This window comes from Algoriphagus sp., from assembly GCF_030694375.1.
Taxonomy (GTDB): Bacteria; Bacteroidota; Bacteroidia; order Cytophagales; family Cyclobacteriaceae; genus Algoriphagus.
This window is the reverse complement of the sequence record NZ_JAUXYL010000003.1, coordinates 1-57671: the sequence shown is the minus strand read 5'-3', so window position 1 is coordinate 57671 and position 57671 is coordinate 1. Positions and strand designations below refer to the sequence as shown.

Sequence of the window (57671 nt, the reverse complement as noted above, 5' to 3'; positions counted from 1 at the left end):
CGGTAAAGTGATTCAGCAAGGAGTTGAGGCTTTTGATTGGGCTTAAGGGTGACTTTTACCGGATTTCCTGTATAGAAGTCCAAAAGCTCAGCTTCAGTTTTTCCATTTTGGAATTCATGCAAGTTTGCCATGATCACATCGGCAAGTTGACTGGGTGGGGCTGCATTTTTGAGTTCCTCCAGTTTTGCAGCTGACTTTTGTATGTAAGAAACCGTCTTTTTGAGTAGCTCCTGATAGCTTTTCAGAAGGGCGTTTTTTTCCTTGTCAAAATTCCCTTTGACCAAAGCCAAATAGAACAACTCATTTGATGCAGCAATTGGATCCGATAGCGTTTTTAGGGGTGCAGCTTCAGGCAGTAAACTCAGCTGCACTGTTCCCTGCTTTTCGACCAAGGCAAACAATGGTGTGTCCAAAATATCGAGAAGATCCTGCATCAAGGACCACTTTTCCTCAATTTCAGCCTCCGGATATCCCCGTTCTTTCAGCCAAGCCCGTGGAATTGTGCCCAAGGTCGGGAGAAATTGAGATGCATTTCCTTCGAGTTCGACAAAGCGTTCGCGACTCAGATCGAGTGGTTTTTCAAGACTTTTCCAATCCAATTCTTTGTCTTCCCGGATTTCATTTCTAAAAAGAAGGCTCGGCGTGGCTTCTTCTTTTTGATACAAAAGCACATTACTTCGATTACCATGAAGCTTGAAAACCAATTTTTTCCCCGACTCCAAGTCAAAATAAAAAGCCCGCTCAAAGCTGAAAACGGCACACTTCAGGATGGAATCACCAATTAATTCCTGAAATAAATTGATTGTATTTCGCTTTGCTCGGTGGTATTGCTCAGGAAAACTGAGGTATACCTGTGGTGGAAGGAGATGGGCGCGGATATAGCGAATGGTAGATTTTCCTTCCGTTTCGATGATGAGCTCATCTTTGCTTTGTGAAAAGCAGGAGATGATTTTTTGACCGGTATAAGCTTCTTCTAAAGCGGGGGCCAAGTACTTCAGAAAATGGTAATTGAGGTGCATCACTCCAAAGTTAACTCCAAGCCGTCGTAGGCCAAGGCAATTCCGGCAGGTAATTCCCTGTCGACTTGCTCATGAAGGCCAAGACGATGGGCGATATGGGTGAAGTAGGTTTGTTTGGCGCCGATTTTCCGCGCCATGTGTACCGCCTCATCCAGGGTAAAGTGAGAAATGTGAGATTCCTTTTGAAGGGCATTCAATACAAGGATTTCTGTCCCTTCCAATAGCTTTAAAGATTCATCCGGAATGAAATTAGCATCGGTGATGTAGCTGAAGTCCCCAAATCGGAATCCTAAAACAGGGAGCTTGTAATGCAGGACAGGAATAGGAATCACGGGAAGACCATCGACTCGGAAGGGATTTTCGGTGATTTCAATGGCTTGTACTTGAGGTACGCCAGGATATTTTTTGTCGCTGAAGATGTATGAAAACTCCCTTCGAATCTGATCTAAAACCTGTTTTTGCCCAAAAATCGGTATGTCCATTTTCTGGGAAAAATTGAATGGTCGGATATCGTCAAGCCCGGCAGTGTGATCTTTGTGTTCATGAGTGTAGATGACCGCATCCAGTCTTTTTACTCCTGCGCGTAGCATTTGCATTCTGAAGTCCGGTCCAGTATCTACAACCACTGAAACTCCATTCGCCTCCAAATGTATTGAAGTTCGGAATCGTTTATCTCTGAAATCCAATGATTTACAAACCTGACAATCACATCCGATTACAGGGACGCCCTGGGAGGTTCCGGTTCCAAGAAAAGTTATTTTCAAAATTTTAAGGTAGTTTGGCGGAGCTCGTTAAGGAAATCCTGATTTGATTTTTCTTTGAAATCCTTCGGGTCGAGATTAAGTTCGTTGATGATTTCGATCAAGGCATTTATTTTTCCTTCTATCGGAAAGTACTTATTGATGATGACGATTTTGGTTTCTTTCAGGACACAATAGCCGGATTTAAAGTTTCCTTTTTCATACCTCAGAATATATTCTGAGGCTGCAAAAAGGTTTTCCATTTTGTCCAAAAAATGCTTCGTGTACTTGATGACCATCAGCTCAGAAATTTTTTGACTGTTGCCAGCACTTTGTCGTAGTCGAGTGGTTTTTGGATGAAATCATCAAATCCCAGCCTCCGAAATTCCTCAGGGGTGTAATTGTGGATATTCCCGCTAATGGCGATGATGGGTAGCTTACTTACAGCTGGATTTGAATGGCTGCGAATCAGTCGTGTGCATTCTACACCGTCCATGACGGGCATGCTGATATCCATAAGAATTAAGTCAAATGGCTCTTTTTCCAGAAACTCCAGCACTTGTTTTCCATTTCTGGCAGCCTTCATTTGATAATTTTCGAAAGCCAGCACATTTTTGGTCAAGTTGATGATGATGGAACTGTCCTCGCCTACAAGAATTTTTTTGGATTCGCTCATAAGTCAAAAATAGTTGCTTGATTTAAGAATTCACGAAATTCACCGATTTCATTTCTCAGATTTTTTAATTCTTCGCCGAAAAGGGTGAAATTTTCTTTTTTGCCATAATCTTCAGCTTTTGTGGCTGAATTATAAATTTTCATAGCACCCAGCGTTCCTGAATTTCCTTTGATCTCATGGATTTTTTCAATCAATTCTGAGGACAATCCATCATCGGGATAATGCAAATAGATGAGGGCTTCTATTTCACTGCATTCATTCAAAAATTCATCAAATATCTTTTTGATCACCGATTTGGAACTGTACTTCAAAAGGTGGTTTAGTACATTTTCGTCGAGAGTAGCCGAAATTTCACCTGTAATTTCAGATGATTGAGTACTGTTTTTTGGATTTCCATTTAGATACTGTTGGACTAATGACAGAAATTCTTTTGGCCGGATTGGTTTTGTGATGAATTCATCAAATCCTTGTTCTAAAAAGTGATTTCTGTCAGATTCCTCTGCAAAAGCCGTCACCGCAAAAATAGGACAACTTAAATTCCTGCCTTGGCGGATTATCTTCATAGCGGTGAATCCATCCATTTTAGGCATCTGAATGTCCATTAAGATGAGGTCAAAAGTAGACACTTCTGCCAATTCAACCGCTTCGAGACCATTTTTTGCAGATTCAAATGAGAAACGTTGACCGATCAGATTCTCAAAAAGTTTCCTGTTAAGGTCATTATCATCTACGATTAATACCTTTTTGCTTTTCATTACATTCCTTAAGACTTTTGTTTGACTTTAATTTCAAACCATTGTCGAATAAAAAATTCCTTATACTGGTAGTCGGTCCCACAGCAGTGGGCAAAACTGACATTTGCTTAAATCTAGCCAAAAAATTCACAACAGAAATTGTTTCATGCGACAGCAGACAGTTTTATCGGGAAATGAACTTGGGTACGGCTAAGCCGACTCCCGAGGAACTTCAACTTGTGCCCCATCATTTGATCAATTCACTTTCTATCGAGGAGGATTATGATGTCCGGAAGTTTGAAAAGGATGCACTGGGTATATTGGATGAGATTTTTCGGAAGAGGAACGTGGCTATAATGACGGGTGGATCCGGACTATTTGCGGATGCAATTACCAAAGGGCTGGATGAAATTCCTGATGTGGATCCCGACATTCGAAAGCAACTAATAGGAGAATTTGAGGGGAAGGGCTTGGAATGGTTGCAAGCCCAGGTATCTGGTGTTGATCCGGAATATTTCGAACAAGTGGATCGGCAGAATCCTCAGCGACTGATGCGGGCACTTGAGGTGTTTCGTGGTACAGGGCTAAAATTCAGTAGTTTTCGAGTAAAGAAAAAAGTGACTCGATCCTTTCAGATTATTAAAATCGGATTGGACCGGGACCGGGATGAACTCTATCAACGGATCGATTTTCGAATGGATCAGATGATCGCTTCCGGACTTTTTGACGAGGCAGATGCGCTTTTTGGGAAGCGACATCTGAATGCCCTTCAGACGGTTGGGTATTCTGAGATTTTCGGATTTTTGGAAGGGAAATATGATCGGGAAGAAGCCATCAGGCTCTTAAAAAGAAATTCCCGACGATACGCCAAGCGACAGTTGACTTGGTTTCGTCGGGATGAAGAAATCCGATGGTTTCACCCGGATCAGCTGAAGGAAATTAGCGCTTGGATTACAGCTCAAATGGATTGAAAACCTGCAATTTTGGCTATCCAGTTGTACGGAGCTTTTTTGATCAGCCTATTGTATTGGTATTTATTGATTTTCAATTGACGGATCGCTTCCAAATTTTTTTTGGAGACTTTTTCATCAGGATTTGCTTTTTTAAGACTTTCCAAAACCGTATCCGGATCAGAAATTTCTCCCAAAATCAGGCCGATTTCAGGATGTGCGAGACCGATTTTGGAGAGCAGTTCACGCTGCATGTTGAGCTTTCGCTGCATCGTGTTTTTCACGGTTAAGAAAAAAAGCAAGCATGCTCCACTAACAGTTAAAAACAAAGGAATAAAACCCATATTAAATACTTAAAATGTCGATTAAAGCCAGATGATCCGGATGAAGCGGTTTTGGTTGGCCGATGCAGTCACCAAATGAGGTATAAACTATCGAATTGTTCATTACCCCTGCCATGCAGTTGGTTTTTCCGGAAATCAGCCCGTCAACCGCTCCCATTCCACATCTGCTTCCTAAAACACGATCACGGGCTGTAGGGTTTCCTCCGCGTTGAATATGTCCCAAAGTTGTCACTTTAAATTCTTTGGAAGGATCTTTTATTTTTTCTTTGACCAGGTTCATGATCTGATCAGCATTACCCAAGTCATCACCTTCAGCTACTACAATGATGCTCGAAGATTTTGACTTCCGGAGGTTTTTGAGTGATTTGACGACGCTGTTCAGATCGGTCTTTGTCTCTGGTACCATCACAAATTCTGCCCCGCCACCGATACCGCATTCTACGGCTATAAATCCAGCATCGCGTCCCATCACCTCGATAAAGAAGATGCGGTCGTGAGCGGCTGCCGTATCGCGAATTTTATCAATCGCCTCCAAAGCGGTATTCACCGCAGTATCGAAGCCAATGGTATAGTCAGTTCCAAAAATATCATTGTCAATTGTTCCCGGGCAGCCCACGGTTGGGATACCATATTCCTCGAAAAATACCTTCGCTCCTGTGAAGGTTCCGTCTCCGCCTATGGCAACCAATCCTTCGATTCCCAAAGCTTTCAGATTTTCAAATGCTTTTTTGCGTCCTTCCGGAGTTTTGAATTCCATGGACCGAGCGGACTTGAGCATGGTCCCTCCTCGCTGGATAATATTGCTGACCGAATGGGAATGCATTCGCTTGATATCTCCCTCGATCATCCCCTCGTAACCCCGTTGGATCCCGTAGACTTCCAGTCCTCTGAAAATTCCTGTCCGGACTACCGCGCGGATACAGGCATTCATTCCGGGAGAGTCTCCTCCTGAGGTGAAAACGGCTATTTTCTTCATGTTTATAGGTTTTTGGCAGCCCAAAAATAGATATTTAAGCAGGAATACAGGTGTGTATCTTTAGAATTGAAACCGAAATTAAAAATTAGGGTTTGGAATTGGATGTTAAATAATTGATGCTTAGCCTTTGCGGGAATTAACGATTAAAAAATGTCAGAAAACACAGTTCGGCCAGTAGATCCATTTCCGGAATTGGCTCTCGGTTGCATGTCATTACCGGAGCGATTTTCCGATGCGAAAAAAATTATCTACGCAGCTTTTGATTCAGGAATTCGCTTTTTGGATACTGCTGATCTGTACCAAAAAGGACAGAATGAGCAAAATATCGGTCGTGCAATCCAAACAAAAAGAAATCAGCTCATCCTGGCTTCCAAAGTGGGAAATCAATGGAATGCCGAAGGCACTGCCTGGGCCTGGAATCCACGCAAGGCCTATATCCTGCAGGCTGTGGAGGAAAGTCTGAAACGGTTGAGGACTGACTACCTCGACCTTTATCAGTTGCATGGAGGAACGCTTGAGGATCCTTTGGAGGAAGCGCTGGAAGCTTTTGAGTTATTAATATCTCAAGGAAAAATCAAAGCTTTTGGAATTTCTTCCATCCGGCCGAATGTCATTCGAAAAGTAATGACAATGAGCCCTCCGGCTACGATCATGATGCAATACAGTCCGCTGGACAGAAGGCCTGAGGAGGAAGTTTTTCCGCTTTTGGAAAAATCCGAAACACGCGTTTTGGCCCGTGGTGCTTTTGCAAAAGGAATCCTGATTGATAAGCCTGCAATAGCTTACTTGGATTTTTCGAAGGAAAAAGTCGCGGAAATAAAAACTGAAATCCAAAGTCAGGGCTTCAGTCCGGAATCAGTATTGATTCGGTTTGGATTGGTGGAAAAATCCGTCTCTTCACTGGTAATTGGTGCAAGTTCGGTAGACCACGTTGAAAAAATCCGAAAAGGATATGCCGAAAGCAAAACCATTCCGTTGGATTTGATTCTGAACTTGAAGCAGAAATTTACACCGAATCTTTACCAAGACCATCGGTAATAAAGGTATTGCGAAGGCTCCCGAAAACGGTTACTTTCGAGCTTCACCTTTACCCAAATGCTATGCTTCGGAGATTTATCGGCTTTCTAAGCCTTATTGCCCTTTTTTCCTGTCAAAATCAAAATACTACTGACGAACTGAGCCGCTGGGAAGCACAGGCCGATCGGGTGGAGATTCTGCGCGATGACTTTGGTGTACCCCATATCTATGGAAAAACAGATGCAGATGCAGTTTTCGGATTGTTGTACGCCCAATGTGAGGATGATTTCCGGCGAGTGGAGCGCAACTACGTCTGGGCGATAGGCAGGCTGGCCGAATTAGAAGGGGAGGAGGCGATCTACTCAGATCTCCGCGCTAATCTCTACATGACTGAAGCCGAGGCCAAGGCGGCCTACGAAACAGCCCCAAATTGGCTGAAGGAACTTTGCGTAGCTTTTGCCGATGGGGTCAACTACTACCTGCACACCCATCCCGAAGCCAATCCCCAAGTGATTACCCGATATGAACCTTGGATGCCGATGTTTTTCTTTGAAGGATCCATCGGTGGCGATATTGAGAGCATTGCGACGGGCGGAATTAAGGCTTTCTATGAAGGTAATAAGGCCTTGGCTTTTGCACAGCCATTGGAAGATATGCTGACCGAACCACAGGGATCAAACGGGATAGCCATCGCGCCAAGTTTGACAGAATCAGGAAATGCGATGCTGCTCATCAACCCGCATACTTCCTTCTATTTTCGTCCGGAAGTTCACGTAGTCAGCGAAGAAGGACTCAATGTTTATGGTGCGGTCACTTGGGGTCAGTTTTTTGTTTACCAGGGGTTCAATGAGAAAACCGGATGGATACATACCTCGACTTTTGTGGACTTCAAGGATGAGTTTGAAGAGGAAATCGTAGAATCCGAAGGAAAAATTCAGTACAAGTATGGGGAGGAGCTTCGTGATGTGGAGGCAAAGACAGTCCGTTTAAAATACAAAGCCGGACAGGAATTGAAGGAGAAAGAATTTACTTTTTACCGTACGCATCATGGGCCAATTACCCATAAAAACGGAGAAAAATGGGTAGCCACCAAGATCAATTGGGATCCGGTCAGTGCGCTGTCTCAAAGCTATACCCGCACCAAGTTGAATAACTATGCGGAATTTAAAGACATGATGAATATCCGCACCAACTCCTCAAATAACACGGTTTTTGCAGACGGAGAAGGGAATATTGCTTATTTCCACGGTAATTTTATCCCGAAACGCAATACTGAATTTGATTTTTCCAAGCCTGTGGACGGAAGTAATCCCGCGACCGATTGGCAGGGGCTTCACACCGTGGACGAGAGTATTCTGATTCTCAATCCCGGAAATGGCTGGATTCAAAATTGCAATTCCACCCCTTTCACAGCGGCGGCGGCATTTAGCCCAAAGAAGGAAGATTACCCCGTATACATGGCTCCTGATGCAGAAAACTACAGGGCAGTTCATGCCATTAAGGTTCTTCAGGCAGTCAAAAAAGTAGACTTGGACAGTTTCCTTCAGTTGGCCTACGATCCCTATTTGCCAGCATTCGAATACCTAATCCCTGAGTTAATTTCAGCTTTGGAAAAAACCGGGAACCCGTCCCAGAATGCCGTATTGCAAGTATTGAAAGTATGGGATTACCGAACCTCCAAGGAGTCTGTGGCCATGTCGGTTGCGCACTTTTACGGTGAAAATTACCAGCGTGAATTCCGCAGCATGAACCGATTTATCAATCCCATGCCAACTGCCAAAATCCCGACAGCAGCAGAAATTACAGCAGTTTTCGAAAAGACTATCGCACAGATGAACGCTGATTTTGGAACCTGGAATACGCCATGGTCGGAAATCAACAGGTTCCAAAGGCTTTCCGGTGACATTGACCTCAAATACGATGACAATGCACCTTACGTTCCCGTGGGTTTGGCTTCAGGCAATTGGGGCGCTTTGGCAGCGTATGGTGCACGAACGTATGAAGGAACAAAGCGACTCTATGGCTATCGTGGAAACAGCTTCGTAGCGGTGGTCGAGTTTGGCGATAAAGTGAAAGCCAAAACCATCCTGGCCGGAGGGCAAAGCTCGGATCCCAATTCTCCGCATTTCTTTGATCAGGCGCAGCGCTATGCCGATGTGAACTTCAAGGATGTGGCTTTCTACAAGGAAGATGTAGAAAAAAGAGTGAAGGAAAAGTATAAGCCCGGGAGACGGTAGGGAGATTGAATTACTACCTTTTAGGTAATGTAATCCCGAAATAATGGTGAAGTAATTCTAATCTGTGGATGGAGGACTACCTACAAGCGCACATAAAAGCGGGCCATAAATCCCTTACAGAATCCTATTCATTCCAAAACTTATAGGATTGGTTGAGTCAAACTTGTAAATCTTTACTTTGCAATGATGAATATCCTAGTTATTGAAGACGACCAAAGAATTGCCGAGCTTATTCAAAGAGGATTGGGGGAGCATGGCTTTTACACCACTTTGGCATTTGATGGGCTTTCAGGTATGAAACTGGCGTTTCAAAATGACTATAACTTAATTATAACCGACATCATATTGCCAAAAATTGACGGACTTGACTTATGCAAACAAATCCGTGAGATCAAGCCCGACATTCCGATAATCATGCTGACAGCCTTGGGGACAACTGATGATAAAGTCGAAGGCTTTGATGCAGGAGCAGATGATTATCTTGTCAAACCCTTTGAGATGAGAGAGCTTTTGGTTCGCATCAGAGCACTGCTCAAGCGACATACTAAAACTATAAGCAATTCAGGTAATGTATTGAAATATAGCGAGCTTGAAATGAATTTGAATACCAAAATCGTAAAACGGAAAGGGCTAGAAATCAATCTTACACCCAAGGAATTTAACCTTTTGAAATTCATGTTGGAAAATTCCGAACGGGTTTTGTCACGGGTAGAAATTGCGGAGAATGTTTGGGACACTCATTTTGATACAGGTACCAATTTCATTGATGTTTATATCAATTATTTAAGAAAGAAAGTTGACAAAGAATTTGACACAAAATTAATTCATACAAAATCCGGAATGGGCTTTATTTTGAAAGTGGAATAATGAAAATCCGAACCCGATTAACCATTTTGTTTACCCTTATTACAGCGACCATTGTGTTGGTGTTTGCTTTTGTTATCTATTATTCGGCTAGGGAAAATCGGGAACGCGAATTTTATTCTTTATTGAAGAAAGAAGCAATTACAAAGGCAAACCTATTTTTTAATGCAAAGGTAGAAATCGAAGCTCTCCAGAACATCTATCGAAATAACAGGGAAATTCTGAATGAAGTAGAAGTTGCCATTTATGACAGTGGTTTTAATTTGATGTACCACGATGCGGTGGACATTGATTTTGTAAAAGAAACTCCTGAAATGATAAATGAAATTCTTACGAAGGAAGAAAAGATGTTTTATCAGGAGGAATGGCAGGTTATTGGACTGACATACACATTTCAAGACAAGGTCTATATCATAACCGCGGCTGCATATGACCAATATGGTCATAACAAACTCAAAAGCCTCCTTAAAAACAGTATCATAGTTTTTATTATTTCCATTCTGTTTATCTATCTCGCAGGGATTTTATTTACAAGGAAAGCCTTTGAACCTGTAAGTGAAATGATAGGGGAAGCAAAAAAAATCACGGCAACCAATCTTGATTTGCGGTTATCAGCCAATGGAAACAAAGATGAACTGTCGGAGTTAGCCAATACCTTTAATGAAATGCTAGATCGCCTTGAAAATTCGTTTGAGGCTCAAAAGAATTTTGTTTCCAATATTTCACACGAGTTGCGAACACCACTTGCGGCCATTATTGCTGAATTGGAGTTAGCTGCCAACAGAGATCGAAAAATTGATGAATATAAAATCGTTATTCAAAACTCCTTAAATGATGCGAGAAAGTTAGTTCGTTTATCCAACAGCTTGCTTGATCTAGCAAAGGCTAGTTATGACCCATCTGAAATTTCATTTAAGCCGGTTCGAATCGATGAGGTTTTATTGGATGCCCGGCAACAGGTGCAGCAGACGAACGGGAATTATAAGATTGATATCCACTTTGAGAATGATTTTGACAATGAAAGTCAGATTACAGTAAATGGAAACGAATACCTTCTGAAGGTGGCTTTTGCCAATCTCATTGAAAACGGTTGTAAGTTTTCGAATAATAGCAGATGTTCGGTTTCCATTTCAGTCAATCCGCAATCAGCCATGGGCAACCTTTCTTGCCCTATCAATCTTGAATTCAAAGACACGGGCATTGGTATTTCTGAAGCGGATTTATTGAACATTTTTAATCCATTTTTTCGGGGGGAGAATAAGGATTTTTCTGAAGGCAACGGAATTGGGCTTTCACTCACTCAAAGGATTATTTTGTTGCACAAGGGCTCGATTTCCGTAGCCTCAAAACAGGGAGAAGGATCCACCTTTTCTGTCGAAATACCTCAGGCCTAAATCGGCTCTAATAAAATTCTAATTTTTTTCTGTTGAATCTCTAACAGCCCCCCGTTAAGGATAGCAATACTTTTGCAACTCTAATCAGAATTGCAATGAAAAGCCTTTTCACACTTTTACTTTCAGGTATCTTTTTGCACGCATACGCTCAGGAATCGGATACTGTAAATGCAAAAAAAGAACTCCCTTTTTTCATCCATGAATCAAAGAAAATCCCCGATTTTGAATTGGAAGAAAAAAAAGAAGGAACGTTTATGACGGGGCTTCCCCGCTTTGAATTTGACCCAATTCGGGGCTTTGGAGTAGGTGGAAATGTGAATCTGTTTCTGAACAAAACCAAAGACGACGCTTTCTTCGACTATACAGCCTATCGCCATAGAGTAAATGCGGAATTTTTCATTTTCCAGAATGGGAGGATTCGCTATGCTTTGAATTATGATGCCCCGTATATCTTTAATTCCAAGTGGCGATTAAGAGCTGATATGGTTCACTGGGAAGACCCAAATGCACAGTACTGGGGTATCGGTCGCTCTTCCTTGAACCCGCTGCGCTTTAAAGATAAAAGAACAGGTATTACCCGAAATTTTAATAAAGTAAAAGATTACGAGGAAAATCTGGGCTTAGCGGAGTTGGGACAGGATGGAAAATATTATACTGATTTTCATTTTAACCACATTCAGCAACGTGAGCAGTTGTACAATGTATTAGGTGAAAGAGTAATGATGGGGGGCAAATTGAGATTGATGTTTGGTTATGAGGCTTTGTTGACTTCTTTCAGTTCATATACTGGCTTAATAGCTGAAGAATCTTATTCGCTTGAGGGGAAAGAAGTAGAAGCTATCAGCAACCCGACCTTGGTGGATTTACAGAAAGCCGATGGTACATGGGACAGATTTAATCTTTCAGGCTTTAAAACGGGCGAAAAATATATGTTTACCAGTATGCTGGCAGGAGCCTTGATTTTTGATACCAGAGATTTCGAACCAGACCCATCAAGGGGAATCTTTCTTCAATATTCACACGAATATGCTGCACCATGGCTAGGCTCAAACTTTGATTTTCATAAGTTTATGGTGCAAGGACAGTTCATTCATACCCTTAAAAGATGGAACAATAATAAAGGCAGATTGACATTCGCAGGATTAGCCGCAGTAGGGCACATCTTCGGTCCAAATATCAATTTTATTGAAATGTGGGACTTATCCAGTCAGGCAGAAGCAGGAGGAATATTAGTTTTGGGCGGAGGGCGTTCCATTCGTGGGTACAGGGAGGCTCGCTTTTTAGCCCCTACAGTGGCTTTAGTGAATTTGGAAATGAGAGCAAGATTGTATGATTTCAAATTCTTAAAGCAGCACATTGCCCTGGGGGTAACACCTTTTTATGACTTTGGAAGTGTATGGGATCAACCTGCTGATATGAATTTCAAAGAATGGAGAGGTGCACCAGGTATGGGCGGTCGTATCGCATGGAATCAATCAACTATTTTAAGATTTGATTTTGCCCAAAGTCGCGAAGGGGGACAATTCTTTTTTGGATTTGGACATATCTTTTAAAATGGAAGTACTCAAACTGGATTGAGGAGACTACCGAAGGTCAAAAAATAACCCGCTCCCGAGAATTAAGGATCTCGTGGAGCGGGTCATCGTTTTTTCACCCGAAATTTTGGACTAAGCCGGACAGGATGTCCTGAGTATCAAAACTTAATTAAAGGTGTATCGGAGGGAAAAGCTTCCGTCAATAAAGTTTCCCCGATAATGCTGAAAATAGAAGTAAGGAATTAAGTCTAATCCGAGTGTTAATGGGGCATCCTTGAATTTGTATTCCAATCCACCGATGCCCACGACTCCAATTGCGGCAAAGGTACGATCATCATAATAGCCATTGCATTTACGATTTTTTGGATCATTACATGGTCGAAATCCATCATAGTAGTATCGGCCGTCAAAGAATCCCAATCTGGCACCCAATCCGTAAACCCAGCTTAGCTGCGGAACTTCAAGAGCGCCTTTTTTATGCCACTCATACAATCCCGTCAATGAAGTGCCTCTCCATCTGCTGGCACCTACAATCAACTCCACAGCTGCTTTGCTATTCACAAAATGTTTTAACGTAACACCAGAGGTATATCCACCTCTGATACCAATGGCAGTAGTATAGCCTGATGGGCCTGAGGGCATTTCCGCGCTTTCCATGATGGAGCGGGTCGTTGTGTAATTAAGCGGAGTTTCGGAAAAACTTCTGGTTCTCCAAGTGTAAGAAGAGTAGTCAACTCCGGACTGCTGAAGTGGGCATTCACAATTTTCGCTGAGGCTTTCAGTTTCATTTTGGGCAAAAGCACCAAATGAAACTGAAAAGGCGAAAAGGCTGCCGATAAATAATTTTTTCATGATCTGTAATAGTTAGTTGAATTAATGAATCTGATTATCCGCAATCCTGCCAGAAATTAAGAAATATGCTTTAGAAGTTGCGGCTAATCGTCCACAGACAACGGTCGACGGTCCACAGAATGTTCTAAGGAACTTCAAACGATATTTAATAGGATTACAGGTAGAAAAGCGGATATACATTTTAATGAAATTTACTGATCCCGAAGTAGGCTCTTCGAGGATATTTTGTGATTTTCTTAATAGATGTTAAAAGACATGCCAAGTTTTTCGGATCCCACCTTCAAGTAGTTTAAAAAAAGTTTTTTCTGTTACTTTTTTATCGGATCAAAAAAAAATAATCCAAAAAGGAGCCGTTGATGCCCCTCATTGGATTGATGGATTTTGAAAGAGAAAGGAGCTTGGATCCTTTCCTTATCTTATTGTAGACTGAAATTAATTTTCCAGACCAAGTCTGTTTATTTCGGAAAGAAGTTTTACCACGCGCTGATCAAATTGCTGACTAAGTGTGGTGAAATCATCCTTCTTGATCAATTTTCCATGGCTGGTGAAAAAGAAGTTGATCTTTTGCTCCGTAGGGAAAATCAGAAAACGGCTGTTATTACTCAATTGGACTTGAAGCGCATTTGCGGTGGGAGACTTGGAGGGGACAATTCTTCCGCTCAACAGGTTTTTCAGCGTCCCGTTGCTGAGGTCTTCGATACTTGTGATCTCAGTCATTCCGAGAGACATCGGTGGTTTTCTTTTCAGTCTGGCTATCACTTTTTTGAAGAATACCTTTTGTGAAGGCTCTTCGATGGATACGGCAAGATTTTTTTCCCGCTGAAATCCATAGTCTGTATAGATTCCTATCAAACTGTCAAAGAGGGTTTTATCTTCACTTTTTGCCTTTTTGGCAGACATGATCAATCTGGAAAGCAAGTAGCTCAGACTGTCGTTTTGACCTTTCAGGAGGATTTCCTGATTTTCAGAGATAAACAGAGTCTCGTCAGGTTCGGAAAGTATAAACGTTTCATGATCCTTCAGCGGAGTAGGAAGATTTACGATCGTGGTGATCTCAGCTTCGTGTTTTGCAAAGATTTTTTCCAACAAATCGGTGATAAATATCGATTTCTTGCAGCGCAGTGAACCGTGATTTTCCAATAATAACTTTGATAAAATCAGCGATGTGTGATGGATGTTTAGCAGGATAAAATTACCTGTTACCAGCTTCCTTACTCCAAGTGTAAATTTGTCGTAGGTAGAATCCACTGCAATGACCAAATCAAAGCCATTTTTTTCCGCATAATCAAAGACTGGTTTAAGATGCCGAAAAGTAAAAGTATCCTCTAAAGAAGTGAGGGGCTCTGCGATTTTATGCCACTGCACTTCCACTTCCAGATTTGCTAATTTTGCGATTAGCTCATCTTGTGGATTTTCTGAGGTGATCAGAACTCTCAGCCCTTCTCGTTCCTTTTCAATTTGTCCTTGAACTTCTTCATTTATTGCATTCTCGATCATCTTCTTTATTTTTTTGATTTGGTACTCATTCAAGGACAACACCAGAAACTGAAAATCAATTCCTTGCGATTGGTAAGATTGGGATTTTTAGGCCAATTCGTCTATTACTAGCTTGTAGTTCGGATCTTCGATGATGTTGATATCGATGATTTCATCGGCTCTAGCCAAAAGTTTCTTGCAATCCGGACTTAAGTGACGAAGGTGGACTTTTTTACCCACTTTATGGTAACGTTCGGTGATTTTATTCAATGCTTCGATTGCCGACATGTCTACAACTCGACTTTCGGCAAAGTCAATGATCACTTCCTCCGGGTCAGTCAGGACATCAAATTTCTCTGAAAATGCCGTGACTGAGCCAAAAAACAAGGGCCCAAACATCTCGTAGTGTTTTACTCCTTTTTCATCCACATATTTTCGTGCACGGATTCGTTTGGCATTGTCCCATGCAAAGAAAAGGGCAGCGAGGATCACTCCGATGAGTACAGCCAAGGCAAGATTGTGTAGGACGGCAGTGATAATGGTGACAAGGAACATTAAGAAAATATCCTTTTTGGGCATTTTAGTTACTGTTTTGATACTGGCCCATTCGAAAGTGCCGATCGCAACCATGATCATCAAACCTGTCAAAGCGGCCATGGGAACTTGCTCAATCAGACTGGATCCGAAGACGATAAATACCAATAGCATGACTGAGGCCACGATTCCGGATAGTCTAGCCCTGGCTCCCGAAGAAACATTGATCAAACTCTGACCGATCATTGCACAGCCACCCATTCCTGAGAAAAACCCTGATGCAATATTCGCTACGCCTTGTGCGACAGCTTCCTTGTTGCTTCGGCCTCTGGTTTCGGTGATTTCGTCTATAATATTCAGTGTCAAAAGTGACTCGATCAAACCAACGCCTGCCATGATTGCGGCATAGGGGAAAATGATCCGGAGGGTTTCAAAGGCAAATGGAACAGAAGGAATGTGGAAAGGAGGGAAGCCACCTTTGATGCTTGCGATGTCTCCGACGGTCTTGGTGTCGATCCCGATGATCGCAACCAATCCAAAAACCACCACAATAGCGGTCAGGGAGGCCGGCACTGCTTTGGTCAATTTGGGTAAGCCCCAAATGATCAGCATGGTCAATACTACCAATCCGAGCAAAATATACATCGGCGTTCCGGTCAGCCAATTGCCATCAGTACCCTTGAACTGATCGAGTTGAGACATAAAAATGATAATTGCCAGTCCGTTGACAAAGCCAAAAATCACCGGATGTGGCACCAGACGGATAAGTTTACCCAGCCGAAGTGAACCCGCGGCCACCTGAATCAGTCCGGAAAGTACTACAGCGGCAAAAACATATTCTACCCCGTGGGTAGCTGCTAAGGTCACGATCACCACAGCAATTGCACCGGTGGCTCCGGAGATCATTCCCGGTCTGCCGCCGAGAATGGAGGTAACCAGACCCATCACAAATGCGGCATACAAACCTGTAAGAGGAGAAAGTCCGGCAATAAAAGCAAAAGCAACAGCCTCAGGGATTAGGGCAAGGGCAACGGTGAGTCCGGATAGAACTTCCGTTTTGTAATCTACACGCTGACTAAAGTCAAATAAGTTGAAGTACTTCTTCATTATTGAATAAGTGTGATAAATTGAAATAGAACAGTTGGAAAAATAATGCAGTCAGAAGGCCGGTAAAGGCAGTCCTAATCGATGGGAATCGAATAAAAAATCAAGGCGGAGTAGCGACTGAGCTGAATAATTGCATGGTGTGTCAAAGGTAGCTAAAAAACCCCAAACAGAATAATATTTTGTGAAAATGCATTTGTCCTACGATTGTATTTAGACGACCGAAACTTAACTGCTTTCACCCGCAATCGATAACGGAAGGAAATTCGTAAGGAAAAAATTTTTTAAAAAGTATCGGCTTGAGCCCAAATCAGCGCTCTGGCTAATCTAATCTCACCAGTTAAAGCTGACATTCATAGTTTGGAATTACTGTTTATGAATAGGAATGTGGGGTTAAGCCCATTCCACAAGGAAATCCGAAGCTGTTACCAGGCATTAGCCCAAATCTTCTCCGACAAATGGTATCGGTTTAAGACGGCTACACCAGAATTCTCTGATCATCTCATTTCCCCACTTTATTCTTTCATCTAATCCCATATCTTTAGGATTCAGTTTTAAATAGCCGATTGAGTGAGGGTCGCCCAAGTGAGTGTCTGCTTGTCGGCAGACAGGCCCGCACTCACTTGTATATACAACCCTTTTTTCATGACCACAGCCGATTACCTCCATTCCCTTAATACCCGCTATCGTCTCGGCAATGCCACCGAGCATACCTTTAGGGGTGATCTCCAAAATCTCCTCGAATCCCTCGTTCCAGATGTCTCCGCCACCAACGAACCCAAGCGACAGGCCTGCGGTGCGCCGGATTACATTCTGACCAATAAAAAAGGAATTCCCGTCGGCTACATCGAGGCTAAAGACATCGGAGATGCTGACCTCACCGGAGCCAAAAAGACCGGAAACAAAGAGCAATTCGACCGATACAAGGGTTCGCTGGACAATCTGATCTTTACCGATTACCTGGAGTTTTTCTATTATCGAAATGGGGAACTCGCCACTTCCATCCGTATCGGCGTGGTGGATCAGGGCAAAATCCTTCCGCTTCCCCACAACTTCCCGGCTTTCGAACTTCTGATCAAAGAGTTCACCACCCACATCGGACAGACGATCAAGAGCTCCAAAAAGCTCGCTGAGATGATGGCTGGAAAAGCCCGACTCCTCGCCAATGTGATCGAGGCAGCACTCGAAAGCGACGTAGAGCATCAGGACAACTCTACACTGAAGGAGCAGATGTCCGCCTTCAAAGAAATCCTCATTCACGACATTACGCCCAAGCAGTTTTCTGATGTCTATGCGCAAACCATCGCTTACGGGATGTTTGCGGCGCGACTGTACGATACTTCGCTGGATACTTTCAGCAGACAGGAAGCGGCCGAACTCATCCCCAAGTCCAATCCCTTCCTGCGAAAGCTTTTCCAATACATCGCAGGGTACGACCTTGATGAGCGGATCACCTGGATCGTGGATGCCTTGGCTGATATCTTCCGTGCGGCAGATGTGCAGGCCATCCTCAAGAACTTCGGCAAGGCCACCAAGATGGAAGATCCCATCATACACTTCTATGAGGATTTTCTGACCCAATACGATCCCAAGCTTCGCAAGCAGCGCGGGGTATGGTACACTCCCCACCCCGTGGTGAACTTTATCATCCGTGCCGTGGACGAGATTCTGATCACCGAATTCGACTTGCCGATGGGATTGGCCGATACATCCAAGACCAAAATCAAAGTTCCCATTCCCACGCATGACAAGCGATTTGCAGGAGGCATGCGGGAAGTCGAGCAGGAAGTGCATCGGGTGCAATTCCTCGATCCGGCCACAGGCACGGGTACCTTTGTGGCGGAGGCAATCCAGCAGATCTATGACAAGATGAAAGGACAGCAGGGACTCTGGAACAGCTATGTGGAAAATCACCTGCTTCCCCGCATCAACGGCTTTGAACTCCTGATGGCTTCCTATGCCATGGCGCACTTGAAACTTGATCTTCTGCTGAAGCAAACTGGCTATTCGGGCACAAAAAACCAGCGTTTCCGCATCTACCTTACCAATTCTCTGGAGGAATACCACAAGGATACCGGAACCCTTTTTGCCAACTGGCTATCCGCCGAAGCCTCCGAAGCGAATCAGATCAAGCGGGATGCACCGGTGATGATCGTGGCTGGAAATCCGCCTTATTCAGGTGAAAGCTCTAACAAAGGGGAGTGGATCATGAACTTGATGGAGGACTACAAAAAAGAACCCGGAGGAAAAGAGAAACTAAAAGAGCGAAATCCAAAATGGATAAATGATGATTATGTCAAGTTTATCCGCTATGGACAGTACTTTATTGAGAAAAACGGAAGTGGCATCCTAGCATTTATTAATCCTCATGGGTTTTTGGATAATCCAACATTCCGAGGAATGCGATGGAATCTGTTAAAGACTTTTGATAAAATCTATACCATTAATTTACACGGGAATGCAAAGAAAAAAGAAACCGCCATTGATGGAAGTAAAGACGAAAATGTATTTGATATTCAACAGGGCGTTTCAATTAATTTTTTTATTAAAACAGGTTTGAAAAAGGAAATTGATTTAGGGAAAGCATATTCATTTAGTGTGTATGGATTAAGAAATGATAAGTATGATTTTTTAAATTCCAATAGTTTGAACTCAATTTCATTGGAAGAAGTAAGTCCCTCAAGTCCGTATTTTTATTTATTAAAAAAGGACTTCAGTTTAGAAGACCAATATTCAGCCGGCTTCATTTGCAATGATCTTTTTTTAATTAATGGAAATGGGCTAACAACTGCTCATGATTCTTTCGTTGTAAAAGATACAAGTAAAGAGCTATTAAAAATGTATAGTGATTTTCAGAATACTGAAAGAAATGAAGATCTATTACATTCAAAATTCAATGTAAAGAAGAAAGAGGGGTGGAGTATTCTTGAAGGATATGACAACATAAAAAATGAAAAAAACCTAGAGAAATTTATAAAGGATTACTCGTATAGACCATTTGATGACAAATTCATCTTTTATGAAGATAAGCTAGTTTGGAGAACTGTCAGAAAAGTGATGGATCACTATAATCTCCACTCCAACATTGGATTAATTATTGGGAGGCAAGGTCATGTAGTTGGAAATATGGAGTGGAACCTATGTTTCATTACGAAGAAGATGACAGACTTTAACTTCTATTACAGAGGAGGAGGAGTTTCTTTCCCATTATATTGTATTAATCCAGTAAACAGTCAGTTAAGCCTATTAAATCAGGTTACCCGAACGCCCAATCTGAATATGGAAATCGTAGATCAGATTGCGAAGGGTTTGGGGTTGACATTTGAATCAGAGAAGTCCGAAGCTGATGGGAGTTTTGCACCGATAGATTTGTTGGATTACATCTATGCTGTGTTGCATTCCCCGACCTATCGGGAGACGTATAAGGAGTTTTTGAAGATCGACTTCCCGAGAGTGCCCTATCCGACGGATGCGGATATGTTTTGGAAATTAGTCGCCCTCGGCGGCGAACTCCGACAGCTTCACCTGATGGAAAGCCCCACACTGGCTCAGTTCATCACCCAATATCCCGTGGGTGGCGAGAATGAGGTGGAGAAGATTCGTTTCGAAAACCTGTCAGGTCTCGAAGACCTGACAGGTTTAGCCACCGGCCGCGTCTACATCAACTCCGATCAATACTTCGATTCCGTCCCTGAAGTCGCCTGGAACTTCTACATCGGCGGCTACCAACCCGCCCAAAAATGGCTCAAAGACCGCAAAGGAAGAATCCTGGATTTTGAGGATATTATGCATTATCAACGAATCATCAAAGCATTGACCGAAACGGAGAGAGTGATGGGGGAGATTGATGGGATTGAAATCATTTAAATTTCTATGTCTACAATTGGTTTTAAAAAATATTCTGTAGGTAAAATATTTTTTCTTTATTTGAAGAATATTTATTTGGAGGGCTATGAGAGATATCTAAAAAATCTTTCAATGATAGGCAGGATAGTAATAAGTATTTGGGGTTTTTTATACATAGTTTATCTTTCGCCTAAATTATTTTTAAAAATTTGGAAAGAACGAAAAGAAATAAACGAGCATTTGGAGAAAAAATATTTAGAAGGAGTATTAGAAAAATTATTTAATATTCAAAAGGTTTTCCCAGATTTAAGCGAGGAAAATGCAAATGAGTTTTCAAATGGATTAGCTTATGGTATGATGGCATTAATGTTTGAGAATATCTGGCCAAAATTTCAATTGGTTAGTGAGAGATTAATAGAAAACGGTTGGTTTATAAACAATTATATAAAAATAAATATACAAGGTGATCTAGATGAATCAATCTTCTCAGATGAATCCAATATAGAAATTCTTAGACAAAATATTTTTTCTATTGAAAAACTTGCAATTCAAAGGTTCCCGCATAGAATTGAAGCATTAAAAAAATCATTTAAACATCATAGATCAAAAGATTATATATCTTCAATATCAGTTTTATTACCGCAGATAGATGGGATTTTTCGAGAACTTACAAGCAAAGAATTGTTTTCAAAAGTAAAAAAGAAGAATCCCCAATCTTGGTTAGAAGAAATTCAGCAGTCGGGAAAAGAAGGACTTCATCATCTAATGTTATCTCCACTAAAGAGAGAAGAATATTTTGGAGCTAATTTTTCGGAGGCTTTAGAACATCCAAAGATTTTCAGTAGAAACAGAATTCTTCACGGTGAGGATATGGAAATGAATGATGAAACAAAAAGCTTTAAAGTAATTTCATTATTGCTGTACATAATTTCAAATGTTTATGATGCCGTTAATGAAGATGAGGACAATCCAAGATTAAAAGATTATTTCGATGGATTGGAAGAATTAAAGAATAGACTTTAATCCTACATCTCGGCGTAGTCTATTGTCTTTTAGCTTTGAAGTTCTGTTGACGCTGGGTGTAATTTGCCTACCCTACATGCTGGCCTAAGCCTAAAACAATCCGCTGGTTTGTTTCCTTACGGCTTATCCTACCCTAATATTTTTTGGAATTTGTAATTCCATTTTTCTCTGAAATTCTATCGTCCATGCCTACGGCATTTTCCAAAACATCTTAACCTCTAATCCAGCCAATGAATTGGCTGGCTAGCTGATCGGTCATGCCTACGGCATTTTTTCTAACTAAAATAAGTCTATGAAGACAATATTTTATAGTCGTGTAGCGACGACCCATATCCTTGCCAGCCGTTTTAACGGCTGGGAAAAAGGATAAGATCTGGTTTTGGGAGTCCCTTAGGGACGGTGCATATCATTTCTCCTCTACCTAATTCATTGATTTTTAAACAATAATTGCCATTTTAGTAATTATCATCGGTGAAACTGATCAGAAATTATGGTTAAAAAAGTTGCTTTTAAATCGATCTTATTCCTTCTGCTGGTAGCTTGTACTGGTGATGACATCCTTCCGTCAGGGACAGAATTATTAACGAATTCCAATCTATCCTTCTATCCTGATTCGGTCTTTCCATGGACAAACTCCCAATTGGGGGATATCGAAATAGGCGTGAGCAATGAGGTGTTTATGACTGGAAATCGATCCTTGTTTATCGAAAATCTGGATAGTTTGATCTCTCCCATTGGAAATTGGACACAAACTTATTCTGGACCTATGCCTAGCCCGGGAAGTAGTGTTGAGCTGACAGCATTCATTAAGGGGGTTAATGTCAAGAATAGGACTGAGGGCAGAGTGGGAGTCGCATTTCGGGCCTATCCTGCAAGTGATCGAAATGGCTCTGCCGGCGTGAGTTTAAATTTGCAGGGTAGTTTCGATTGGACGCTTGTTAGGGCCACTTTAGATGATTTTCCTGCTGATGCAGATTTTATTAAAGTAAATTTATATTTTCCATCATTGACTACCGGAACGGTTTATTTTGATGAAATTTCGCTGAAAGTAAAATAAATAGGCCGAATAGATTTTTCAAAAATTGACTAAAAGTCTTCAATACCTTGTTGCCCTCACAAAGCGTGAGATTGCATCTTCTCTTTCTATCTTTTGTAATTTGTAATTCCATTTCCCTCAAGTTCAACCCTTTCAGGGTTGTCGTCCTCGTTGTCGTTTACACTTTTCCCTAGGTTTCACCTAGGGCTATTGAAAGGTTCGATCCTTTCAGGATCGTTAATTTTCCCGATCATTGTTTTATCAATTCGCACTTTTGTTTCGATTTCAAACTGTCAGATTCCCGACCCCGAACGGGGTCTAACTTCTCAATAGCCGCGGGTGCAACCCGTGGATAATAAATCAGGTGTGACTATCCCCCCGACCCCGAAGGGTGTCGAACTTTTTTAAGTCCGCAATTGCCTTTACAAATCAATTTCCCGAAATTCCTTTATCCTTTTTTCACTAAATTCTTTTTTATGGCAACGCACACACAACTAATCTACCACCTAGTTTTCTCCACCAAGCACCGGGAACCAACCATAGTTCCTGACCAAAAAAAGAGGCTATTTGCCTACATCCACAATCTCCTTACCAACAAAAACTGCCACCTCTATCGCATCAATGGGGTAGAAGATCACCTTCATATTTTGACCCATATACATCCGACGATTGCGATTTCTACTTTGGTCAAGGACATCAAATTGGCCGCGGATGAATTTATTTATGGAGAAGGTTTTTTCCCCAACTTTAAAGGCTGGCAGGATGGCTACGGAGCTTTTACAGAATCCATTAAAGCAAAAGAACGGCTGATCAACTACATTAAAAATCAGGAGGAACACCATCTAAAAATCTCTTTTTTGGATGAATTCAAGCAACTTTTGAAGGAATATGAAATTGAATTTGATGAGAAATACCTCTTGTAAGTTCAACCCACTTCGGGGTTGACCACCATCATTTTGACCGCCATTTCCCTAGGTTTCACCTAGGGTTATTGAAAGGTTCGACCCTGCCTTTGCCGGCAGGCAGGCCCGAAGGGTGTCGAACTTTTGTTTGTCGGGAGACTTCATTTAGGTTGGTTCAAGCTTGCCTGACGGCGAGGCAGGTCTGGAGACTTGCACCAGAGTATCGAACCAATTGGAATAAACCCAAAAAGCCCTTTCGATTCTGGACCGAAAGGGCTTGGTTTTGAACGAGGATACTAAAAGCATTTAAAACGGCATATCGGCCTCAGCTTTTTTTGACTTTGGCGATCCCATCAAAAGAAAGTCATTGACGACAACTTCGGTGAAGTATTTTTTCTCACCATTTTTATCGGTGTAAGTGCGATTTGTGAGCTTGCCTTCGACGCCTACTTCCGAACCCTTGTCAGTGTACTTGGCCAGAATTTCTGCCTGCTTGCCCCAGATGACCAGGTTGTGCCAGGTGGTTTCGGTGACCTTTTCACCGTTTTGGTTTTTGTAGGATTCATTCGTTGCAATGGTGACGTGACCTACGACTTTGCCGGACTCGAGGGTTTTCAATTCTACTTTGGCACCCAGGTTACCGATGAGCTGAACTTTGTTTCTTAGCGTGTTCATGATTTTAAAATGTTAAGTGTGAAAGATTTGATTAACAATTTCCGCTAGAGGATAACTGATGGACCAAAGTTGGGGAGAGGCCAAAAAAGAAGTCGGTAGCTAGTCGTTTGTATTCGATTGTAGTCGTTTGTTGTCGGGTAAAGTGGTCATAGAGCTTAAAATGGTCAGCTTTCACTCCTTTTTTTATTTTGAAATTTTGAGCTAATTGATACCGAAAACCAAATCTTAAATTAAACTTACTCCATTCTAGGCCTTCATCTACTTCAATTTCTCCTCAATCGTTTCCGAAGATTAAGCCCCTTTCAGGACTCATGTCCGCATTTTTATTGGTATCATTAAGTGTATGATTGAAAAGGACTTGTCCAGAAGAAACTTTCTTCTGAAATCAATTGCTGCCGGAGTGGGTTTCGTAGCACTTCCCCATCTTCCGGCTTTTCCCAATGGGAAAATGTCAGGAATGAAATTTGGCCTTGTCACCTACGAGTGGGCCAAAGATTGGGATCTTCCCACCTTGATCGCAAACTGTGAAAAATCGGGGGTTTTGGGTGTAGAACTCCGTACTCAGCATGCCCATGCGGTGGAAATCAACCTGAGCCCTTCCCAGCGTGAGGAAGTTAAAAAGCGCTTTGCAGATAGCACCGTGACTTGTCTCGGATATGGTAGTAACTACGAATACCACAGCCCTGATCCTGCCAAACTCAAAGAGAATATTGAAGGAACGAAAGCCTACATTAAGCTTTGTCACGATATCGGTTCTACCGGAATCAAAGTCAAGCCCAATACGCTTCCCGAGGGAATTCCCAAGGAAAAGACCATTGCTCAGATTGCAACTTCCTTTAATGAGGTCGGGAAATTTGCCCAAGATTACGGGCAGCTGATCCGCGTGGAAGTTCACGGACATCTGACCCAAGAATTGCCGGTGATGAAAGCGATTTTTGATCAGGTGACCGAACCGAATGTCAAGATCTGCTGGAACTGTAATCCGGAAGATTTACTACCCCCCGGCTTGGAAGCCAATTTTCACAGTGTTAAAAAATGGTTTGGTGATACGGTTCACGTCCGGGAATTCAATATCGGGGATTATCCCTACCCAGAGCTGTTCAGGCTCTTTGGTGGAATGAATTACGAAGGCTGGATACTGATGGAAGCACGGTCTCAACCTACAGATCGGGTTGTGGCACTGAAGGAGCAGCTTGAGTTGTTCAATGCGCTTGTAGCTCAGTCCAAAGGGTAGTAGTAGGAAATAATAGTTAATAGTTATTTTGTAAATAGTGAATCAGTGAGGATTCGGAAAATATTGAGTTTCGAATCTCAAATTCTGAATTTCGAATATCAAATTCCGAACATCCGACATCCGAAATCGGACATCGGACAAATAAAACAACAAACCCATCATTCCATGAACAACGATCAATCCAGAAGAGACTTTCTCAAAAAATCAGCCCTCACCACAGCCGGTCTCAGCTTTGGGGCCATGGCCTTTTCTCCAAAAAGTTACAGTCGCATCATCGGTGCCAATGACCGGGTCAATGTAGGCATCGTCGGATTCTCAGACCGCTGCCGGGGAGCCTTGGTTCCTGCCATGCAGATTCATGCCAAGGAAATGAATTTTCAGTTTACCGCAGTTTCGGATATCTGGAGTAGAAGACGGGACGAAGCGGTGGCTTTTGTCAAAGATAAAACCGGCTTGACCCTAGCAACCGCCCGAAATAATGATGAACTCTATGATAGAAAAGATGTGGATGCGGTGATTATCAGTACAGCAGATTTTCAGCATGCACTTCATTGCAAGGAATCGGTGGAGGCCGGAAGAGATGCCTATGTGGAAAAGCCCTTTGCCGAAACCATGGCTGACAACCGTGCTGCCAAAGAAGCGGTGCTCCGTACTGGAAAAATCGTGCAGGTAGGTTCACAGCGCCGAAGCGGTCTCAATTATCATCAGGCGCATGACTTTATCAAAGCGGGAAAATTTGGAGATATCGTGGCTGTGGAAATGACATGGAATGTCAATCAACCCGGCAGGTGGAGGCGAGCAGATCTAGTCAGTCAAATTCGGAAAGAAGATACAGACTGGGATCGCTATCAGATGAACCGGCCCAAGACGGAATGGGATCCGCGGAAATACCTGGAATTCCGCCTGTTCTGGCCCTATTCTTCCGGTATTCCGGGACAGTGGATGGCGCATCAGATCGATACGGTGCACTGGTTTACTGACTTGCCGCATCCCCGAAGCGTAGCAGCCAATGGGGGCATTTACCTTTGGAAAGACGGTCGACAAAATTTTGATACCATGACGGCTGTCTTTGATTATGGTCCGCTCAATGACTCAAGCAAAGGCTTCCAAGTAATTTATTCTTCCCGATTTACCAATTCGGCAGGGGGTACCAAGGAGATTTATTACTCCAATGGAGGCGAACTCAATCTGGATACGAATCGGATATCTCCCAATGGAGGACTCAGTGCGAATCAAGCCAGAGGAATGGGGCTAAAGGAAAACATGCTTCCTGAAATGGCTTTGGGCGAAGCTGTCCAAGTGGAAACAGGAGCCAATACCGGTGCCGACGACATGACCTCAGCACACATGCGCAATTGGATGGAATGCGTCAGGTCCCGCAAAAAGCCAAATGCAGACGTGATGGCAGGATATAATCATTCCATCGCCAATATCATGACTACTGCTGCATTGCGAACCGGCCAGTTTGTGACCTTCGATGAGGAAAAGCAGGAAGTACTGGCAGGTGGTAAAGTATTTCAATATTAATCCTATCTACTATGATGAATCAACTTAAAGCCGGTCTTTGGACCGGTTTAGTTTTGATGTCTTCGGCCATTTCCGGCTGTTCAGGCGAAAATGCAGCTAATTCCGATAATTCCATGGATCAAAAAAGTGCAGTCACTTTAGTAAGAAACGATGCCGAAAAGAAAGTGGAAGTCTTAGTAAATGGTGCGCTTTTTACGGCATACCTGTATCCTGAATCGATTGCCAAACCTGTTCTTTATCCCATTAAATCTGCTAAGGGAAATGATCTGACGAGGGGTTTTCCCTTAGATCCAAGGCCGGGAGAGCGTGTGGATCATCCCCATCATATTGGCCTTTGGTTTAATTATGGAGATGTAAATGGGCTGGACTTTTGGAATAATTCTGATGCCATTCCTGTCGAGAAAAAGAGTGGCTATGGTTCCATCGTCCACACAGATATTTTGGGAACCAAAGAAAGCCGGGAAGGAGCAGAATTGGAAGTGGCAGCTGATTGGATCGCACAGGACGGGAGGATTTTATTGAAGGAGACCACCCGTTTTATTTTTAGTTCGGTAGGGGAAAAGCGTGTCATAGACCGTATTACCACGCTTAAGGCCCATGGACAGGATATTTCTTTCACAGACAATAAAGAAGGAATGCTGGGAATCCGGGTTGCACGGGAGTTGGAGCATCCAAGCAACAAGCCTGAGCTGTTTACGGATGCAAATGGAATTGCCACTACTGTCCCTACTCTGAATAATGAAGGTGTCTCTGGAATGTACCGAAGCAGCGAAGGAATCGAAGGGGATGATGTATGGGGAACACGTGGCAAATGGGTGAATCTATCGGGAGAAATCAACGATGAAAAAGTTTCGCTGGCTATAGTGGATCATCCAAAAAATCCTGGCTATCCAACCTATTGGCATGCTCGAGGTTATGGGCTTTTTGCCGCAAATACCTTGGGACAAAAGGCACTGAGCAACGGTAAGGAAGTGTTGAACTTTAAATTGAAAGACGGGGAATTGGTGACGTTTAGGTATCGTATTGTGGTTAATTCGGGAAGTTCATTAACTGATGAAGTATTGAATCAGGAATCGGAAGATTTTTCGAAATAGTAGATTCAAGATTTTAGACACTAGACTCAAGAACCAAGAATTAAGACATTCGGATCTATCCGTCAGGATGATTTTAGCTCATTTTCCACTGCCAATATGAGTGCCTTCATTCGTATTTCTCGAAAATTCCAAATAGAGAAGATATTAGTTGATTGAAATAGTGCAGAAAATATCAATTCTTTGGTGAGTTTACAGCACCTTTCTTACCGATTCCAGTTGGTGATTGGGTTTTTATTATTTAATAATGTTCACATTTTGTGAACTATAGTGATTATATTTGGTATCGAATGAAAGTTCATCTGATCAAAAAGCAAACTTTAGAAGAGTTTACTCAACATCACCCGAGAAGTAAAGCTTCATTGGTGGAATGGGTAGATAAGATAAAGTTTTCCAACTGGGAAAATCCAAGTGATATTAAGAAAACCTTCAACTCCGCTGACCTTTTAGGCCATAGTAGTAATCGGGTGATATTTGATATTGGTGGGAATAATTTCAGATTGATCTGCAAATATTTCTTCGGTGCAAAGCAAGTTCATTTATTTGTTTGTTGGATAGGAACACATGCTGAGTACGACAAGATTTGCAATCAGGGTGTACAGTATACAATCAATATTTATTAAAATGGAAACTACTTCGATTAAATACAAAGTCATTAAGAATGCCGATCAGTACAAGGAATATTGCATTCAACTTGAAAACTTGCTAAGAGAGCAAGAAATAGAACAAGTTCAGGATGAAATTGACTTACTCACACTTTTAATCGAGAAGTATGATGAAAACGGTAATACTTTTCATGAAAATGATCCCATTAGTTTGCTTCACTCTTTTTTGAAGGATCATAATTTAAAAGCTCAGGATTTAACAACTATCCTAGGAATTAGCAAAGGCTATGTTTCTGATATTTTAAATTATAAAAAGGGTTTGTCCAAAGAAGTAATCAGGAAGCTTGCGATATATTTCAAAGTGAGGCAAGAAGCATTCAATCGTCCTTATAAGCTCTTGTAAATCATGAGTATTTTCTTCTGCCAATGTGTATGTCATCAATCACATTTTAGATCCAAGATTAAAGACACAAGACTTTAGAAACCCAGTAACCATTCATACTTCGTTGCCGAAGTGAGTGTCTTCACTCACTTCATTGTTAAAAGTTTAGATTTTATTTTAAACACAAGACTTCAGCACCAATAACTCAATAACTCAATAACCAACCCAACCTTCCTATGCGCTTATTTTTCCCACTTTTATTAAGCATACTGATCTTTTCATGCACCACAAAACAGAAAGATCACTTCGAAGCCGACATCATTATCTACGGAGGCACTTCCGCAGGGATAACGGCCGCGGTCCAGGCGAAGAAAATGGGGAAGTCCGTGATTGTTGTTTCTCCTGATCGACATCTTGGTGGACTTTCATCCGGCGGGTTGGGTTTTACCGATACCGGAAATAAAGCAGTGATCGGTGGATTGGCCCGGGAGTTTTATCATCGGCTTTACTTGCACTACGAACAGGATTCGGCTTGGAAGTGGCAAAAGCGCGAAGAATACGGCAACAAAGGTCAGGGAACTCCTGCCATTGATGGGGAAAATCGAACCATGTGGATTTTTGAACCACATGCCGCAGAGCGGGTTTTTGAGGATTTTGTGAAAGAAAATCAACTTGAAATTCATCGGAATGAATGGTTGGACCGTGAGGGAGGAGTAGTCAAAGAAAATGGGGAAATCACGTCTTTTCGAACTTTATCAGGAAAAATCTATCGAGGCAAAGTCTTCATAGATGCCACTTACGAAGGGGATTTGATGGCAGCTGCCGGAGTCAGTTACCATGTTGGTCGGGAAGGCAATTCAATGTATGACGAAACCTGGAACGGGGTGCAGGTTGGGGTGTATCAGCATCGGCACTACTTCCGAGATTCAATCAGTGCTTACAAGATTCCGGGTGATCCATCCAGCGGTTTGTTGCCTGAGATTTCTCCCAATCCTCCTGGTAAAAATGGGGATGGGGACAAGCTCCTTCAAGCCTACAATTTCCGAATGGCCTTGAGCCGAAATCCTGACAATCGGGTACCTTTTGCGAAGCCAGCAAACTATGATCCTGCCAGATATGAATTGCTTGCGCGGGTATATGCAGCAGGTTGGAATCAGACTTTTGAAAAGTATGATCCCATCCCCAACCTGAAAACTGACACCAATAACCACGGCCCATTTAGCACGGACTATATCGGCAAAAACTATGATTATCCAGAGGCGAGCTATGAACGCCGAACTGAAATCATCAATGAGCATGAGGACTACCAAAAAGGCCTGATGTATTTCCTTTCCAATGATCCACAAGTGCCTGAAGATGTCCGAAAGGAAATGGCAAACTATGGCCTAGCCAAGGATGAATTCACTGATAACGACAACTGGCCACATCAAATCTATGTGCGTGAGGCAAGACGAATGATCGGTGCCTATGTGATGACCGAGCATGATGTCCTTGGCGCCAAAGCAGTACCTCAACCTGTCGGTATGGGTTCCTATTCCTTGGATTCTCACAATACGCAGCGTTTTGTGACACCGGGAGGATTTGTCCAAAATGAAGGCGACATCGGCGTGCATCCCAAGCAGCCTTATTCGATTTCCTATGGGACATTAGTTCCTAAAAAGGAGGAGTGCAGCAATCTCTTGGTTCCAGTATGTGTATCGAGTTCGCATACCGCATTTGGCTCAATCCGGATGGAGCCTGTTTTTATGATTTTGGGACAAAGCGCTGCCGCAGCGGCTTCTTTGGCTATCGATGAGGGAATCGCCGTTCAGGATTTGGATTATGAAAAGCTGAGGAAGGTCTTGCTTGAAGAGAAGCAGGTGTTGGAGAATTGATGTTTACTGAAAAATATTAGGCTCCTAAAGGCCAAATTGAAAACGAAAGGCGTCTAGGATATTATCTTTTACCTGCTCTGTGTTGAGTCGTCCCAATTCTTTTATCAATCTCTTTTTGTCAATTGTTCTAATTTGATGAACCAACGCAATAGAGGTATTTGGAAGGCTGGAAAATTCACTTTTCACCAAGACTTCATTGGGGTAAATTAATCTACCTTTTTTCTGGGTGGTGAGTGGTATGACGTTTACCACGTTTAGTAGTTAGTTAAAAAAGTCCTCACTTATGATTAGAACAGGTCTAGTTTTACCTTGTTCCGATCCAACAAAAGGGTCTAAGTTTGCAAGATAAATGGACCATTTTCTAAAAGTCATTTTTATTCGAAATCGATACTCTCGAAATCAGATTTGATATCCTCAAGATCCTTTAAAAAAATTGGATCTTTAGCGGCTTTCTTCATCAACGCTATTTTTTTTTCTTGGATGGTTGTTGTATCCTCAATTGTCACCAAAACCTCTTTTCCGGAAGATTTGAGGCTTTCTGGCAAATCAATAATGAGTTGATCACCTTTTATTTTATGTATTTGCTTGACAGTCATCTGAAAGAGTGTTTTTAAACTTGCTAAATAAAGGTAAGAAAAATTGAAAAGGTTCGCTTATTGAATTTTCCTAATCAATTCCGCCGCCTCCCCAATGTGCTCCAGCTTAAAAAACCGCTCATGTTCTACCTCATGCTCCACCATTTCATGAGCCCAAGTGATGTGAAACGGAATGTGAATGCCATATCCTCCCAACTCCAAAACAGGTAGAATGTCCGATTTTAGGCTGTTGCCCAGCATCAAAAACTCTGAAGGATCAATATCCAAATGACGGATAAGTTTATCATAATCGCTGACCCGCTTTTCACTCATGATTTCGATGTGGTGGAAATGCTTCTCTAGTCCGGATATCTTCAGTTTTCGCTCTTGATCCACCAAATCACCCTTGGTAGCCATCACGATTCGATAGTCTCCATTGAGAGATTTCAAAACTTCTTCTACTCCTGGTAGTAAGTCAACGGGTTTCTGCAGCATTTCCTGACCAATCGTGATAATTTTCTCAATGATCCGAATCGGCATCTTGTGATCAGAAATCCGCATGGCAGTCTCGATCATAGAAAGCATAAAGCCTTTGATTCCGTAGCCGTAAATTCCAAGATTGTCGATCTCGGTTCGATACAATTCCTTCATGATTGCATGCTGTGGCATAAAGTCCTCCAGAAGTGAGGCAAACTTTTCCTCAGCTTCGCGAAAAAAGGGTTCATTCACCCACAGGGTGTCGTCGGCATCGAATGCGATTACTTTGATAGGCATATTTTTTTTTGTCAACGGCTGACGGTCCACGGACCACATCAGTGTGAAATGTATTTGAATTTCTGGAAAATCGCCATGTTATTGACTATAGTCTGTTGACTTCGTCTGAAGATTGAAGTAAACAATGGCCGCCATGTCATGTTTTGATACTAGGTTATAATTAAAACACTCCATTCTATATGTTGGTTGCATTGGCTTTATTCCTACACCATTCTTGATTATTATCCAGATGTTATCTTTCTGGCTTTCACCGGAAAATGCAGGAAAACGTTATGGCTAGTTTTGATTTCTTTATTATTTTTACAGTATTCATGGAAAAGCTTGGAAATCAATTTACCCAAATTTGTTTTTTGATTTTACTTTTTACAGGAACTTCTCTTTCTGTAACCGCACAGGAACCGGATAAGCTAGGACTTGAGGTGGAAAAGTGGGCCGTCGAATTAAGTAAGAACAAATTAACCGAGGTAAATAGCCTTGGAAGCTTGATAAAACAATTAATTGAATCAGACAGTATTCGTACGATTCAGTTTTTGGATTCCCTGGAGAGGTCCCCAACTGGAAAGGGTTACTTCTTCAGAACCTATTTTTGCATGGTCAAGGCAGAAGTTATCTACGCAAAATTTGCCGGATTGGACAAGTTTAAAGATCGTAAAGCGGCACCGCTGATTCCCATTAAGGAACAATTAATGCAACTTTACGCAAATGCACTTGATGCAGCATACCAAACCGAAGATGAACATCTCATTGGTTGGGTCAATTTTTATTCTGCTCGTCGAATACTTCAATTTGGAGAGACAGCTTGGGCAGTGATGTACTCCAAAAATGGGGTGGATCTTTTCGAAAAAATTAATTATGCTCTTGAGCCTCCTGTATACACTGAACTTGCTGAATTATTGTATCAGGTAAGGGAATATGACGAGTCGATCAGTTATGCAAAAAAGGGAATTGCAGCGTGGAAATCACTCAACTATGAACAGGAGTATGTCGATCCCTACAAATATAAAATAAGGGCGTTTAATACAATCGGAAGCAGCTTTATTAGAAAGAATGGATATGATTCTGCAATGAATTACCTGCAAGAGGCTCTTCAACTAGCCGTAGATAATTTGGATTCGGTTTTAGAAGCGAAAGTATTGGGCAATATAGGAAAGATCCTCTACGCGCAAACTAACTATGACTCCGCTTATACCCTGTTCAAAACCGATTACCAATTCAGTTTGTATGATAGCGGGTTTAACGAAGCAGCAAATGCCTCGCAATGGATGGCCAAGTCAAATTTAGCGAGGGGAAATAAGGTTGCTGCTTTAGCCGAGGCAAAGGAAGCGCTTCAACTTTTGAAACTTTGGCCAAACGGCCAATACCTACGTGACACATATTATACCCTTAATGAAATATACAGGTCAATGGGTATGTATGACAGTGCATTTTTTTATAATGATCGATTTATAGCTTTGAATGATTCCTTGGAAAAAGAAGTGGCTACGAGTAGTCTGGAAATTTCCAAAGCCCGATTAACAAGTGAAGAAAGTAGGTATAGAATTCAAAAAATAAATAAGGAAAAACAGAAGGAGCTAATGAACAGAAACGGTTTGATGGCGGCTATTGTGGCCGTTTCGATAATCGTTTTCTTAATTATAAATAGGGGGCGTTTGAAAAACAAGTTGGCATTGGAGAAGGCAGAAAGTGAAAAATTACGGATGGAGCAGGAAATTCAATCCGCCAAGGAGCAAATCAATAACTTTACCAGTCATATTATTGAGAAGACCAACCTAATCGAAAGGCTGGAGGAACAGCTGAATGGCACTATCCAATCCTCTGAACAACAAGAGCTAATTGCTGAACTAAGTCATCAAACCATACTTACAGAAGATGACTGGTTCAAATTCAAATCACTTTTTGATAAAATTTACCCTACTTTTTTCCAGAAGCTCAAAGCTAATGCGGTTGATATCACCGTAGCTGAGCAGCGGATGGCCGCTCTCACCCGCTTGGAATTAAGTAGCAAACAAATGGCTGCCATGCTGGGTATCTCTGTGGACAGTGTACACAAAACCCGGCAACGGCTACGGCAGCGGCTGCAACTCGATCCCGACACCAATCTCGATGAGTATATTGCGGGTATTTGATTCACTGCTTGGGCGTTTTCCCAAAATTTTTTAGCCACGAAGTTCGCGAAGGAGTGCAAAGCTTTTTTACTTGATAAGTAATTGATTATAAACTTTTTATTTTTCCTATGTCCGGTCTTTGTCCGGTCTTTTTAAGCTTTTCAAATACACTTGTCAGTATTTTGTCGCCTTAAAAATTTTGTTCGTCATCTGATTACTTACTTCTTCGTCGGATGATAATTTTTCCAACCGAAAACAGGTATGAGAAAAATAGATTGGACACCGATCATTTGGATTACTGCCATCCTGATTGTCATTCTGATTGTGTATTACATTTTCGAAAAGCGAATTGAAGCAATACCGGATAAGATCAATTTGGAGAAACCAACTGGTAAAGACTCACTTCTTTCGGCTGGAAAACTTCCATACCTACAGTATAAAACCAATTTAAATTGATATGAAAACACTTTTACTCTTTTTACTCTGCCTAATAGGTCAGGCAACATTTGCCAAAACAATAACGGTCACAAATGGAAATGACAGCGGCGCAGGAAGTTTAAGAAATGCCTTGGAACAAGCCCAAAGCGGAGATGTCATTACCTTCTCTGATGTCAGAGAGGTAATGCTTACGTCGGTTTATCTGACCATTAACAAAAATGTAACCATCAATGGAAATGGTGTGACGCTCAGGGGTGCTTTTTCACCCATCATGGAGGTAGCATCCAATGCCACTGTCCGTTGGGAGCAGTTACATTTTGATATTCCAGCCTCATCATTTGACAAATTGGCAATTCCCACCACAGGCAAAGTGATTTTTGAAGCCTGTACTGGACAATGGGAAATTCAAAATACATCCATGACTAGTAACGCCGCTCCAAGTTTGGATGGTGAGGTAGAACAAGAATTACCCGGAGAAGGGGAAATTAATCCTTTGTTTAATGCATGTATTGGAATAGAAGGTGACTGTAATAGCACTGGTGGTGGCACTGGTGGTGGCACTGGAGGAGGAACCACAACTTGTACAGTTCCTTCAATAACAGGTCAGCCGGCAAGTGCAACGATCATTTACGGAAATGATGTTGAGTTTACAGTTGACGGAACTGGCGACGTTTCATCTTTTCAATGGGAAGAATTTAATAATGGGATATGGACATCACTTTCTAATGGAGGGGTATATTCGGGAGTGACGACAGATAAGCTTACCTTATCGAAACCACCTGTTGCTTTATCGGGAAGAAGCTATCGCGTTAAAATAACAGGATGTCAGACAATAGTAGAATCTAATGGTGCTGGCTTAACTGTTAATAAAGCTAACCAGACCATCACTTGGGCCAACCCTGCGGACATCGTTTATGGCACCTTGCTCAGCGGCACGCAGTTGAATGCGACAGTTGCAGGGTCTTCCACGACGGGAGCAAGTGCACCTGGAGCCCTGAGCTATACACCTGCTGCAGGAACATTATTGAATGCAGGTTCTTCACAGAACCTCAGAGTAGATGCTGCTGCGACGGACAACTACAATGCGGCGAGCAAGACCGTTCAGATCAATGTCCTTAAAGCTAACCAGACCATCACTTGGGAGAATCCAGCGGACATCACCTACGGCACCTTGCTTAGCGGCACACAGTTGAATGCGACAGTAGCAGGGTCTTCCACGACGGGAGCAAGTGCACCTGGAGCCCTGAGCTATACACCTGCTGCAGGAACATTATTGAATGCAGGTTCTTCACAGAATCTCAGAGTAGATGCTGCGGCTACTGACAACTACAATGCGGCGAGCAAGACCGTTCAGATCAATGTCCTTAAAGCTAATCAGACCATCACTTGGGAGAATCCGGCTGACATCACCTACGGCACCTTGCTCAGCGGCACACAGTTGAATGCGACAGTTGCAGGGTCTTCCACTACGGGAGCAAGTGCACCTGGAACCCTGAGCTATACACCTGCCGCAGGAACATTATTGAATGCAGGTCTTTCACAGAACCTCAGAGTAGATGCTGCAGCGACTGACAACTACAATGCGGCGAGCAAGACCGTTCAGATCAATGTCCTTAAAGCTAACCAGACCATCACTTGGGATAATCCGGCTGACATCACCTACGGCACATTGCTCAGCGGCACGCAGTTAAATGCGACAGTGGCAGGTTCTTCCACGATGGGAGCGAGTGCTCCAGGAACCCTGAGCTATACACCAGACACAGGCACATTATTGAATGCAGGTCTTTCACAGAACCTCAGAGTAGATGCTGCAGCGACCGACAACTACAATGCGGCGAGCAAGACCGTTCAGATCAATGTCCTTAAAGCTAACCAGACCATCACTTGGGCCAACCCTGCGGACATCGTTTATGGCACCTTGCTCAGCGGCACGCAGTTGAATGCGACAGTTGCAGGGTCTTCCACTGCTGGAGCAAGTGCACCTGGAGCCCTGAGCTATACACCAGACACAGGAACATTATTGAATGCAGGTCCTTCACAGAACCTCAGAGTAGATGCAGCGGCGACTGACAACTACAATGCGGCGAACAAGACCGTTCAGATCAATGTCCTCAAAGCAAACCAGACCATTACTTGGGATAATCCGGCTGACATCACCTACGGCACCTTGCTCAGCGGCACGCAGTTAAATGCGACAGTGGCAGGTTCTTCCACGATGGGAGCGAGTGCTCCAGGAACCCTGAGCTATACACCAGACACAGGAACATTATTGAATGCAGGTCTTTCACAGAACCTCAGAGTAGATGCAGCGGCGACTGACAACTACAATGCGGCGAGCAAGACTGTTCAGATTAATGTCAACAAGGCTCCTCTAACTATCACTGCTAATAACGAAACCAAGTTCTCAGGTCAGGAAAATCCACCTTTCACTGTCACTTTTGATGGTTTTGTAGGAGATGAAACAGATGAGGTATTGGGTGGAACGTTGATCTTTACCACTGGGGCTGATATCAATTCTTGTGCAGATCAATATGATATACTTCCTTCTGGCTTAACAGCTCTAAACTATGAGCTTGAGTTTGAAAAGGGCATTCTTACGGTTGTAGGGGTTTCAATTGATGCGTCTGCCAGTAGTGAACCTGTTCAAGTAGGTAATGATGCCATTCTTTCAGCTACAGTTAGCCCTGCAATTGAGGGAGTACTGGTTAGCTTCTATTTAGACGATGTCTTATTTGGAAGTTCGAAGACTGGTGCCGATGGAACTGCAACAATTACAGTTTCAGGCCTAAGTTTAAATGTGTACAAGGTAACGGCCATGGTTGGAAACGGATGTTCAGAATCCATAGCCTACTTGCCTGTTTATGATCCTAATGGAAGTTTTGTCACCGGTGGAGGCTGGATTAATTCTCCAGAAGGGGCACTGGTCGGAACTACCACTGTTGGAAAGGCAAATTTTGGATTTGTTTCAAAATATAGAAAAGGCTCTAACAAGGTCGATGGAAATACTGAATTCCAGTTTAATGCAGGAAACTTGAGCTTCAAATCTACCCTACATGAAGCAGGTACTTTGGTAATCTCTGGTAAGAAAGCAACATACCGGGGAGACGGAACTGTCAACGGAGTCAGCGGATATCGATTCACAATCACTGCTATTGACGGGCAGTGGAACGGTGGAAAGGAACCTGATAAATTCCGAATCAAGATTTGGGGAAGTAATGGAGTATTGTATGATAATGGTTTAGGGGCTGACGATAATGCGGATGATGCCACTATCCTAGGTGGAGGTTCCATTGTGATTCATGAAGTGAAGAAAGGAAACAAGCGTGTATCTGCCGAACTTATCACAGTAGATTGGAACACTCCTTTTGAGACGATCAAGAAAAAGCTAGAATCGCAAAGCCCTAATTGGTTTGAAGGTAAAGAGCTTACATTAACATTGGATGCAAGCACCTACGATCCATTGATCCCAGGTTTCTATGAATTGAAAGCAGATTTGGTTGACAATGAGTTCTTCGAGTTGGATGAACCAATTTCTCTTCAGGTTTTGGTTCAAGACAAGCCAAAAGCGCTTGATATCACGCTAAGCAATCAGAAAGTTGTGAAAAATGCTACCAGTGGTACTCTCATAGGAACGCTCAGCACCATCGATCCTACCGACGATATCCATACCTACAGCTTGGTAGAAAATGAGCAAGTTGAAGTGAATGGAGATCAATTGATCTGGAGAGGAAGCAATGTACCGGCAACATTCTCCGTGCAGGTAATGAGTACTGACAGAGCGGGACAGACGATTAGCAAGGAAATCCAACTTTCAAGAGAAATAGGACCAAATCAAATCATCCTGTTTCCAAACCCTGCCCAAAACGAAACCAAGATGTTGGTAGATTTGGATGAAGGAGCAGCTGTCGAAATCAGGGTGTTTGATGCAATTGGCCGAATGGTAATTCAGGATAGTATTTACCGTGAAGGGACTTTCATCCAAACCCTTAACTTGAATGGATTGGCTCCGGGCATGTATATGGTTCAGGTGAAGATCGGATACCTGGTGATGACCGAACGATTAATAAAGAAGTAAAACTTAACACTAAAACCTATTGAACATGGATAGCCGTCGGAATTATTTTCGGCGGTTATTTTTTTTGACTTTTTAACTTCATTTCAGAAATTCATTTGAAACTAGGGGTAAAATAAAAATCTAAAAAATCCAGTGGTACCTTAGCCAAACTGTTACGATAATTGACTTTAAAATCTGAAAAAAGGGTTGAATTCTTGAAGCTGAGAGAAGTACTTTTTAAGAAATGCTAAAGCTGGAAAATTGATATTTTAAATTTTGGAATTTTTATTCCTTCGCTTAGCGAAAAAACGATTCATTCACCCAAATAGCATCGTCAGCGTCGAATGCGATTACTTTAATGGGCATGTCTGCTAGTTAATCGTTAAGAGTTAATAGTTTATTGGTTCGGACTTTGATGCCAAACACTAATTCAAATACTGTCTATTGTGACATCTTACTGCTTTCTATTTACCCATTCTCTTGGCATCATTGCGAGTGACATTATAAGAACTGAGACATAAATTGGATTTTTTTGTCACGAAGCAATCTTTTCCATTTGGAGACTGCTTCACTCGTGCCTCGTTCGCAGTGACGATACCTGCCCACTGAAAACTGCCTACTGAACAGTCTCCTTCATCCACGCCAGCAGCACCTCTCTCCAGCCTTCCACGGCACCTTTTCCCAAACCGAAAGCAAAACCATGTCCACCTGAGGGGTAGATGTGGAGCGAAGCTTTCACACCGTTTTTATGAAGTGCTTTATAATAGAGTAATGAGTTTTCAATTGGAACGCCCTTGTCATCCTGTGCATGAACCAGAAAAGTGGGAGGAGTTTCTGCATTCACATTGAGTTGTCCTGAAAAGCGATCTTTCAATTCTTGGGAGGCATTATCTCCGATAAGATTCTTTCGCGAACCTCCATGCACTGCATCATCCTGAAATGTGATCACCGGATATACCAAAACAGAAAAGTCAGGGCGGGCTGAAAGCGCATCGATGGAATCTTTAGGCCGATTTACTTCATGATTGTATTGGGTACTCAGGGTCGAAGCTAAATGTCCACCGGCGGAGAAGCCCATAATTCCCACCTTTGCTGGGTCGATATTCCAGGCAACTGCATTTTGCCTGACCAGCCGGATCGCTCGTTTCGCATCCATGAGTGGAACTTCTTTGGGATCGGTTAGCGATTTCGAAATTGGAAGTCTGTATTTGACGACAATTCCTGCAATTCCCTGAGCATTGAGCCACTTGGCAAAGTCAGTACCTTCCCAGTCATATGCCAGGATTCCATAGCCTCCTCCGGGAAAAATGACCACAGCTTTACCTGTAGCAATCTGTTTGGCTGGAAGATAAACTTCGATGGTCGGAATTTGAACATTAGCGATTCGGATGATTCCTTCCTGCCGGATTTCTTCTTCCAAAGCCATATCGGTTTGGAGGGGAGGAGTGCCGTTCCAAAGGGGAAGGGTGTGGTTTTGGGGGAATGCCATCAGTGAGAAAATGCTAAATAGGAGGGTTAGGATTGGTTTTTTCATAGTTTGATTTTTTGTTCCCACAGATTATCACAGAAAAATGCACAGATTTTCACAGATTCCTATGCTAAGATTTCTAAATATCTCCGTACCGTCGTGATAATTCTATATTTTGGAAAGTATAAAAGAATCTGAACGTAGCCGAATAAAGTCAGGGTTTGTTTCTAGGATTGGCTATTTCCCACTACAGCGGAAAGGATCAGAAACATCTTTTGAATAGATTCAATAATACCATCCCTTCGGGATTTTGGGGCCTAATTCAATCAAATAACTATAATAATTTCATCCCTTTGGGATTAACCCTGAATCGATCTTACAAGAATTTTCTCTCAAAGAATAACCCCGAAGGGGTGTAACTATTGTAGAAAATAAATGATCAAATGGGGTAGAACCCTGAAAGGGTGACATAGAATGATTAAAAAGTCGTTGTGCATGAATTTAATTCAAAGTATCGTCTAATTGAATTGTACGATAATCCAATTTATCGTGAAAAAAGGCGATACATGGTCATCCAATCCGAATCGTTTAAATAGCGGTTGAAGAATGAAAACTACATTGACTGACTTAGCTATTCTCCAATAACTTAATCAACCAATAACCTTTTCAAACCTTGAATTCAAAAATTTTCTCCGTCACAGCCCATCTCCAATTTGCCGGTGTGCCGGGGAGATTGGTCTGGTATTGTCCGAGGAAGGCCTCCCATTCCTGAACTTTTGGATTGGCATTGTCAAGTTCAGCTTTCCGCTCAAAGCTAAAGTTTTCATCACCCACCAGTATCATACTGAGTCTGTTGCCCCAGCGGTAAATACTCATTTGGAGCACTCCAGCCTCTCGGATGCTTTCCAAGATTTCCGGTGCTACTGCTTTATGGCAGTCGATGTATGCCTGAATCGCTTCAGGTTCGTCTTTGAGGTCGCAAATGAGGAGGTAGGTTTGCATGTTTTTTTAAAATTCAAAATTCATTATTCGACATTCGGCGTTCGAAATTAAAATAATGAACGCCGAATACCGAATGTTGAATTAGTGAATCTTCCAATCTTCCAATTTTTCAATTCTGTAATAATGAACATCGAATGACGAACACCGAATATTGAAGATGTGACTCCCTAACTCCCCAACTCCCCAACTCTTTTAACCCTCACTGCAAACAATAACACCATCAGGAAGCAAAACAGGGGCAAAACGAATGAAAAATTTACCTCCGGAACTCCCAGAATCAATATATCGGTGTAGCCTTTTCCTCCCCAGTCCAAAATCATCCCCTGAAGCGTGGGCATGATCGCTCCGCCTACAATGGCCATCACGAGGTAAGCCGCGGCAAATTTGGAATCTTCGCCCAAACCCTCCAATGCCACCCCATAGATCGTCGGAAACATCAGCGACATGGCAAAACTGATCGCAACCAAGCTGTATAGTCCGGTCAATCCGGTAAGGAAAATTGCCCCCAACGTGAAAATTATGGCAAGTACACTGAAAAGTGCCAGTAACTTTCTGGGCTCCACAATCCGCATCAAAAAGGTGCAAATCCACCGTCCAAGGAGAAAAATTCCCAGCGAAGCATAGGCATAGTTGACTGCATCATAGGTGCTGATGCCGATCGATTCGGCATACTGGTAGATGTAGGTCCAGACCATGATTTGAGCACCGACATAGAACATTTGCGCAAAGGTGCCTTCGACGAAATTGCGGTTTTTGAGCAATCGCTTCATCGTTGCGCTAAAGTCAATTTTGCCCGAGGAATCTTTACTTTCCGGCATTTTCACCATCGCTATCACTGCAAATATTGCAATGACTACCAGTCCGAGAATAACATAGGGATTTCGGATGACCATCAGATCATTGGTTCGAATAGCAGCTTTTGCTACCTCATCTAAGCCATCGAAAATAATGTTTCCACTTGCATCCACATTGTTGGATTGCAGTGCGTTGAGTATAAAAGTTTTTGCTACAAATAGTCCAGCCAAAGCGCCCATTGGATTAAATGCCTGGGCCAGATTCAACCGCTGTGTCGCCGTAGCTTTCGGTCCCATGGAGAGAATGTACGGGTTGGCGGTAGTTTCCAAGAAGGCCAAACCAAAAGTCAGAATGTAAAGTGAGGCAAGAAAAAAGCCATAGCTTTCCCAAGCCGCTGCAGGATAAAACAGGCAAGCTCCAAAAGCATAAAGGCCTAAGCCTAATAATACGCCTGTTTTGTAGGAGTATTTTTTGATGAAAAAAGCCGCAGGCAGTGCCATGGTAAAATAACCACCATAAAATGCCAATTGTACCCAAGAAGCTTGTGTGTTGTTCAGCTCCAAAACCCGCTTGAACGCTGCCACCATGGGATTGGTGATGTCATTGGCAAAACCCCAAAGTGCAAACAATGAGGTGATCAATATGAATGGGATAAGCAGTTCCTTGGGGACAAGTGCCGTTTTTTTTGTCATGGGCTTAAAGTCAAAGGGCTCGGTCGAGATGTGTGTAGCCACCGTCGACATAGAGATGCTGTCCGGTGATGTGGGAGGCTTTTTCGGAAAGCAAGAAAATAGCCATGGAGGCAATTTCCTCCGGTTTAGTCATGCGATTGCCAAGCGGAATTTGGGCATTGATTTCAGCCAATTTTTCTTCTGGATTGGGAAAAGACTGGATCCAGTTTTCATACATCGGCGTGTAAACTTCCGCAGGTAAGATGGCATTTACCCGGATTTGGTAGGGGAGAAGCTCCACTGCCCATTCCCGGGTGAGGGCAAGTTGAGCACCTTTGGCAGAGACATACCCTGAAGTACTTCCCTGTCCGGTGACAGCAGTCTTGGAGGAGATATTGACGATGGCTCCACGGCTTTTTTTCAAATAAGGCAAGGCATAATGTGCCAAATAATAGTAATGAAACAGGTTTTTGGCCACTGAATCAGCATAAGCCACAGGATTTCCATGCGCTAGACTTACGCCGTCATTTGCTCCGGCATTGTTGACCAGACCGTCTATTCTGCCAAAAGTCAGTAGGGTCTGTTCAACCGCAGCTTTTGCATCATCTGCCGAGAAAAGCCTGATTGGAATCTGCTGTGCTTTTCCTTTGGCCAATTCAATGATTTCACTCCCTTCCTTTTCCGAAGGATCAATCATCACGGGGATTGCCCCCTCTTCAATCAATGCTCTTGAAATTGCGCCGCCGATTCCTTTTGCTCCTCCCGAGATGAGGATGACTTTGTCTTGTAGGTTTAGGTTCATTTTTTTAGTCCACAGTCCACAGACCATAGTCCACGGCACCTTTTTTTTACTTCAATATTTTGTCTTTTCTGTCAAATCCTATAAAACTCAGCAGCAGTTTCCCCCATGATTTTGTCTTTTTCCGAAGTAGAGAGTGAATTGGTAAACTCCTCAATGATCTCCCAAAACCGCTCATATTCACCTGCCAAAAGACAGACTGGCCAATCGCTTCCGTACATCAATCGATCGGGGCCAAACAGTTCCAAGGCAATCTCCAAATATGGGAAAAGCTGCTCCGGAGTCCATGTTTTCCAGTCCGCTTCGGTGATCATTCCTGAAAGTTTGCAATGCACCAATTCCCGTTCGGCAAGTAATGAAACAGCCTTTTTCCAGTCCTTCCATTCTCCGGATTTGATGTAGGGTTTAGCCAAATGATCAATCACAAATCGCTGATCGGGGCATTTGTTTACAAGTTCCAAGGTGGCTGATAGGTGCGTTGGGAAAATTAGGATATCATAGCCGTATCCTCGGGTTCCGATTTTCTGGATCCCACGGATAAAATTCTTTTGAAGGATGTATTCGGGATCTTTTGATTGAAGAACCTCACGGAAACCCACCAGCTTTTGCTTGTCTGAATAGTCGTCCAATAGCTCATCCAGAGTGTCACTTTTCAGATCCGCCCATCCTACGACACCCAGGATCCACTCATGCTGCGCTGTCAAATCAAGCAAAAAATCTGTTTCGCGCAGACTTTCTTCCGCCTGTACGGCAATGCATCCATCCATTTTGGCATCCTGTAAAAGAGGATAAAGGTCCGCAGGACGAAAATTTCGGCGAATTCTACTCATCTCAGGACTAATCCAATCCTGTCGCTTTGGATCATATTCCCAAAAGTGCTGATGTGAGTCAAGTCTCATGCTTCCGGATCATTCATTGCCACCTGACGCGAAATCCCCAAGCTTTCAATTCCCAACTCAACGATATCTCCGTGTTCCAGAAACCGCGGTTGCGGCTTAAGTCCCATGCCTACTCCAGCTGGTGTTCCTGTGGAGATCACATCACCCGGAAGCAGCGTCATATATTGGCTCAGGTGGGAAACAATGGTAGGGATGTCAAAAATCAAATCAGAAGTATTGCTGTCCTGAAGGATTTTCCCGTTCAGTTTGAGCCAAAGTCGAAGGTTGTGAGGATTTGGTATTTCTGATTTGGTAGCTAAAATTGGCCCAAGTGGAGCGAAATGATCTGCGCTTTTTCCTTTGACCCACTGTCCTCCATGGCGGAGCTGGAAGTCTCGTTCGCTCACATCGTTATGTAAGCAATAACCTGCGATGTAATCATAGGCATTTTCAACACTTACATATTTCGCACGCTTGCCAATCACCACTGCCAATTCCACTTCCCAATCTGTCTGTACTGAATTTCTTGGAATATAAATCGGGTCAAAAGGTCCACAAAGGGAAGAAGTAGCTTTCATGAAAATAATCGGAACTTCCGGGACGGCCATTCCCGCTTCTTCGGCGTGTTTTCGATAGTTGAGGCCGATACAGATGATTTTTGATGGGCGGGCAATTGGGGAACCGATTCTTGCATTCAAAGGAACTTCCCTGAGATTGGCTTGATTTACCGAAAGCCATTCTTCCAATCGTGCCAGACCGTTAGTTGAAAAAAAAGTTTCATTCCAATCTTCTCCAAAACTGGAACAGTCAAGATTGATCCCTGATTTATCCTGGATGCCGGGTTTTTCTTTTCCGGCTTCACCAAATCGAATGAGTTTCATGATTTTGGGTTTTTAGGTTATTGAGAGTTAAATAGAATTACGAGATACGAGATACGAAATACAGACAATAAGCTTAAAGCGAATCACTTATGGGTAGTCAATCTTCGAATTTCAAATCTCAAATGTCGAAAATTGAATTCCGAACGCTGAATTTCGAATAATGAAGTGTAGGAATGCCATTCAATCAATATTTACCATTACATCTTCAACCCCATAAAGCCCCCGTCAATATTGAAGTTGGCACCGGTGATAAAGCTGCCAGCCTCTGAACTGATAAAATAGGCTAATTCAGCGATTTCTTCGGGAGTTCCCATTCTGCCAATGGGCTGAGTTGCGGCAAGCTTATCATACATTTCCTTTTCTTGCCCGGGATAGTTTTTGGCTAGAAACCCATCAACAAATGGCGTGTGTACCCGTCCCGGGGATAGGCAATTGCAGCGGATACCATCCTGTACATAGTCCCTTGCCACGCTGAGTGTCATGGAAAGGGCTGCACCTTTGGTCATGCTGTAGGCAAAGCGATCCGGAATCCCGATCGTCGCAGCTACAGAACACATATTGAGGATTGATCCACCTCCATTTTCTTTCAACTTGGGCAGTGCAGCTTTGATGCAGTTAAACATGCCTTTGACATTTACCTGAAACAAGCGGTCGAAGTCGTCTTCGCTGGTAGTTTCTACTTTTCCGATGTGGGATATGCCTGCGTTATTGATCAGGACATGAATTTTTTCAGGGATTTGGTGGATGAGCTGCTCAACTTCAGCAAATGATGCAATACTCCCTTCCAAGAATTTGACTTGATGTCCTTTTTCGTGCGCTTCGATTTGGAGTTTGGTGCCCTCTAGGTGGTTGGTGTCGATGAAAAAGACGTGATTTCCCTCAGCAGCAAATTTCCTGACCATGGCAAGACCAATTCCACTGGCCCCGCCGGTGATAAGGACGGTTTGTACATTCATGACAATAGGTTTGGGTTTAGGGTAATTTCAAGATAATATCTGAGTTACACAATTTGGAAAATAAATTGAGGATTCGCTATATCTCCCGGATTTGTTCTAAAATCCGTTGGATTTTTTCAAAAGTTATGGGTTTTTCAAAAAAACCAATCACAGAAGTATATTTTTTGGCAAATTCAGAATTTAAAGCGCTGACTGAGGATGTGATCAGAATAACTTTCGAGTAAGTGTCGTTTCTATCAGCTAATTCATTGAGAAAATCCCAACCGCTCAAATCCTTCAAGTTAATATCCAGCAGAAGGAATCGGTTGAGTCCGGTGATCGGTGAATTTGCCAAGTGGTCTAAGGCCTCCATCCCGGAACTAAACAGCCTCAACTTGGTGTCTGGACTAACTTTTTGAAACATCTTTTCGAGGATGACCAATAGTACCTCGTCGTCATCCACCAGAATTATTTCAGATTTCATTTTTGTCCAGTGGTTCTATTTGTTCTGATTTTTTGCTGATATCTCTTACTATCTCATCCAGCTCAAACGCAGAATTTTTGATGTGTTGAATCAATTCTAGACTTTCCTCTTTGACATTGGGGATTTCGGATTCCAGCAGATTGACAAGCCCCAAAAGTCTCGCCAAAGGCGCTCTGACTACATGTGATTGAATCCATGCGATTTCCCGAAAAGTCTGGTTTTGCTTTTCGATGGTTTCCACATATTTGGCCCGCTCTGTGATGTCATTGACCAGTACCATTACTGCATCTCGTCCATTGAAAATCAGTAAGTTGAAAGTGACCTCGACAAAGATCAATTCCCCATTTTTCTTCTTGTGCCGAGAGACACTTTTTTGGCTGACTTTGTGGCCTTGTCGGGTGTCGCTTATAAGGTTTAAGACATACTCGGCATCTTCTTGAGGTCTGATATCCAAGATAGTCATAGCCAGAAACTCTTCATCAGAATAGCCATAATGACTGATTGCAGCCTTATTGATATTTAGAAAATGGAGGGTTTCCAGATCATACACCCACATCGGTAATGGGCTCAGTTGGAAAAGGTCACTGTAGCGTTTTTCAGATTTTTGAATTTGATCAGTAAACTTCCTTCTCTGAATGGCATAGATGACACTTTTATAAAGAATAATCGGTGTCAACTCGTCTTTCAAAAGGTAATCTGAAATACCCAATCCTAAGGATTTGATGCTAAAGTCTAGGTCTGAGAAGCCTGTAAGTGCCACTACAGGAGTGTCAACAGCCAAGTTTAATACACCGACAATCAATGGTTCCCCTGAAAGATCCGGAAGAGAGAGGTCTAAAAATATAATATCAAAAGTATTACTCCGATTTTCCAAAAGGACTTTTGCAGACTGAAAGGTGTCTGCCCGAATTAGTTTTGGATTTAAAATATTCTCCGTGAGATATTCTTCAATCAGGATATTATCTCCAAGATTGTCCTCAATGATCAGAATATGGTAGGATTTTTCGTCCTTTCGCATGCAGGTTAGTTATTGGGTAGACGGATTACATTGAACCAAAATTCTTCAATTTTGGATGTTACATTCAGAAACTCAGAAACCTCCAGCGGTTTGATTATGTAGCAATTACAATGTTCCTGATAGGCTTTGAGAATATCCAGCTCTGAGGAAGATGTGGTCAATATTATGATCGGAATATGCTTCAAATCAGGGTGGTTTTTGGCACTTTGAAGGACTTCATGGCCATTCTTTTTAGGAAGATTGATGTCTAAAAGGATCAGGTCAGGCAGTTCATTTTTATTGGTTTGCGAACAGGTGACCAAAAAATTCAGTGCATCGTTGCCATTTCTCAATACTTTTAGTTCATTCCCCACTTTACACTCCTCCAATGCTTCAGTAGTCAAAAGTATGTCCCCTTCATTGTCCTCTACCAGGAGGATCTTTATAGGCTTTCTATTCATATTTTTTTAAAGTAAATAAAAATTTGCTTCCAATTCCAATTTCAGACTCTGCCCAAATAATCCCACCGTGCTGGGTGACAATCTTCCTGCAAGTTGCAAGTCCCATACCTGTTCCCGGATATTTTTCTTTGGGATGCAGTCGATTTAAAATTCCAAATACATGATCAAGATAATCAGCTTCGATTCCTATTCCATTGTCTTCAATGCAAAATTCAAGAAAATCTTTTTTCACCTTTCCGGAAATCTTGATTACCGGAATTGTATCGGAATTTTTGTACTTGAGTGAATTGCCGATTAGGTTTTGAAATAAGATTTGGATCGGAGTCCTTATGCCGGTAATATCGGGTAGGTCCCCAAGGATCACTTCGGCATTTGATTCTCCGATAATAGCTGATTTGAATTTGAGTACTTCTTTGATTAATTGGTCTGTATTTATTTTTTCAATTGACTTCTGATCAAATCCAACTTTTGAATATTCTAAAAGATCGTTGATGAGGGTTGTCAATCGTTTTGCTCCGTCAACTGCAAATTCAATATACTGATTTGCTTTTTCATCCAATTCCGAACTGTATTTTTTTTGAAGTAAAGTCATGAATGAACTGATCATTCTGAGAGGTTCGCGCATGTCGTGCGAGGCAAGAAAGGCAAAGGCTTTAAGTTCTTCGTTTGCATTGCCAAGACTTTTGTTGGCTTCGAGCAGCTCCAATTCGGTCTTTTTTCTTTTTGAAATATCCTGAGTTGCACCGATCATCCGTACAGCTTTACCTTCAGTATCTCTCACGATGTACCCCTTATCGAAAATGAAAGCATAGGATTGATCCATTTTTTTTACCCGAAATTCATGTTCCCAGAATTCACTCTGACTCTGGAGTGTTTCCTCTAGTTTTTTTGAAACTTCCTCCAAATCATCCGGATGAATGATGGTTTTAAAAAAATCATTATTGCCAATTGACTCACTATCCTCATAGCCCAACATTTTGAAAAAATGATCGGACCTGTAGACTTCATTTAATGCCAAATCCCAATCCCAAATCACATCCGAGGTGGCTTTAGTGGCAAGCTCAAACCGTTCATTTGCATTTATGATTTCTTTGGACTGATCCGCTACTTTTTGACGCAGTATGGCAGGTTGTCTTGCCGCATTCCAAGCAACAATTCCCAGAGCGACAGCGAGTAGGATTCTCAGGAAAATCGCAAATATACTGCCTGAAATTGCGGTACTCTCCTTGAGCTGAACGGTTAATAGCCAATTGCCAACATCCATCGGAATACTGGCCGAGTAGCCGGATGACGGTTCATCAATGCTAATTGGGATAAAATTTTCAACTATTCCAGTGTTTGGATTTTTTTTACTTAGCTGAATAGAAAATTTCTCGTTGGGATTATTTTTTAAAAGTCCCTCCTCAAATATTGTTTCCAAATAAATGATAATTGCAGATAGCCCTTTAAGTTTTCCGTCTTCAAAGAGGGGGTACCTTCCGACGATTCCCATTCCTCCTTGCCGGAGAGTGAAGGGGCCGGAGAAAAACACCTCTTTTCTTCGGATAGCTTCCTCCACTTCTTTGTTAGTCTTAGGATCAGCCAGTACGTCGTAACCAATGACTACTTCATTTCCTGACAAGGGATAGACTGCTACTATGGTTCCGCTATCGAGATATTGGATGACATCTACCAATGGATTGTTGTCCAAAATGTCCCGACCTATTCTTTCAAAATTTTCTACTACGTTTTCCTGATTTTGTGCATAGAAAGCGAGTGTTTTTACGGCGGAAACCCCATTGTTTAAGGCTTCAGTTAATCTATTCTCCAACTCATTGAGTTTACTGATGACTTCCTCGCGTTCGGCAGAAAGTCGGAGCTGATATTCTGTATAGGAAAGATAGGAGGTAAGAAAAAGACTGAGCAAAAACACAAGCCATCCCGTAGTCCTGGGACTGGAATAAATCAATGAACTAATGTGTTTTTTAAAATTTTCTATTGAGCTCACAGGCTATTTTTTAAGTGTAAAGAAAAAATTGCTTCCGGCTCCAATTGAAGATTCAACCCATATTTTTCCGCCGTGGAATTCCACAATCTTTTTACAGATCGCTAATCCAATCCCTGAACCTGAATATTGATCTTTTTGGTGAAGCCGCTGGAAAATGACAAAAATTTTCTCTTTAAACTCTGGGTCGATGCCGATCCCATTGTCTTTGACAGAAAATAGCCACTCGTATTCATTTTCTTGGCCTTCGATCCAAATTTCAGGAACCTGTCCAAGAGGTTGATATTTGAGTCCATTGACGATCAGGTTTTGAAAAACCTGTATAATTGGACTGGCGTGGCCTACAATATCCGGGAGTTCTCCCACATGAATAATGGCTTGTTTCTCATGGATCAATTTATTGTTAAGGAGGAGCACTTCTGTTAACAATTCCGAAGTTTTGATTGTTTTTTTGGCCTCATGGATATTTCCAATTCTGGAAAACTCCAATAAATCCAAAATAATATTTTTCATCCTCCTGGCACCATCAACAGCATAGCCAATGTATTGTAACCCTTTTTCGTCTAAAACACCAGCGTAGCGTCGCTCGATGAGACCGAGAAAGCTTGAAATCATTCGAAGTGGCTCCTGAAGATCGTGTGAAGCCACATAAGCAAATTGTTCCAGTTCCTTGTTGGAAAGTCCCAGTTCGCGATTAGAGATTGCCAGTTCCTCGTTCAGTTTTCTGAGCGATTCTTCGTATTCTTTTCGGGGAGTGATGTTTTGGATAGCGCCAACTACCCGGATTGCTTTTCCATTGGAATCTCGGATGATGGTTCCTCTGTCCAGCAGGCTAAGAACATCTCCTCCTTTTCTTAGGAACCGATATTCTGATTCAAAGAGGTTATTTGACGCACTAGCCAAGACTTCCAGATAATAGGATATTACCCTTTCTCTGTCTTCGGGATGAATGTTTTCTTCCCATGTGAGGTAACTGTCGTGAATCCCCGAAACTTCCTCTCCAAATAGAAAATTAAAGCCATCACCCCAATAATGTTCCCCCGATTCAATATTCCAGTCGTAGATCGCATCATGGGAGGCTTGTGAAATAAGTCTAAAACGTTCGTTAAACTCATGAATTTGTCTTTCCGACTCTTTTTTGGAGGAGATGTCCTTAATGATGACAGACAGCCCTCCGTTTGATGGATACACAGTCACTTCCAACCAGGCTTTTAGCCATGGATCAAACGTTTCAAAATATTGGGGTTTACCTTCAAGAAATGCGTTTTCATAAGATTTCTTAAACTCCGTGTCTACGACACTGATAAAATCCCACAAGCTTTTGCCGATAATTTCTTCCCGCTTGATTCCTGTCAGTTTCTCTACCTCGTTGTTCCAATAAGTGACGATGTAGTTTTTATCAAAAGCATAGAAGGAATCTCCGATACTTTCTAAAAGGGAATCTCTGGATTCGAAAGCTCCGCGGATTTTATCCAAATTTTGCTTTCGCTCAATGGCAAAAGACAAATTCGTGGTCACAGAGGCCAAGAAACTGATTTCATCTTCTGTCCAGATTTTGGAATTTGTACAATCGTCAAATCCAATAAATCCAAAGAAATTGTTCTCCATCAAGATGGGCATGAGCAAAAGAGATTTTATCCCTTGCGCTTCCAGAATTTCCCGCGTCGGGCCTTCAGCTTCGTGGGTGAGGATCGAAAAAGGTTTCCCATTTAAGGCTGCTTGAACCGAAAGTGGATGGTCCTCGAGTGGAATAGATTGCAGTGCCGGATTTGAAAGTTCAGAGGCCACCTTACCATTTGTCCATTCGTTGATTTGTTGACTAAATAATTCTCCTGTCGTTGGATCGAAGTAGTTTTTGAAGAAATAAACCCGATCCACTTTTGTTATTTCCCCCATTATTTTGAGAGTGGGATCTATCAGTTCTTGCCAATCTTCTATTTCCAAAAAATCCTGAATAATTTGAGAAGTAGCAGCAATAAGGGCAGTCTTTTTCTGGAGTTCCAGTTCTTTTTCTTTTTCCAGACTGATATCCTCCAAAGCGCCTACCATCCGAATTGGGCTTCCATTATCGTCCCGAATGATTACCGTGTTTTCCTTGACGAATGCATAGGTTCCATCATATTTTTGAAATCGATATTCCCCAAACCATCTATTTTTTGACTTGTCAGTTCTGGTAGTGATAATGGAATTCCAAATTTCATCAAAGTCATCGGGATGAATTTTTTCTTTCCAAAGGTCAGGAGAGACGCTTTCCATGTCGGCTGGGTAGCCAAACAAGCGGTGGTAGCCTTTTCCCCAAAAGATGTACCCCTTAAGTATATCCCAATCCCAAATGGCATCGGATACCGCTTGAGTTGCGAGATGGAATCGCTCATTGCTGATCCGCAAGCGATGATTTGCCCAATAGGTATCTGTCTCATCTACCACGGTAGAGATCATCAAGTCCTGGTCGGGAAGGGGGATGTTTCTAGCCGATACGATTCGTTCTTCACCGCTTTGAGTCACGATGGGGATATTTTCCCAACTCATTCGCTCAGGATCTCCACTTTGGATATCTGAAATAATCCGGGAAGTGATGTAGCTGCGGTAGTTGGGGTCAGGGTAAATCTTTTCGAAGAAGGTTGCCACATTGTTCATTACCTCTGCAGGCCAACCGTAGATTTCTGAAAATGCGGGATTGATATAAGTAGCCTCTCCTGTGCTTATTTTATTTACAGCAATACCTGACGGCAGATAATGGAGGGCTGATTCTATAAATTGGTTTCTTTGGATTAGCTCCTTTTCGAAGGTTTTTTCTGTGGTAATATCCTGAACAGTACCTCTAAAATATGTTTTATCAGTGTCCGGATCTTTTTCTAATTCACCCTTCTCATGTACGTATTTGATTTGTCCCGTAGGTAAGATGATCCTATGAATTGCGTCGAGAGGTGCGATACCAGCAAGTGCATTGGTGTGATTTAAAATAAATTCCGCCTTATCCTCTGGATGAAATGTATTGAAAAACAATTCAAAATTAGGCTGGATATCGTTTTTCTCCAGTCCCCAAATTTCAAAAACCTCATCTGACCAATAAATGGATTCAGTATCGATATCAAATTCCCAATAGCCTAGTTTTCCGATTTTCTGAGCCAATATTAATCTTTTGGCTAATTCTGATATCCTTAATTCTTCTTTTTTTCGCTGTGTGATGTCTTTGGAGTAGCACCCCAAGGCGATTACCTGACCTTTTTCAAAAATGGGCTTAAAGTTGACCTCTTGGTAGGCGTCTTTTTTTAGCAGGGTGACTTTTCGAATGATTGAAAAATTCTCACCGGTGAAGGCCCGATCATAATATGATTTCCATTCCTCTGTAAATGAATTAGGTAATGGAGTAGAATAGATAAGATTAGCACCGGGTTTTAAGTCCCAATTTCCAACTTCCTTCATCGAATCAAGGAATTGATTATTGGCTGTGATCAAGGTATAATCCCTGTCGAGGGCCCAGATTACTTCAGGAGAAGAATCCAGGACTATGGCCAGTTTTTGGCATTCTTGCCTCAGGTTTTCCTGAGTTTGGAGAAGTGGGGTAATATCTCGTGCTATCCCAAAAACTGTTTTGGTAGTCTTATCCAGAGAGGCGGACCAGTTTAGGGTGATGACAGATCCATCTTTTTTGAAGTATCGGTTTCTAAAATCGGACGAGGGAAAACCTGCTAAAATTAGTTCTCTGTTTTTGATGGTGGCGGGAAAGTCATCCGGGTGTATCATATTCCTGAATGATTTCCCGATCAGCTCTTCCGATGGATATCCCAGTATTTTTTCACTTGATTTTGATACTTTAAGAAAAGGCCCAGCCTCTTCTGCTATGATAACAAGGTCCTGGGTTGTGTTCAGGATATTTTCGAGATGAATAGTTGTGTTTTTGAGCTCTTCTTCCCTGATTTTTTGGTCGGTAACATCTTTGAAAACCCCAAAAATCCGTTGAGGTTTTCCAAATTCATCCAAGTCGACTGTACCTTCGGAGATGACGAACCTGATTTCTCCATCGGGACGGATGATTCTTTTTTCAACTTTGTAGGGTGCGCCGGTTTCTATCGATTTTTGAAGGTGTGCCGTTGCGCTTTCCCTATCTTCGGGATGGACAATCGAAAGTCCAAGCAGGATCGATGGGATTACACGCTCGGGATCTAATCCTAAAATCTTGAATAAGCCCTCTGAAAAGTTACATTGGTCAGTGATGAGATTCGCTTCCCAATGTCCAATATTTCCCAACAACTCTATTTGCTTTAGAACAGCTTTGGTTTCCTCTAAAATTTCTAAGGTAGATTTAAAATTATGTGGTTCTATTGATTTGGGATTTGTACCCATAGAGCGATCAATTTAAGCTGCTGAATATAGATTATTTGAATCTGACTACCTACCAAGTGCACTATTCTGTAAATCTACAACCGCACTACCTCTCCGGTTTTCACTGAATCATCACAGGCGAAGGCAATTCGAAGGCTATTCAGCGCATCATTCATGTGATCCGTAAGATCTATATTCTCTTGGATTGCCATTAGAAAATACTGCTGCTCCCGGTCGCAAAGCTGCTGATGATCAGGTTCATCTGCCATATCGATCCATTCATCTTTTCTTAGAAAATTATTTTTAGCATCAATGTCAGCATGGTGCACCCGAATTGATTCAGTTTTAGTATGGCTGTCTACGTGATCTGATTTCCCGGAGGCACCGGCGTCTTTGGCTACTATTGATACGGATCCCATTGGCCCGAATACATCCTTAATGAAGAAGGCGGTTTCAGAAATCATCGGACCCCATCCCGCCTCATACCATCCTACCGATCCATCCTCGAACCTGATTTGAAGCTGTCCATAATTGTAGTTGTCGATGGCTATGTCATCAGTCAGTCTAGCGCCGATGGCGGAAACCCAAATAGGCTTAGATCTAGTCATCTGACACATCACATCAATGTAATGGACTCCGCAATCCACGATCGGGCTCAGTGATTTCATCAAGTTCCGATGCACATCCCACATGTATCCCTGGCTTTGCTGATTGAGATTCATCCGCATGACCAGCGGCTTACCCATTTTTTGCGCTTCCTCGATGAATCTCATCCAGGAGGGATGATGTCTAAGGATGTAGCCGACGACTACCTTTTTTCCGGTTTGATGTGCTTTGGAGATGATTTTTTCACAACCCAAAACCGTATCTGCAAGCGGCTTTTCGATGAAAATATGACAACCAGCTTCCAGTGCTTTTAACGCAAATTCCTCATGGGTATCAGGGTAAGTGGAGATACATACCGCGTCCGGTTTAGTAGTGGTCAAGGCTTGATCAAAATCTTCAAAAAGTGGATAGTCTGCTTGCAGCGTGGTATTTAATTTGATTTTGCTGTCACCTCTGGCTACTAATCCGCAGATTTCAAATTCAGGCATGTGATGATATGCAGTGGCATGGGACGCGCCCATATTACCGCAGCCTACTACTAGAATTCTAATTGATTTCATTTTTTGAGATTAGTGATAAGGTTGGTGTATTCATTTTGACTAAGGTATAAAATATTGATATCCATCAAGACTGGGTTTATCGGCTGGTCGTGTTGGTCTCTTTGTACCGAAACCATTTTATCCACGATTTCCATTCCCTTGATTACTTGGCCAAAGACAGTGTAATCTCCATCAAGCCTGTGAAGTCCTTTAGGATTTTGAACGATGTAAAACTGACATCTTGCCGACAGTTTTCCCGGATTATCATCTCGTCCTGCACCCACAGCGCCGTAGACATGAGTCAATTCCGGATGAAATTCCGGTTCCAAAAGATACTCCGGATCAGAAAACCCCTCGGGAGTATCAGGGCAACCTCCTTGGGCGACAAAGTTTGGGATGACCCGGTTGAAAGTCAAAGAATCCCAATATCCCGCCTGCGCCAACTGGATAAAACTCGCTTTATGGTTTGGAGTTCGATCGTCCAAAACGATCAAAATTTCTCCTAAGGGCGTATCTATTTTACCGATAGGAATAAGCTCATTGGATTGGAACAAGAGAAAAATTAGTTGAAAATATAGGATGGGTATCATATTGGTTTTGATTTCACCTTTTAAAACTGCACTTAATATACAATAGTAAGGAAGTGATTACTATGGTGAAAATAATAAGTTTTGGGAAGGCTCGAATTAAATATTTGTGACTTCTTTTGTTTAAACACCCTAAGCTTATGGATCAAGATAAATCATTTTTATCAGTAGAAATTGACCAAAATCCCCCAATTCCGGCAAATGAAATGAAGCGTCTGATAGCGCTCAGTGATTTGGATCTGGATTACTTGGATTTGAATAAGTCCTTCGCAGATTTGACAAAGTTGGCGGCTAAAGTTGCCGGTACTTCTATTTCATTGATCAATCTAATTGATTCCTTTACCCAATGGAGTGCCTCAAGTTATGGGATTGAACTTCAACAGATGCCAAGAGAAGAGTCGGTCTGTCAGTACACCATCATGGAAGAAAACTCCGGTGGATTTGAAGTTAAAGATTTGTCAAAGGATGAACGATTTAAAGATCGTTTTTATGTCACTGACGCGCCTCACTTAAAGTATTATTATGGGGTACCTCTAAAAGTGGACGAGGATGTAGTCTTAGGTGCACTATGCGTACTACATGATGACTACAAAAGTCTGAGCGCGGAAAAGAAGGAAATGTTGGAAATCATCGCAGGCGAGGTGGTTAATAGAATCAAGATTCATCATGCAGTTGCCAATCTCAAAAAGACCGTTCAGGAAACAAACTCTATCAAAAACAGAGTAGCTCATGATATTCGCGGGCCAATTGGAGGAATCATCGGGCTGGCAGAGATAATCCAAATGCAAGGCAACAGTAACAAGTTGGAAGAGGTTTTGGAGTTTATTGCTTTGATCCAAAAAAGCGGTAAATCTGTTTTGGAACTTGCGGATGAGATCTTATCTCAAAACTTTGAATCAAGCGACTCATCAAAAAGAGCCCCCAAGGATCATGAGTTTACACTTTCTACTCTTAAATCTAAATTGGAAGACATGTTTAATCCGCAAGCCATGTCCAAGAAAGTGGTCCTTGAAGTTAAGGCTAGCCCTCCATTTGCCGAAATCCCATTCCCAAAAAACAAAATCCTCCAGATTCTTGGTAACCTGATATCAAACTCAATTAAGTTTACCCCGGCTGAAGGCAAAATTGAGGTCACGTTGGATATGGAGGTCTTCGATCAGCAGAAAATCCTCCAATTCAAAGTCAAGGATACCGGTGTCGGGATTACTCCTGAGAAAATTGATGAAATTCTTAAAGGCGGAACCACATCCGCTAATGGCACATCCGGAGAAAAAGGCTTCGGATTTGGTCTAAACTTGGTTCAGCATCTTGTCAAAGGGCTGAAAGGCCGACTTCTGGTTAATTCTAACCTTGGCGATGGGACTGAATTTGAATTGATAATTCCTATGGAGGCTGCCTCATAACTGCTATTTGTTACATTGAGCACCTGAGCAACTAGATTTGAGAAGTTCGAAATGTTGGTATGTTCACTGTAAATGGCCATCGACTCCTGTCACACTGACCCTTCGATTCCGCTACCAATGGCAGATTGTGTTAAATTTTGTTTTTTCTAATTATTCAAAATTATATTCCGAATTCTTGAAGTATGATTTCTCGCCATGAACCAGTTTATTCTGGTTTTAAGTTTAGGTTAGGTTATTCTTTTTCTTCGTTCTTTTGGCTTAA

Annotated in this window: 47 protein-coding genes and 1 pseudogene (1 of these 48 running past the window's edge); 20 read left to right on the top strand and 28 right to left on the bottom strand. The window is 42.3% G+C overall.

The window, feature by feature from the left end; genetic code table 11:
* The 5 genes in view from Q8M62_RS00390 to Q8M62_RS00370 are tightly spaced (each overlapping or abutting the next) and all read right to left on the bottom strand, a layout consistent with a single transcriptional unit that may run on beyond the window.
* Positions 1-1019 carry the 5' portion of an NFACT RNA binding domain-containing protein gene (locus Q8M62_RS00390; RefSeq protein ID WP_304900125.1) on the bottom strand. Its footprint begins 562 nt before the window's first position, so the window shows 1019 of its 1581 coding nt (coding positions 1-1019); the start codon lies at positions 1017-1019; its stop codon lies beyond the left edge, outside the window.
* The gene (locus Q8M62_RS00385; protein WP_304900126.1) at positions 1019-1783 is read right to left on the bottom strand and encodes an MBL fold metallo-hydrolase; all 765 of its coding nucleotides are present in this window, start codon (positions 1781-1783) and stop codon (positions 1019-1021) included. The genes Q8M62_RS00390 and Q8M62_RS00385 overlap by 1 nt, the downstream gene beginning before the upstream one ends.
* Positions 1780-2058, bottom strand: a complete 279-nt coding sequence (locus tag Q8M62_RS00380) for a hypothetical protein (RefSeq protein WP_092729381.1) — start codon at positions 2056-2058, stop codon at positions 1780-1782. The genes Q8M62_RS00385 and Q8M62_RS00380 overlap by 4 nt, the downstream gene beginning before the upstream one ends.
* Complete coding sequence (locus Q8M62_RS00375; protein ID WP_304900127.1) at positions 2058-2435, bottom strand: response regulator; 378 nt, start codon at positions 2433-2435, stop codon at positions 2058-2060. Before Q8M62_RS00375 ends, Q8M62_RS00380 begins: the two co-directional genes overlap by 1 nt.
* Positions 2432-3190, bottom strand: coding sequence for a hybrid sensor histidine kinase/response regulator (locus Q8M62_RS00370; RefSeq protein ID WP_304900128.1), 759 nt, complete (start codon positions 3188-3190; stop codon positions 2432-2434). The genes Q8M62_RS00375 and Q8M62_RS00370 overlap by 4 nt, the downstream gene beginning before the upstream one ends.
* A 41-nt stretch (positions 3191-3231) precedes the next feature.
* Between Q8M62_RS00370 and miaA the strand changes: the two genes are divergently transcribed.
* Entirely contained in the window at positions 3232-4140 is a 909-nt protein-coding gene (gene miaA, locus Q8M62_RS00365) for a tRNA (adenosine(37)-N6)-dimethylallyltransferase MiaA (protein ID WP_304900129.1), read from the top strand.
* Here miaA and Q8M62_RS00360 read toward each other — a convergent pair.
* The gene (locus Q8M62_RS00360; RefSeq protein WP_304900130.1) at positions 4128-4403 is read right to left on the bottom strand and encodes a hypothetical protein; all 276 of its coding nucleotides are present in this window, start codon (positions 4401-4403) and stop codon (positions 4128-4130) included. The two genes, miaA and Q8M62_RS00360, sit on opposite strands and share 13 nt — an antisense overlap.
* Before the next feature lie 61 nt (positions 4404-4464).
* Positions 4465-5439: a 6-phosphofructokinase gene (gene pfkA, locus Q8M62_RS00355; protein WP_304900131.1), complete on the bottom strand. Its 975-nt coding sequence runs from the start codon at positions 5437-5439 to the stop codon at positions 4465-4467.
* Between the two features lie 150 nt (positions 5440-5589).
* Here pfkA and Q8M62_RS00350 point away from each other — a divergent pair, with 150 nt between their 5' ends.
* From Q8M62_RS00350 to Q8M62_RS00330, 5 genes are all read left to right on the top strand, one after another.
* Positions 5590-6477 carry an aldo/keto reductase gene (locus Q8M62_RS00350; protein WP_304900132.1) on the top strand — a complete coding sequence of 296 codons (888 nt, stop codon included), beginning with the start codon at positions 5590-5592 and terminating at the stop codon, positions 6475-6477.
* Positions 6478-6539: 62 nt separating this feature from the next.
* On the top strand, positions 6540-8693 hold the full coding sequence (locus tag Q8M62_RS00345; protein ID WP_304900133.1) for an acylase: 2154 nt from the start codon (positions 6540-6542) through the stop codon (positions 8691-8693).
* Positions 8694-8879: 186 nt separating this feature from the next.
* Positions 8880-9560, top strand: a complete 681-nt coding sequence (locus Q8M62_RS00340; protein WP_304900134.1) for a response regulator transcription factor — start codon at positions 8880-8882, stop codon at positions 9558-9560.
* Positions 9560-10951, top strand: coding sequence for an ATP-binding protein (locus Q8M62_RS00335; RefSeq protein ID WP_304900135.1), 1392 nt, complete (start codon positions 9560-9562; stop codon positions 10949-10951). Before Q8M62_RS00340 ends, Q8M62_RS00335 begins: the two co-directional genes overlap by 1 nt.
* A gap of 95 nt (positions 10952-11046) precedes the next feature.
* Complete coding sequence (locus tag Q8M62_RS00330; protein WP_304900136.1) at positions 11047-12504, top strand: DUF5982 domain-containing protein; 1458 nt, start codon at positions 11047-11049, stop codon at positions 12502-12504.
* 147 nt (positions 12505-12651) lie between these two features.
* Here the strand turns inward: Q8M62_RS00330 and Q8M62_RS00325 are convergent, their stop codons facing one another.
* From Q8M62_RS00325 to Q8M62_RS00315, 3 genes are all read right to left on the bottom strand, one after another.
* Entirely contained in the window at positions 12652-13338 is a 687-nt protein-coding gene (locus Q8M62_RS00325; RefSeq protein WP_304900137.1) for a hypothetical protein, read from the bottom strand.
* 432 nt (positions 13339-13770) lie between these two features.
* A complete protein-coding gene (locus tag Q8M62_RS00320) occupies positions 13771-14835 on the bottom strand; it encodes a hypothetical protein (protein WP_304900138.1) in 1065 nt (354 codons plus the stop codon).
* 87 nt (positions 14836-14922) lie between these two features.
* Positions 14923-16455 (bottom strand): SulP family inorganic anion transporter, encoded by a 1533-nt coding sequence (locus Q8M62_RS00315; RefSeq protein ID WP_304900139.1) that lies wholly within the window; start codon positions 16453-16455, stop codon positions 14923-14925.
* Between the two features lie 642 nt (positions 16456-17097).
* On the opposite strand from Q8M62_RS00315, the gene Q8M62_RS00310 reads away from it, so the two are divergent.
* The 4 genes from Q8M62_RS00310 (at position 17098) to tnpA (ending at position 23280) form a co-directional block, all read left to right on the top strand.
* Positions 17098-20319: a type ISP restriction/modification enzyme gene (locus Q8M62_RS00310; RefSeq protein WP_304900140.1), complete on the top strand. Its 3222-nt coding sequence runs from the start codon at positions 17098-17100 to the stop codon at positions 20317-20319.
* Positions 20320-20325: 6 nt separating this feature from the next.
* On the top strand, positions 20326-21321 hold the full coding sequence (locus tag Q8M62_RS00305; protein WP_304900141.1) for a hypothetical protein: 996 nt from the start codon (positions 20326-20328) through the stop codon (positions 21319-21321).
* Positions 21322-21811: 490 nt separating this feature from the next.
* A complete protein-coding gene (locus Q8M62_RS00300; RefSeq protein ID WP_304900142.1) occupies positions 21812-22378 on the top strand; it encodes a hypothetical protein in 567 nt (188 codons plus the stop codon).
* A gap of 455 nt (positions 22379-22833) precedes the next feature.
* Positions 22834-23280, top strand: a complete 447-nt coding sequence (tnpA, locus tag Q8M62_RS00295) for an IS200/IS605 family transposase (protein WP_304900143.1) — start codon at positions 22834-22836, stop codon at positions 23278-23280.
* A gap of 285 nt (positions 23281-23565) precedes the next feature.
* Here tnpA and Q8M62_RS00290 read toward each other — a convergent pair whose 3' ends face one another.
* Positions 23566-23934 carry a single-stranded DNA-binding protein gene (locus tag Q8M62_RS00290; RefSeq protein ID WP_092729394.1) on the bottom strand — a complete coding sequence of 123 codons (369 nt, stop codon included), beginning with the start codon at positions 23932-23934 and terminating at the stop codon, positions 23566-23568.
* Positions 23935-24277: 343 nt separating this feature from the next.
* On the opposite strand from Q8M62_RS00290, the gene Q8M62_RS00285 reads away from it, so the two are divergent.
* The 6 genes from Q8M62_RS00285 to Q8M62_RS00260 all read left to right on the top strand — a co-directional run bounded on the left by Q8M62_RS00285 (position 24278) and on the right by Q8M62_RS00260 (position 30647).
* A complete protein-coding gene (locus tag Q8M62_RS00285) occupies positions 24278-25168 on the top strand; it encodes a sugar phosphate isomerase/epimerase (RefSeq protein ID WP_304900144.1) in 891 nt (296 codons plus the stop codon).
* 165 nt (positions 25169-25333) lie between these two features.
* Positions 25334-26695, top strand: a complete 1362-nt coding sequence (locus Q8M62_RS00280; protein WP_304900145.1) for a Gfo/Idh/MocA family oxidoreductase — start codon at positions 25334-25336, stop codon at positions 26693-26695.
* Positions 26696-26706: 11 nt separating this feature from the next.
* Positions 26707-27789 carry a PmoA family protein gene (locus Q8M62_RS00275; RefSeq protein ID WP_304900146.1) on the top strand — a complete coding sequence of 361 codons (1083 nt, stop codon included), beginning with the start codon at positions 26707-26709 and terminating at the stop codon, positions 27787-27789.
* A gap of 287 nt (positions 27790-28076) precedes the next feature.
* Positions 28077-28409 (top strand): type II toxin-antitoxin system HigB family toxin, encoded by a 333-nt coding sequence (locus tag Q8M62_RS00270; RefSeq protein ID WP_304900147.1) that lies wholly within the window; start codon positions 28077-28079, stop codon positions 28407-28409.
* Position 28410: 1 nt separating this feature from the next.
* The gene (locus Q8M62_RS00265; protein WP_304900148.1) at positions 28411-28794 is read left to right on the top strand and encodes a type II toxin-antitoxin system HigA family antitoxin; all 384 of its coding nucleotides are present in this window, start codon (positions 28411-28413) and stop codon (positions 28792-28794) included.
* Positions 28795-29009: 215 nt separating this feature from the next.
* Positions 29010-30647, top strand: coding sequence for an FAD-dependent oxidoreductase (locus Q8M62_RS00260; RefSeq protein ID WP_304900149.1), 1638 nt, complete (start codon positions 29010-29012; stop codon positions 30645-30647).
* 24 nt (positions 30648-30671) lie between these two features.
* Here Q8M62_RS00260 and Q8M62_RS00255 read toward each other — a convergent pair.
* The 3 genes and pseudogenes from Q8M62_RS00255 to Q8M62_RS00245 all read right to left on the bottom strand — a co-directional run bounded on the left by Q8M62_RS00255 (position 30672) and on the right by Q8M62_RS00245 (position 31996).
* A pseudogene (locus tag Q8M62_RS00255) lies at positions 30672-31019 on the bottom strand (type II toxin-antitoxin system PemK/MazF family toxin).
* A 2-nt stretch (positions 31020-31021) separates the two neighbouring features.
* Entirely contained in the window at positions 31022-31243 is a 222-nt protein-coding gene (locus tag Q8M62_RS00250) for a hypothetical protein (protein ID WP_304900150.1), read from the bottom strand.
* 57 nt (positions 31244-31300) lie between these two features.
* Complete coding sequence (locus Q8M62_RS00245; protein WP_304900151.1) at positions 31301-31996, bottom strand: HAD family hydrolase; 696 nt, start codon at positions 31994-31996, stop codon at positions 31301-31303.
* Positions 31997-32268: 272 nt separating this feature from the next.
* Between Q8M62_RS00245 and Q8M62_RS00240 the strand changes: the two genes are divergently transcribed.
* The 3 genes from Q8M62_RS00240 to Q8M62_RS00230 all read left to right on the top strand — a co-directional run bounded on the left by Q8M62_RS00240 (position 32269) and on the right by Q8M62_RS00230 (position 38614).
* On the top strand, positions 32269-34122 hold the full coding sequence (locus Q8M62_RS00240) for a tetratricopeptide repeat protein (RefSeq protein WP_304900152.1): 1854 nt from the start codon (positions 32269-32271) through the stop codon (positions 34120-34122).
* A 240-nt stretch (positions 34123-34362) separates the two neighbouring features.
* Positions 34363-34557, top strand: coding sequence for a hypothetical protein (locus Q8M62_RS00235; protein WP_304900153.1), 195 nt, complete (start codon positions 34363-34365; stop codon positions 34555-34557).
* 1 nt (position 34558) lies between these two features.
* Complete coding sequence (locus Q8M62_RS00230) at positions 34559-38614, top strand: MBG domain-containing protein (protein WP_305667990.1); 4056 nt, start codon at positions 34559-34561, stop codon at positions 38612-38614.
* Between the two features lie 595 nt (positions 38615-39209).
* Here the strand turns inward: Q8M62_RS00230 and Q8M62_RS00225 are convergent.
* The 14 genes from Q8M62_RS00225 to Q8M62_RS00160 form a co-directional block, all read right to left on the bottom strand.
* Complete coding sequence (locus Q8M62_RS00225; protein ID WP_304899433.1) at positions 39210-40127, bottom strand: alpha/beta hydrolase; 918 nt, start codon at positions 40125-40127, stop codon at positions 39210-39212.
* A 600-nt stretch (positions 40128-40727) separates the two neighbouring features.
* A complete protein-coding gene (locus Q8M62_RS00220; RefSeq protein WP_304899434.1) occupies positions 40728-41063 on the bottom strand; it encodes an L-rhamnose mutarotase in 336 nt (111 codons plus the stop codon).
* Between the two features lie 167 nt (positions 41064-41230).
* Positions 41231-42550, bottom strand: a complete 1320-nt coding sequence (gene fucP / locus Q8M62_RS00215; RefSeq protein WP_304899435.1) for an L-fucose:H+ symporter permease — start codon at positions 42548-42550, stop codon at positions 41231-41233.
* Between the two features lie 10 nt (positions 42551-42560).
* On the bottom strand, positions 42561-43331 hold the full coding sequence (locus tag Q8M62_RS00210) for an SDR family oxidoreductase (RefSeq protein ID WP_304899436.1): 771 nt from the start codon (positions 43329-43331) through the stop codon (positions 42561-42563).
* 71 nt (positions 43332-43402) lie between these two features.
* A complete protein-coding gene (locus tag Q8M62_RS00205) occupies positions 43403-44227 on the bottom strand; it encodes an amidohydrolase (protein WP_304899437.1) in 825 nt (274 codons plus the stop codon).
* A complete protein-coding gene (locus tag Q8M62_RS00200) occupies positions 44224-45087 on the bottom strand; it encodes a fumarylacetoacetate hydrolase family protein (RefSeq protein ID WP_304899438.1) in 864 nt (287 codons plus the stop codon). The genes Q8M62_RS00205 and Q8M62_RS00200 overlap by 4 nt, the downstream gene beginning before the upstream one ends.
* Before the next feature lie 197 nt (positions 45088-45284).
* A complete protein-coding gene (locus Q8M62_RS00195) occupies positions 45285-46043 on the bottom strand; it encodes an SDR family NAD(P)-dependent oxidoreductase (RefSeq protein WP_304899439.1) in 759 nt (252 codons plus the stop codon).
* A 76-nt stretch (positions 46044-46119) separates the two neighbouring features.
* Complete coding sequence (locus Q8M62_RS00190; RefSeq protein ID WP_304899440.1) at positions 46120-46506, bottom strand: response regulator; 387 nt, start codon at positions 46504-46506, stop codon at positions 46120-46122.
* Positions 46496-47524 (bottom strand): PAS domain S-box protein, encoded by a 1029-nt coding sequence (locus Q8M62_RS00185; protein ID WP_304899441.1) that lies wholly within the window; start codon positions 47522-47524, stop codon positions 46496-46498. Before Q8M62_RS00185 ends, Q8M62_RS00190 begins: the two co-directional genes overlap by 11 nt.
* A gap of 5 nt (positions 47525-47529) precedes the next feature.
* Complete coding sequence (locus Q8M62_RS00180; protein WP_304899442.1) at positions 47530-47964, bottom strand: response regulator; 435 nt, start codon at positions 47962-47964, stop codon at positions 47530-47532.
* On the bottom strand, positions 47957-49951 hold the full coding sequence (locus Q8M62_RS00175; RefSeq protein WP_305667989.1) for an ATP-binding protein: 1995 nt from the start codon (positions 49949-49951) through the stop codon (positions 47957-47959). The genes Q8M62_RS00180 and Q8M62_RS00175 overlap by 8 nt, the downstream gene beginning before the upstream one ends.
* Positions 49952-49954: 3 nt before the next feature.
* On the bottom strand, positions 49955-54295 hold the full coding sequence (locus Q8M62_RS00170) for a PAS domain-containing protein (protein WP_304900727.1): 4341 nt from the start codon (positions 54293-54295) through the stop codon (positions 49955-49957).
* 74 nt (positions 54296-54369) lie between these two features.
* Complete coding sequence (locus Q8M62_RS00165) at positions 54370-55440, bottom strand: Gfo/Idh/MocA family protein (RefSeq protein ID WP_304900726.1); 1071 nt, start codon at positions 55438-55440, stop codon at positions 54370-54372.
* Positions 55437-56009, bottom strand: coding sequence for a peptidylprolyl isomerase (locus Q8M62_RS00160; RefSeq protein ID WP_304900725.1), 573 nt, complete (start codon positions 56007-56009; stop codon positions 55437-55439). Before Q8M62_RS00160 ends, Q8M62_RS00165 begins: the two co-directional genes overlap by 4 nt.
* Before the next feature lie 137 nt (positions 56010-56146).
* On the opposite strand from Q8M62_RS00160, the gene Q8M62_RS00155 reads away from it, so the two are divergent.
* Complete coding sequence (locus tag Q8M62_RS00155; RefSeq protein WP_304900724.1) at positions 56147-57409, top strand: GAF domain-containing sensor histidine kinase; 1263 nt, start codon at positions 56147-56149, stop codon at positions 57407-57409.
* The last annotated feature ends 262 nt before the right edge of the window (positions 57410-57671 follow it).

Coding starts and splice junctions, on each gene's coding strand:
- Q8M62_RS00380 (WP_092729381.1), bottom strand. CDS start 2,058: ATGGTCATCAAGTACACGAAGCATTTTTTGGACAAAATGGAAAACCTT.
- Q8M62_RS00375 (WP_304900127.1), bottom strand. CDS start 2,435: ATGAGCGAATCCAAAAAAATTCTTGTAGGCGAGGACAGTTCCATCATC.
- Q8M62_RS00370 (WP_304900128.1), bottom strand. CDS start 3,190: ATGAAAAGCAAAAAGGTATTAATCGTAGATGATAATGACCTTAACAGG.
- pfkA (WP_304900131.1), bottom strand. CDS start 5,439: ATGAAGAAAATAGCCGTTTTCACCTCAGGAGGAGACTCTCCCGGAATG.
- Q8M62_RS00350 (WP_304900132.1), top strand. CDS start 5,590: ATGTCAGAAAACACAGTTCGGCCAGTAGATCCATTTCCGGAATTGGCT.
- Q8M62_RS00345 (WP_304900133.1), top strand. CDS start 6,540: ATGCTTCGGAGATTTATCGGCTTTCTAAGCCTTATTGCCCTTTTTTCC.
- Q8M62_RS00340 (WP_304900134.1), top strand. CDS start 8,880: ATGAATATCCTAGTTATTGAAGACGACCAAAGAATTGCCGAGCTTATT.
- Q8M62_RS00335 (WP_304900135.1), top strand. CDS start 9,560: ATGAAAATCCGAACCCGATTAACCATTTTGTTTACCCTTATTACAGCG.
- Q8M62_RS00330 (WP_304900136.1), top strand. CDS start 11,047: ATGAAAAGCCTTTTCACACTTTTACTTTCAGGTATCTTTTTGCACGCA.
- Q8M62_RS00325 (WP_304900137.1), bottom strand. CDS start 13,338: ATGAAAAAATTATTTATCGGCAGCCTTTTCGCCTTTTCAGTTTCATTT.
- Q8M62_RS00320 (WP_304900138.1), bottom strand. CDS start 14,835: ATGATCGAGAATGCAATAAATGAAGAAGTTCAAGGACAAATTGAAAAG.
- Q8M62_RS00315 (WP_304900139.1), bottom strand. CDS start 16,455: ATGAAGAAGTACTTCAACTTATTTGACTTTAGTCAGCGTGTAGATTAC.
- Q8M62_RS00310 (WP_304900140.1), top strand. CDS start 17,098: ATGACCACAGCCGATTACCTCCATTCCCTTAATACCCGCTATCGTCTC.
- Q8M62_RS00305 (WP_304900141.1), top strand. CDS start 20,326: ATGTCTACAATTGGTTTTAAAAAATATTCTGTAGGTAAAATATTTTTT.
- Q8M62_RS00300 (WP_304900142.1), top strand. CDS start 21,812: ATGGTTAAAAAAGTTGCTTTTAAATCGATCTTATTCCTTCTGCTGGTA.
- tnpA (WP_304900143.1), top strand. CDS start 22,834: ATGGCAACGCACACACAACTAATCTACCACCTAGTTTTCTCCACCAAG.
- Q8M62_RS00290 (WP_092729394.1), bottom strand. CDS start 23,934: ATGAACACGCTAAGAAACAAAGTTCAGCTCATCGGTAACCTGGGTGCC.
- Q8M62_RS00285 (WP_304900144.1), top strand. CDS start 24,278: ATGATTGAAAAGGACTTGTCCAGAAGAAACTTTCTTCTGAAATCAATT.
- Q8M62_RS00280 (WP_304900145.1), top strand. CDS start 25,334: ATGAACAACGATCAATCCAGAAGAGACTTTCTCAAAAAATCAGCCCTC.
- Q8M62_RS00275 (WP_304900146.1), top strand. CDS start 26,707: ATGATGAATCAACTTAAAGCCGGTCTTTGGACCGGTTTAGTTTTGATG.
- Q8M62_RS00270 (WP_304900147.1), top strand. CDS start 28,077: ATGAAAGTTCATCTGATCAAAAAGCAAACTTTAGAAGAGTTTACTCAA.
- Q8M62_RS00265 (WP_304900148.1), top strand. CDS start 28,411: ATGGAAACTACTTCGATTAAATACAAAGTCATTAAGAATGCCGATCAG.
- Q8M62_RS00260 (WP_304900149.1), top strand. CDS start 29,010: ATGCGCTTATTTTTCCCACTTTTATTAAGCATACTGATCTTTTCATGC.
- Q8M62_RS00250 (WP_304900150.1), bottom strand. CDS start 31,243: ATGACTGTCAAGCAAATACATAAAATAAAAGGTGATCAACTCATTATT.
- Q8M62_RS00245 (WP_304900151.1), bottom strand. CDS start 31,996: ATGCCTATCAAAGTAATCGCATTCGATGCCGACGACACCCTGTGGGTG.
- Q8M62_RS00240 (WP_304900152.1), top strand. CDS start 32,269: ATGGCTAGTTTTGATTTCTTTATTATTTTTACAGTATTCATGGAAAAG.
- Q8M62_RS00235 (WP_304900153.1), top strand. CDS start 34,363: ATGAGAAAAATAGATTGGACACCGATCATTTGGATTACTGCCATCCTG.
- Q8M62_RS00230 (WP_305667990.1), top strand. CDS start 34,559: ATGAAAACACTTTTACTCTTTTTACTCTGCCTAATAGGTCAGGCAACA.
- Q8M62_RS00225 (WP_304899433.1), bottom strand. CDS start 40,127: ATGAAAAAACCAATCCTAACCCTCCTATTTAGCATTTTCTCACTGATG.
- Q8M62_RS00220 (WP_304899434.1), bottom strand. CDS start 41,063: ATGCAAACCTACCTCCTCATTTGCGACCTCAAAGACGAACCTGAAGCG.
- fucP (WP_304899435.1), bottom strand. CDS start 42,550: ATGACAAAAAAAACGGCACTTGTCCCCAAGGAACTGCTTATCCCATTC.
- Q8M62_RS00210 (WP_304899436.1), bottom strand. CDS start 43,331: ATGAACCTAAACCTACAAGACAAAGTCATCCTCATCTCGGGAGGAGCA.
- Q8M62_RS00205 (WP_304899437.1), bottom strand. CDS start 44,227: ATGAGACTTGACTCACATCAGCACTTTTGGGAATATGATCCAAAGCGA.
- Q8M62_RS00200 (WP_304899438.1), bottom strand. CDS start 45,087: ATGAAACTCATTCGATTTGGTGAAGCCGGAAAAGAAAAACCCGGCATC.
- Q8M62_RS00195 (WP_304899439.1), bottom strand. CDS start 46,043: ATGAATGTACAAACCGTCCTTATCACCGGCGGGGCCAGTGGAATTGGT.
- Q8M62_RS00190 (WP_304899440.1), bottom strand. CDS start 46,506: ATGAAATCTGAAATAATTCTGGTGGATGACGACGAGGTACTATTGGTC.
- Q8M62_RS00185 (WP_304899441.1), bottom strand. CDS start 47,524: ATGCGAAAGGACGAAAAATCCTACCATATTCTGATCATTGAGGACAAT.
- Q8M62_RS00180 (WP_304899442.1), bottom strand. CDS start 47,964: ATGAATAGAAAGCCTATAAAGATCCTCCTGGTAGAGGACAATGAAGGG.
- Q8M62_RS00170 (WP_304900727.1), bottom strand. CDS start 54,295: ATGGGTACAAATCCCAAATCAATAGAACCACATAATTTTAAATCTACC.
- Q8M62_RS00165 (WP_304900726.1), bottom strand. CDS start 55,440: ATGAAATCAATTAGAATTCTAGTAGTAGGCTGCGGTAATATGGGCGCG.
- Q8M62_RS00160 (WP_304900725.1), bottom strand. CDS start 56,009: ATGATACCCATCCTATATTTTCAACTAATTTTTCTCTTGTTCCAATCC.
- Q8M62_RS00155 (WP_304900724.1), top strand. CDS start 56,147: ATGGATCAAGATAAATCATTTTTATCAGTAGAAATTGACCAAAATCCC.